Here is a 57671-nt window from a genome sequence, read left to right as displayed (position 1 = left end):
GCAACAAGAGTTACAGGGATTGTTATTTTTCTTGCTTTTGTTATATTAGGGGCAAGTGGGCTTTATATAACGAAGAAGGTTGTAACGCCGTTAAACATTATGGTAACAGTTTGCAAGGAATTGGCTGGAGGAGATTTTAGAGATAAACCTCGTAGTATAAGAAGAAGAGATGAAATTGGTCAATTAGCGGATGCTATGGCAACGATGCGAGATAGTTTGCGTGCACTGATGAAACATGTAAACAGCTCCTCAGAGCAACTAGCGGCAGCTTCAGAAGAATTGACTGCAAGTGCGGATCAGTCGGCACAAGCGTCTAATCAAATTGCGATTTCAATCACTGAAGTGGCAAAAGGCGCTGAAGAACAATTAAAATCAGCAGATCATACATCAGAGGCAGTAGAGCAAATCTCTGCAAGTATACAACAAATTTCTGCAAATGCTACTGAAGTCGCAGATCGAGCTGTAAAAGCAGAAGAAGAGGCGACAAAAGGAAATACGGCAGTTGAAAAATCTGTAAGTCAAATGAAATCTATTGAACAAACTGTAATTTCTTCTGCGCAGGTTGTTATGAATTTAGGCGAAAGATCGAGAGAAATTGGACAGATTGTTGATACAATTTCTGGGATTGCTGGTCAGACAAATTTATTAGCATTGAATGCTGCCATTGAAGCTGCGCGTGCTGGTGAACAAGGGCGTGGTTTTGCTGTTGTTGCGGAAGAAGTGCGCAAATTAGCAGAACAATCACAAGAGGCAGCGAAACAAATTGCCGAATTAATTGGTGAGATACAAGGCGAAACGGAAAAAGCCGTTGTTGCTATGGATGAAGGTACAAGAGAAGTAAAAATTGGTGCAGAAGTTGTCAATGAATCAGGAAAAGCATTCCAAGATATCGCAGGTAGTGTAAATCAAGTATCTAGTCAGGTAAAGGAAATGTCTCAAGCGATTGAACATATGGCTGAGGGCAGTCAAAGGATCGTTGAAGCAGTAAGAAAGATTGATCAATTAAGTAAAGGAGCTTCAAGTGAGGCACAATCTGTATCTGCTGCGACTGAAGAACAGTCAGCATCTATGGAAGAGATCGCATCAGCAAGTCAATCTTTATCTAAACTTGCCATGGAATTACAAGATGAAGTTGGGAAGTTTAAAATTTAATTATACATAACATTTATGGCTCTTATCAGCAGTTTTTGCTGGTGAGAGCTTTTTTTTGATGCGTGAACGATATATAATAATAGAAGATTTATTCAGGGATAAGGGAGATGCAAAGTAGAATGCTAGGTGTTGTCTTAGTGGCTGTTGGAGGTGCAATTGGTTCTGTCGGCCGTTATTTGGTGTCCAATTGGTTTGTTGCGCGATTTGGAACGGGATTTCCAGGCGGAACCCTCATTGTAAATATTGCTGGTTGCTTTTTGATTGGTATGTTCATGGCATTTGCGAATGAACGATGTAATATAAGCCCTTATTGGCGGTTATTTGTTGCTGTAGGATGTTTAGGTGGGCTTACGACATTTTCTTCTTTTAGCTATGAATCGCTTCGTTTATTGGAAGAAGCTGATATGTTGCACGCATTTTATAATGTTGGGTTGAATTTATTCGGAGGTTTCTTTTCTACATGGATAGGATTTATCATAAGTAAAAGTATTTGGGGTTTGTAGAATCTATCGATCATTTAATTTTTTAGGGAAGCTGTGCTTGGGATTGAAAAATGAAAAATAATAGTTGATTGGCATATGAAAGAAAAAAATTCAGAGAAAAAGCCTATGAATTCAAAGATGTGAGATTCATAGGCTTTTTTTAGGTTAAAAATATAGGGTTTATTGAGCTATGGAATATAAATCAGTTCAGATAAAGAGGTAACTCCCTTCTGGTGCAAAAAGATCTTTAAATTTTGCATAGAGTTAAAAACTTGCGTAAATTTTAATCTTAGCCAAAATCGTGCAAAGGTATGAGAACTTCCGCCGAAGATAGGAATACGATTCAAATAATATGCTGCAGAATTTGATGTATCACGTCCAAGGTTAATTGTGAAAGCGCCGCGGTAACCGGCTTGCTTTACCGCATCAATGACTCTTTGATCGTAACTGCCGCAAGGATAAGCGATATATTCAATTTTTTTGCTGAGATGCCATTCGAGTGCTTCTTTTGATTTTGCCAGTTGATTCTGCAGTTCGGTATCGGAGCATTGTGTTAAGGGAATATGACTTAAAGTATGACTTTGAAAAGAAAAACCATTGGCAGACATCTCTTTTACTTGATTCCAAGTTAAATATCGATCATATGTGCCAACGAAGTCAGAGATCAGAAATATAGTAGCAGTGAAATCATATTTTTGTAAAATAGGATACGCCACTTGGAAATTGTCCTTGTATCCATCGTCAAAGGTGATTAGAATGGGATTCGGGGGAAGCTCTTTCCCCGTTGCTAAATAATCAGACAGTTGTTCAGGGGTGATCGTCGTATAACCTTCCTCAGCTAGGTATTTGATTTGTGCCTCAAATTCACTGTCGCTTAATGTCAGTGGATTATGATCTAAATTGTTGATTTGGTGATAGTTTAAGACGGGGATCCCTTGAAAATAGGTCAAAGTGATATAAAAGCCGATAAAAAGAAAAAGAATAATGGCTGATACTATACCGAATATGGTGCGTTTTGTAAATAAATGCAAAGAAAATGCAGCTCCCTTCTAGATATAAAGCATGTGCTAAAATAAGATAAGAATATGCAATGCACTTATTTATTTTGATTGCCTGTTCAAATGATAAACTATATTATTTATATAAAATAGTATGTTTGTTATTTTAGCTTAAATAATTTCTCTTTTATCTTATACCAAACAGGTGATGTATTCAAGATTAACCTAGAAAAGGAATCAATTTTTGTTTATATAAGGAATGTTTATTCTTTATATATTGCAGGATCTTCATATTTGAGGGATAATTAAAATACAAACAGTGAATTCTAAATATAAAAAGTTTTTGTTACATTTTAAGAGGATGGGATTGGTTAATACATGAGTAGTTTTCAAAATAGAACTCGTATGATCATATTACTTGTATTTGCAGCAGTTATTTTGTCTGTTTATTGGTTAAATCCGGAACCATTACGTAAAATGATTCAATTGCTTATGTCTGGAGATTTAGGAGCGAGTATCGATTATATTCGTTCTTTTGGTCCTTATGCGGCAGTTGTTAGCTTTTTTATCGTTGTATTTATTAATAGTGTAGCAGTGTTGCCGAATATTTTTATTTTAGCGGCCAACGGTATTATTTTTGGAATTGTAGAGGGGACCATTATATCATGGCTGGCAGAAGTAGTAGGAGTCGTTATTAGTTTTATTTTTTTGCGATATTTTTTCCGTGATTATGCGAAACGTGTTATTGAGCGTAGTAATGCACTGCAAAGAGTAAATGAATTCAGCGGGAAAAAAGGTTTTCAGATTATGGTGATTGCACGCAGCATTCCTTTTATTCCATCTGGTCTTATTACAGCATTAGGGGCGCTGAGTGATATTAGTTTAAAAGATTATATTTTAGCAACTTTAATAGGAAAATTCCCATCCGCTTTGATTGAAGTGACGCTTGGACACGATTTGGCTTCTTATCATGAAAATTCAAATCGACTTATGGTGGTGATATTGATTTCAATAGCCGCTTATGGTGGATATCTGTGGTATAAGAAAAAGCATACCGATCGTTAAGTGGGGCTTAAATGTAGAAGTGGTGATTGTGATTAAGAGACTGTAATGATGCCGCCATTGATATGGAGGACTTGTCCTGATACGTATACGGAGTCATCACTGGCTAGATATACATAAGCTGGAGCCAATTCAAAAGGCTGTCCTGCACGCTTCATTGGGGTATTATTACCAAATTCGCTTATCTTTTTAGTTGAAAAAGAAGCTGGTATGAGTGGTGTCCAGATTGGTCCGGGGGCGACAGCATTGACGCGAATTTGTTTTTCTGCCAGTGATAGAGATAGCGAGCGAGTAAAGCTTACAATAGCACCCTTTGTAGCAGAATAATCAATTAAATCTTTGTTTCCAACATAGGCCGTGATCGAGGCTGTATTTATGATAGAACTGTATGGTTTCATGTAAGGAAGAACGGCTTTGGTTAAATAAAAAAAAGGATAGATATTCGTTCTAAAGGTAGTATCAAGTTGTTCCGCGGTTATATCCAGAATCGAGGTTTTGGGAAATTGAACCGCGTGATTGTTAACTAAAATATCTATATTGCCGAAATTTTTTCTCACTTTTTTTACAATTTCACAGGAGTGTGATTCATTGCGCAAATCACCCGGCAGTAGGATAAATTTTCCACCGAATTTTTTTATTCTGGATGCAGTTTCTTCGGCGTCATGATGCTCATTGAGGTAGGAAATCGCAATCGATGCTTTTTCTTTAGCAAATGCATAGGCAACGGCTCTTCCGATACCACTATCGCCGCCTGTTATCAATGCTACTTTCCCTTTTAATTTTTCGCTTCCAATATAATTTTTATTTTCCGAAATTGGGCGAGGCGACATTGTATATTCTGATCCAGGTTGACGAATCTGTTGCTGCGGCTGAAAGGCAATGGGAATTTTAGTGGATTGTGTCTTGGTGCCAAATGATGAATATTTCGGATACATACGATCACTCCATTTCACTATTTTTCTGTGTATAGTATGTCCGTTTTGCAGAATTGTTTTCATGTGGAGCTATACGAACGGAGTGAAATTTTGCGCATATATTACCAAGTCCATATTTTTTACAAAAAAAATCAAATGATGTACGTTAGAATAACGTAGAGGTGATTTTAGTCTGGGGTAGAAAATAAGAATTTTTGATGAATAGATTTTAAAGATTGTATTTTAAAGTTATAAATCATAAAATTTAAAATAAATTCGCAGAATTCCCCTTGCATAATTAATTAAAAATGATATTATAGTAATAAACATTATCCATTATTTTATTAAATTTTTGGATATAATAAAATAGTTGAAATGTTAGACTTCTAAATGATAAAGGGAGATGTTTAGCTATGATTAGTAAGAAAATGCAAGACGCAATTAATGAACAAATTAAATTAGAATTTTATTCTGCGAATTTGTACTTATCAATGTCTGCCTATATGGAAGGAAAAAATCTTAAAGGCATTGCACATTGGCTAAAAGTTCAATATGAGGAAGAGACCTTCCATGCATTAAAATTATATGATTATATGAATAGTCGTGAAGGGCAGGTTGTTATGCCGAGTGTTGATGCACCGCCTGTTGACTTTGGTTCACCACTAGAGACTTTTGAACAAGTTTTAAAACATGAGCAGGAAATTACCGGAGCCATTCACAAATTATATAAAGTTGCAGTTGAGGAAAATGATTTTGCTGCACAAATTTTCTTACAATGGTATATTACAGAACAAATGGAAGAAGAAGCAAGTGCGTCTGAAGTTATCGGTAAGATGAAATTAATTGGTGACAGTGGCATTGATTTGCTGTATTTAGATAATGAACTTAGCAGCAGAGTTTTTGTTCCACCAGCAGCTAATGCATAAGTAAAGTTAATGTATAACGTATAAAAGAAAACTCCCGCAATTTGATTTTGATCAAATTGCGGGAGTTTATTTGATTTATTTTACCATTTTCCTTTTCCGATGTGATTTTCGATTTCGGCTTTGAAATTTTGTTTCATCGTATAACTTGCAGTAACCGCCTTTTGAAATGCGCTAACACAAGCTGGATCAAGATTTAAATCAATACCTTCTTTGGATAAATTGATGACCTTGTTAAGTAAGGAGATGATTTCCATTTGAATATCGTTGGTTGCTTCGGAATTATAAACTTTTTGAGCATTTTCAGATGATAATTCAGCAAATTTCTCATGCGGTTGTCCGCATTTAGGACAGACATCCGGAGCATTTTCTCCTTCATAGATAAAATTACACACACTACATTTGAATAGCTTTTTCATAAAACACAGCTCCTTTTAGTTATTAAAATATAAAATATAATATTATATTACGTCATTTATCAATACTTTCCTGCAAGAAAATATAAAATTTATTTTTTCTTAAAATAAATTATGAATTAATAGTGATTTTAAATTAATAATTTGGAATGGTGTTTTGTTTTTATAAGTTTAACGCGTTGCTTATAAAGTTGTTTACAAAATGAATGAGGATGCAAGGCCAAAGTGAGTTTGATTTTTTTAAAATATATCCCATCAAAATACCAAAGCAAAAGATAAAATTGATATTACCGATAATTGTATAGTCAGAAAAATGTCCAAGGTTATACCAACGGGGAAAATGAATGAAAACAAAGAAGCAAGTGCTGAAAAAAGTTGCTTTTGTAAAGGACATATGTGATGCCAAGGTTTGTAAAATGATTCCCCTAAATATAATTTCATCCATAATTGCAGCGAGGAGGATCGCATCGATCCAAAGATAAAGCGATAATTTAGGTGTGAATTTTATGTAATTTAAAAGCTGATACTGATTGTGAAAGGCGAGCAGTGTCAAGAATAAAATACTTAGGATGGTGTATCTCAAGCCTGTTGTTATTTTATGATTGAGTTTAAGAAAGAGCAGGCAATTTGTCTTTTCAAAGTAGGTTAAATAAAGATAACTTGGTAACGCCATAAGTAATAATTTATCAAGCCCAATGTGCAGAATTTGATAAATAAATGGAAATGTATTTTTTATGTGCCCATCCAAAGATAAAATATAGATAGACCAACTTGTAAAAATAAAAAGAATAAATACGATCAATGGGAATAATTGTTTGGAAGCGTGATGAATTGTAGTGCATTGTAATTTTTTCATAAATTGTATCCTGTTCTTTGAGCGAATTTTTATGGACAAGTTGTAAAGAAACTATGTTCAGAATTGCAACGGGACGGCAATTTTAGCTATTTTCTAAATTTATTGACATAAATAGTTCATTTTGTTCATAAGTGGATCATAAAAAAGATCACTCTTATAGAGTGATCTTTTTTTATCGTATTATGCAGAATTATGATTTGGGGTTTATGGTTATAACTTAGGATTAAAACATAAGTGAAAAAATATAGTTTAGGAGGTCTGTGTATGCTTAAATTGCGATAATAAACGCTTGGTTGGTAAGATATATAAGATTATCAGACACAAAATAAGCTCAGGTAAGAGATAGGTTATATTGAAGACAAAAGCATACCAATAAGGTGAAGTTCCTGGAGGTGCATAGTTTGCAAAGAAAACCGCACCAGAGATAAAATGACAAATAAATCTTCCTAAAATACCAATACTAGCGCCAAGGAAGATTTGATTTTTAAAATATCCAGCCAATCCGATTGCCATGAAAGGTAATGGGTAATCAAAGAGTACTTGAACAGGATGGAAAAGATAAGGATTTTGCAGCAAATTGAAAAGCCCATAAAGAAATCCGGCTAAATAGCCAATCGCAGGGCCATAAAGAAATGCAATGAATAAAAGAGGAATCATACTTCCCAATGTTATGCTGCCACCTTGTGGCATATGATATAGCCGTAAATTATGTAGTATGACGGTTAAGGCTATCATCAAAGCAATATGAACGATTATGCGTGTGTGAAGTGTAACTTTCTTTATATGAAAAAATGCCGCCAGTAAGATGACCATTCCAATCATGGCAAAGATGCTTGTAGGATGTTTAGAAATTATTGTTATACTATGAATTAAGGATTCTCCCATAAGAATTAACTCCATCTCTTTCGTTTAAAATCATTGTGCTAATAAAATGTAAGTAGCTATATTGTTTGTTTATAATCGTAACATAAAATTCCAATTGGTACAATCAAGGTTATTACGCGGAGTTTTCATATTTGGACCTACGTATTTTTATCATGCAATTTGGCAGGATATTTACTCTTTGTGAGGAAATGATATCAATAAATAAAACAAGGCTAAGAAAGAATGTAATTTTAAATCCAATCTTTCTTAGCCAAAAATATTGAGTAATTAGGCAATAACAACGCAATCTCGCAAACCGATGAAAAAATAATTTGTTATGAATGCTAGTGTCATGTTTTGAGGGCTCAGAATATAGTGAATGCTATAAATCATCTAGATTTAGCAACTCAAATGCTTGCGCCAATTTAATTTCTAATTTTTTAAAACGTTCTGCTGTATGTAGCTCACCTTTTTGGCGATAAGTTATTTCAGTTGCTTGTGCAACGATTCGCAACTTTTCTAATTCCTTACGTTTTTCTTTAACTTCTGTGAATAGATACAAAATAATGTCCCCTTTGTTTTGCGTGTTATTTTCTATATGGGTCTATCAGTCTATGGATAGATTATATAGTTTGCTTGATATTAATATAATTCAATACGGATTGAATATCTACAATTATAAGCGTATTAGGTAATTAGTCCTAGTAAGAAATTTTGTAAATTTATATAGTTAAAGGAGTGAGTTTTATGAAAAATACAGTAAATCAATACTTTAGAATAACGCATAAGACGAGTGAAAAAGCTCGTAATTTTCTTAAATATATTGGCCCAGGTCTGCTTATTACAGTTGGCTTTATTGATCCTGGGAATTGGGCATCCAATATGGCGGCTGGTGCTGAATATGGGTATCAGCTTTTATGGATGGTTACTTTGTCTACGATCATGCTCATTATATTACAGCACAATGTCGCTCATTTGGGAATTGTTACCGGATTGTGTTTATCTGAGGCGGCTACAATCTATTTGAAACCTTGGATTTCACGGAGTTTTCTATTTTCAGCAATTGCTGCAGCTGTGGCGACTGCTTTGGCTGAAATCTTGGGTGGAGCGATTGCGATTTCTATATTATTTCACATTCCAATTAAAATAGCCTATATCATAACGGCGATTATTTGTGGTTGGCTGTTGTGGTCAAACTCTTATAAAAAATTAGAAAAAGTAATTATTGGCTTTGTATCATTGGTCGGTATATCCTTTTTAGTTGAACTAAGTCTGGTTCAGGTTGATTGGCAGCAAGCTGCAATTGGATGGGTTGTTCCGGCATTGCCGGAAGGTTCTTTACCTGTCGTTATGAGTGTATTAGGAGCTGTAGTTATGCCACATAACTTATTTCTGCATTCGGAAATTATTCAGAGTCGGCAATGGAATTTAGAAGACGAATCGATCATTAACAAGCAGCTAAAATATGAGTTTTTAGATACTTTATTATCGATGGGAATTGGCTGGGCAATCAATAGTGCCATGATCTTGATTGCTGCGACGGTTTTTTTCAGTAATCATATTGTTGTTGAAGAATTGCAGCAAGCACAAGAGATGCTGAAACCGCTACTAGGTGATGGCGCTTCTCTAATTTTTGCAGCAGGATTGCTTTTTGCTGGCATTGCATCGACAACTACAGCTGGTATGGCAGGTGGAAGTATTTTTGCTGGCTTGTTTAAAGAAGCTTATAATATAAAAGACCATCATTCATGGAATGGAGTTTTTCTTACGTATGGATTGGCTTTAATTATTCTATTTTTTATTGAGGATCAATTTAAAGGGCTGGTTTATTCACAAATTGCATTGAGTATGCAATTGCCATGGACAATTGCTTTGCAAATTTATCTTACCTCATCGAAGAATGTGATGGGCAAGTATGCAAATACTAAGTTTCAAAAATGTATTTTATGTAGTATTGGAGGTATTGTAACTATATTAAATGTAATGTTATTAATCAATATGTTGTAAAAATAATAGGAGTTGGAAAAAATACTGAAAATTGAACTCCTTTGTGGTAAAATAATAACTAAGCTTTTAAATAATATAAATCGTTATTAAATTGACAAGAGGAGAGCGTGTACATATGATTGAAAGATTTTATGAAAAATTAGATACTGATAGGAATTTACAGGCCTATGTGATGAAAACGATAGAATCGGCAAGAAATGAAGAACACAAGATTGAAATTATTATTGACTGTGCTAAGAACGCAGGTGTAGAGGTACAAGTTGAAGAATTTTATGGTTATGTGAGAGCTGGAAAAGAAAAGATAACACAAGGTCAATATGCATAAAAAAGAACTGATTAGTGATACACTAATCAGTTCTTTTTTATGATTTTATATGATAGCAAAATAAAATACGTATTTTCAAAGCAAATTCTAAGATTATTTAACTATACTTTGATTAAAGAAAAGCAAGGGAAATATTACAAATTAAAATTTGATGATTCGGTATGAATGAAAGACGAAAACTTTGCTTTAATAATACATAAGAGGTGGAATTTGCGATGAAGAATTTAGGTAAGAAAATCACGGTCTTGGCGATGGTGGGCATTATGCAAGTAGGGTTTGGCGCGGCAGTGATAGAGGCATCTCCATTACATAATAATCATTCTCATAAACTTTACAAGGGTGATCATCGTCCAGATCATCGTGACCGTCATGCTGAGCATGATGAGCGGATGAAAAAAGAAAATGATCGCCATGAACGTGAAATGAAACGACGTCATAATGAAGATGAGAGAGAATGGCGTGAAAGGCAAGAACGAGAAAAGCAAAAACACGAGGACAATTTACGAGAAATTGGTGCTTTATTAATTGGTATTGCAATCGGGGCAAATAGTTAAAAATATATTTTGAACATGGAATGCTGCTTAGTACATTGTATTAAGCAGCATTTTTACATTGTCTAATTTTTTTGTTTAGGGATGTTATAGAGAAATGTACAATATCGGAAGGCTCTCCCAATAGAATTCAGTAATAAATAGGTAGACGAAAAACATTGTATTTGAGTGTGAAATATTCACTTTTGTTGATAAATACAGATAAACATTATATAATCAAATAGTTTGAAAAGTTATATTTTAAACAAAGGTTTTATATAATCAAATTTTTAGCTAGAGGTATTTTATGGACAAAAAATTGACGTTATCATCGTATGTACTTATTGGTTCTATGTTATTTGGGTTATTTTTTGGTGCTGGAAATTTAATTTTTCCTGTACATATGGGGCAAGCGGCTGGCAGTAATGTTGTGCCTGCTACGATTGGATTTCTTGTGACTGGTATTGGACTGCCTTTTTTAGGTGTTGTAGCAATCGGTATATCTAAAAGTGATGGATTATTTGGCTTAGCCAGCCGTGTTCATCCAGTATTCGCATATAGTATGACCGTCTTGTTATATTTGACAATCGGCCCATTTTTTGCCTTGCCGCGCACAGGGACAGTTTCTTATGAAATTGGTTTAGCTCCATATATTGCAGCAGAGTATCAAATGTTTGGGTTAGCTGTTTTTACGATTTTATTTTTCCTTATCGCACTCATTTTTTCATTAAAACCGAGTAAAATTTTAACTTGGGTTGGTAAGATTCTAAATCCGTTGTTTTTGTTATTTTTGGCTTTTTTAATTGGGATGAGTTTTTTGAATCCGATGGGGACTGTTTCGGGAGCTGAAATTCAGGGAATGTACGTTGCTGAACCATTTTTCAAAGGATTTACAGAAGGGTATAATACAATGGATGCGCTGGCATCGCTTGCTTTTGGTATAATTGTTGTTCAGACAATTAAAGATTTGGGCGTGCAAAGTCCACGAAATATCGCAATGGGAACGATAAAAGCTGGGATTGTTAGCGTTGTTCTAATGGGGATTATTTATAGTTGTTTGGCGTATATTGGTGCTACGAGCATTAGCCAATATCAAGCATCAGCAAATGGTGGGATTGCATTGGCACAGATTGCGAAATACTATTTTGGTTCAGCTGGAAGTATTTTATTGGCTATTATTGTGACACTCGCCTGTTTAAAAACGGCGATTGGCCTAATTACTGCATGTTCAGAAACATTCCAAAAAATATTTCCTGGTTTGATGGAGTATCGGGCTTATGTGATTTTATTTACGATCGTATCTTGTATAATTGCAAATGCTGGCCTGACGCAAATTATCGTCTTGTCAATTCCTGCCCTCATGTTCTTGTATCCATTAGCAATTATGTTGATTGTACTTACCTTTTTATCACCGTTGTTTCAACATCGTCAAATTGTATATAGAACAACTACAGTTTGTACGTTATTTGTCAGTATTGCGGATGCTTTTAATGCAATGCCCAATTTTATTAAGGAGGAATCTGGGGTTCAAATCTTTCTGAATTTCTATCAAACTTTTTTACCTTTTTTTGATATCGGAATGGGCTGGGTAATTCCAATGTTCGTAGGTTTGTCTATAGGATGGATAATTGGAATATTTCAAAAAAATTCAGCAAGAAGTTACTAACCTTATATAAATACAATCATAAAAGCTCCTGCTGTTAAGCAGGAGCTTTTATATAGTTTCATTATTTTTCGATAAAACCTATTTTATTTAATACATCCCAAATTTTTAATGCAGCAAATACATTACCGCGAGTTTTCCCCGTTGATAAATCTAACAGAAGTAGTTTTTCGATTTTATCATAACGATAATGAATTGTATTCACATGAACGAACATGAGTTTAGACGTCTGTGTCCAATTCAAGTCATTATTTAATAAAATACGAAGTGTATCAACTAGTTGCATTTTTGTTGTTCGATCATACTCAATAATTGGATTTAAGGTTTTTAAGGCGTAGTCTTTCAAGGTGAGAATGTCTTGTGAAAAGATCATGCTAAAAACTCCAAGATTATGAAAGGCTTGCAGTGTACTTGTTTTCTTCATGAGTTGGGGGAATGCCAATGCTATTTTTGCTTCAATATAAGATTTATGAAGATCTGTTAGTAAATAGAATTGTCCTAATCCACAAGAGATTTGTAGTTTTAATTTTTCCTCCGACTTTGTTCTCCAGTCATCAAGTGCCTTTTCTATGCACATACATGCGGATTGTTGACTTTTTACAGAAATCATCTGTTCAGCTGGGATAATTACGACAATTGCATCATTCCAAAGTATCGGTGGAAAAATTTTTATCGAATCAATTCTAGTACAAGTTTCAAAAAGAGATTTTGTAAATTCCCCTAAATTAATTGTAAGACTATCTGCTACAATTAAAAATATGCTATACTGTTGATCTGTTTTTAAATCTATATTATTAAGTCCGATGATATCATGAATTGTTGCGCTGCTTTTTATCAATGTTTCTACAAAATTTTTTTCAAATTGTTTCGTATGTTGCTGGGCACGATATTGTATATCCATAAATGTTTTCAATGCCAATTTCAATAGCTGAATTTTTTCAACAAATAATAAAATATCTTCTTGGTTAACATTGTTTAAGGCAATAATAAATTTTTGTTTTTGTTTGCTCAATTGATAAAAAAGCAAATGATCTCTTTTACGATAATAGTATTCTGTTTCGCTTATTGGAGGCAATTTTGAAAGTAAAATTTTAAAGCGATTGCAATCGATGTTTGGTGAAGCATAAAAAATTTCCCCATAATGATTGCCCATAACAATCTCTTTTTTAGTTATTTTCTCGAAATCATATCCAACACTAGAGATCCCTTCATTTAGTAATTTATCTAATATTCCAATTTCATCAATCGAGTTATTTTTCATTGTATTCACCTCAACGTCGCATGTTGTTTAATTTAAAAGAGTATCTTCCAGATTACCAATGGAACCAACATAGTCATCATCTATTATTTCTAATAAGTTTAATACATCCCATAATTTTAAAGTCACAAATAGATCAAATTTTGATTCTGCAGTATTGAGTTTTGTCTGCAATATTTTTTCAATGCGTTCCACTCGATAATAGATTGTATTGACATGAACTTTGCAATTTGCGGCAGTTTCTTTCCAATTAAAACCATTCGAAGTTAAGATTTGTAATGTACTTAAAAGATTAGATTGCTTTTGATTATCATAGTCAAGAATAGGCCCTAATTTGTGTAATACATAGTTTTTGGTTATATTTATGTCCTGAGAGAAGATATGGCGAAAAATACCTAAATCACAAAAGCGTTGCACATAGCCCGACTGATTCGAGTGATAATTAAAAAGAAGTGCAATTTGTGCTTCTTTATAGCTTTTATAAAGCTCACACAAGGGATATACTTGCCCAATACCAATAGATATTTTTATATTAAATTTTTGCTCGGCTGATTTACGGAAAGTTTCTGAAACTCTCACTTCAGGCCATTCTTCTAAGATTTCAAACGTATCACTGGTGTATAAAGCGGGGATGATATGCACTAAATTATTTTGCCAATAAATTGCGCGCATGGATGGCAATTTATTTTTTTCTGTATATTCTGCAAGATGGTCAATTACATCATGTATTCTTAAGAAACTATTCATTTTATCTAAATGGATTAATTGAATAACGTAAGGCTTATCGCTATTTAAATTGAAATGACCAAAGGGGAGAAAGTCATTAAAGTTTTGAATCTTTTTGACAAAGAGAATTTCCATTAGATCGTTCTCAATTTTTGAGAAATTTGCCTGACTCTCGGACATTGTATTTAAACAAAATAATAAGGACAGTTTTGTATTTTTCAATAAATCTTGTATAGCATTAATTTCTTCTTTTGTAACTGAATTGATCACAATAAATAAATAAAAATCGTGTTTACCAACTTTGTATATTAACCTTTTATTATCTGATTGGTAAAATGTATTTTTAGTCAAATTTTCATTTGTTGGGCAGGAAAGAGATATCGTATCTTCAGCAAATGCATTTGGCCTATAGTGGTATTTACCCCAGTGATCAATTATAAAAAATTGTTTCTTTAGATGTTTTTTTAGATAAATCGTGATGGCGGTCAATCCTTGTTCAGTCGTTTTTTCAAGAAGAAATAGACTTTGAGACATGTTTTTCATAGAAATTCATCCTTTACACAAAAATACCTCTATGAATTTTAATAGAGGTATTTTATATGTTATATTGAAATGTTCAGATCTAGAATTAATTCTCTTTTAAAACGTTTTTCCCTGCTAAATAACCAAAAGTGTATGCACGACCATGGCTATTTCCCATTACAGTTACGCAATAGTCGTTCGCATAAAAACTGCCAGAAGTATTGCCAGCGGCATAAAGACCGGGGATAATTTTTTTATTTTTATCGAGTACTTGCATGGATTCATTAATTTTGAGACCGCCTAATGTAACAAGTAGTGCAATAGAAATGTGTGCTGCATAAAATGGAGGTTGTTCAATCGTTGTCATACAGTCTTGTCGTTTATAAAAATCTTCATCAAATCCTTTTTTTGCAAGCGCATTATATCGGGTTATGGATGCTTTTAATTTGTCAGCCGGGATGTTCATTTTTTGTGCCAATTCCTCAAGTGTATTGGCTGACTTTACAACTTCATCTTTAATAAGTTGTTCAAGGCGTTTTGGATCATGATATACACTTTTTAATGATTTGCAAGCGGTTTGATGGAAGGTAGGAGCTTCTTTTGGCCATTTTGAATCCCAAACATTCCACTTGGTGTATTCAGGTTCCTGCCGAACTGAATTGCTAATATAAGCATAGGGCAAATCCTCGTTGCCGTAACGATCACCTTCGATATTTAAACCTAACCAGGGTTGACGCATAACAGAATCTGCTAAGCCTGGTGCATCTACCATCCCAAAGTCAAAATACATAGGTGCGTGTGGAGCTTCATCCATAGCAGCACCTATCCACATCCCCATTTTTTGTCCATCACCAGTATTGGCTTTGCTAGGATATAAATTAATTTTGACACTTTCACTGCTTGGAATATAATATTGTAGCATTTCAGTATCATTTCCGTAATCACCGGCACATAATATAATTCCCTTTTTTCCTCGATATTGTATGTATTTGCCATCTTTGTTTTTAGCAATTACGGCGGTTACTTTTCCTGTATTGTTATTTTCTCTAACGAGTTGTACTGCTGGTGTATTAAAGTGAATTTCAACGCCTTTTTTTTCCGCGGAAGATTGCAGTGTCCAAGCCATTGCAATTACCGGCTTACCACCAATCATACCTTTTGGCGCTTTTTGTATGGCTTCTTCTGTTGGCTCAAGAACAAATGTCATAGATGGCATGGTAGGCAAAGTTGCACCTTCGGCTACCATTTCATCACGTTGCCAAATATGTTGTATTTTACACCCTGATTGCAGTGCCATGTTCAATAACCAATCATTGACTTTTCCGCTTTCATTGACCCACTTCATGACAACACGCTGATTATTTTTATAACCAGCGTAACGCATCATTTCACGTGTTATCATTACGGGGTCTATGGTACAACCAGATTCTTTTTGCACTTTTGAATTGACGGCACCATAGTCGTAACCGCGGAAATTGACATTTGCCGTTTTTTCTAAGACGATTACTTTTGCGCCATCTTCTGCTGCTGAATTAGCTGCGCAGAGGCCTGCCATTCCAGCGCCAACAATAATAACATCTGCTTCAAGTACGGAGGCTATTTCATTATCCTTAATCAATGCAGGTGCTTTCATAAAGCTTGGGGCATTTAGATCTACAGAATTCTTCCCCACGTTTGCCGCTTGGCTATCTTTTTTTCGACCCTTGCCGCAGCCCGTTATAATAAAGCCTGATCCGACCACACCCGCAACGGCTAGTGCACTGCTTTTTAAGAAATTGCGGCGAGACAATCCTGTTCCTTTTTTCTCTGTTTCATCATTTGTTGTAGACATTTTGAAGACCTCCTGAAATATGTTGTTAAGTTTAACCTGCTGTTTATAAATTTGTCGTTTGATATGAAATATCATAGCATTCTGATGTTTTTCAGTCATCTTATGTTCCTACGGAATAATCAAACAATTTGTTGTATAGAATACCAATACAATACTGCTTTTTGTAAAAGCACTGTGGGGTATAACTCCTAATAACTTGTAATATGAGAAATAAAAGCTTACCTATTGTAATTTAAACAGCACAAAAACAGATATAATTCATTGGAGGTTTTTCTAGTGATGAATAAATTTTAATTATTGTAAAATAATTATTTAAAAATACATTAGCTGTGGAGAAGTTAGCGTGATAAAGAGATCAGTAAGATTGGAATAAGAACGCTGTCGTTTGGGTCTTAACTTTAGAAAGTAAAACAAGGGAAGTTGATTTAAATACATAATTTAAATCAACTTCCCTTGTTTTATTTTCTTTCTATAAATCCATATTTGCTATGGAAAGATTTAATTTCACTATGATTTATACTTTTTTGAAAAAAGCTTTTTGGTGGGTGTGTCAATGCGTAAAGTCTGCGAATCGTCCAGTAAAGAGCGATTACTCCGAAAATAGAAACGATTAGAAATTCCATGAATTCTTCTGACATGTAATGTACTCCTTTTCATTACTTTTTAGCAAACTAAATAACGCCAATCTAATGGGGGACTGGCGTTATTTACGATTTACAAATAAAATCGGCAACTTGGCAGTCCTAGATATTTATCCTTAGACCCATAGCTTTGCGTCCTTATCTTTCAATAAGTTTGCGAAATTATCATTTTGTCAATTATTGTCCGTTTTTATAGAAAATTATACCAACTTGTTTAAGTTTATATTTAAAAGATTAAAATGTCAAGAGAATCAGGACTATTGTCCTAATGTAAAAATGCACATGAAATACTATTATAAAATATGAAAAATAGTATAGTATTTATATATTTTATAAAGTTTAAATAAATTTAAACTTTGTGATATATTTCCATAAAATCAATTTTAAAAAGTATATAGGTAATTTGTTTTGTGAATTTTATAGATACAAATGTTAAAGCATGTATGATACAGATGTGTCGTTAAATTATTGCAGGAATTAAAGCGATTGATAAATGTAACATTGTTGTGGTCGAATAAATATAGTATTGATTACAAATGAAGAGTAAATTACAAGCATAATAGTGTAGTATAATATAAATATTTAATTTTCTGATAGTTTTTGTCTATTCCTTATATAAACTTGGCAGGAACTTTACTCTTTATGGGGAAATGTAAGATAATTATATAGATAATTTTAAATTTCAGTAAAGCAAAGATAAATGGTATTACATTGTGATTAAAGGATGGTAGAGAAGGCATGGAAATCGGCAGTTGTCCTGAGTGTGGTAAGGTGTTTATAAAAGATTCTGGTAGAATTTGTCCAGAGTGTATGAAAAAAGAAGAAGAATATGAACGACTTATTGCTGAATATGTAAGAACACATCGGCGGTGCACTGTAGAAGAAATACATGAGGTTACAGGAATAAAAATAGCTGTTATTTACCGAATGATTGAAAATGGACGTATTCAGGAATGCGGAAATATATATTATCCTTGTGAACAGTGTAAAAAAATTATCAACAAAGGGCGTTTATGTAAAACGTGTATGAAATCTTTTCTGGATCAAGTAAAAGAATTGAAATGCAAAAATGGAAATCAAGCGGTGCGGATGTATAGTAAAATTGATGAAATAGAATGATCGTTTATTTATAAAGATATGAGTTTGCATCAAATTTGATCAGCCATAAAAGTTTACAAGAATGAAATTACAAGAATGCGCTTCACGTTTTCAAAACTAATGAAGTTGGGAATTTTTCTAGCTAAGTAGGGTATATACGAAAAAAAATGGTAGACTTACAGAATGTCAGTGTAAGTCTACCATTTTAATTCATCGTTATTTTTTATCTAAAGCGAGTTTTAGACCAAAAGAAATGAGCAATATACCTGTGGTTTTTTGCATTCTGCTTTTGAAAATCGGATTGTCAAAGTATTTTCGAATATATCCAAGTGCATAAGCTAGGAAGATGAACCAGGCAAGTGCTAGTATCATTAAAATTACTCCAAGTGTAAAGAGTTGTGGCATAACTGGTTCTGATTGAATTACAAATTGTGGCAGAAATGTAAGATAGAAAAGAATTGTTTTGGGATTAAGGACATTACATAAAATACCTTGCAATAGAAATCCACGTAAATTTTTATTTTCAGCTGGTTGCGTATTTATAATAACATCCTTATCAGACGTAGCTTGAATAGCCGATGTTCTAAATGACATAATTCCAAGGTAGAATAAGTAGGCTGCTCCAATATATTTAACCATGTCAAATAAAAAAGCAGATTTTGCAATGATGGCTGATAAGCCTAATATTGCTGCCGTTGTATGAAAAATGCATCCAATGGCTATCCCACATGCAGTTATTTGTCCTGCTTTACGTCCATTTGCTAATGTTGTTTTCATAATCAGCGCACAGTCAACGCCGTGCATTATAATAAACGCCATAGTTACCAAACAATAAAAAATTAGATTATCCATCGTGTACCCCCTAGTGTGATTAATGGCAATATTTTTATAATACTAACATATAGACGATAAGAAAATCAACGGAATTTTAACTTATACTAGGTGAAAAAGTTAAGCAAGAAAATGCCTATTGTTGTTTGCAGTAAATATCTAAGTGTGTCTAGATAATATTGAAAGATAACTTAAAAATCTTACTATAATAATTTAATGATAGACTGAGATCTGCTACAGTTTGTTATGTATTCTTATGAATTAGGAGAGTGCCCACCATGCGTTTGTTTTCAAAAATTGTTTTAGGTCAATTTAGTGAATTAGATTATGAGGTTTATCATTTTATCTTAAAAAATAGCGATAAAATACCTTATATGACAATTAGAGAAGTTGCAAATGAAGCACATGTTTCAACTACTACGATTACTAGGTTCTGTAAGAAAGTAAATTGTGATGGATTCTCTGAGTTTAAAGTGCGGTATAAGTTAGAAACAGAGAGGATAGGAGAGCAGCAAGATCACTATGATTCTTCAATTGTTTTAGATTTTTTGCAACGTGCCAGTGCGGAATTATTTCAAAAACAGCTTGACCAAATAGCAGATATTATAGCGTCGAAAAAACATGTGATTTTTCTTGGTTTGGGGAATTCCGGTATTATTGCTGAATATGCTGCACGTTATTTTTGTAATATTGGAATTTTTTCTACAGGTGTTAATAATCCATTTTTCCCGATCAATCTAGAAGTTCCGAATGAAACAGTTATTATCACATTATCTGTTGAGGGCGAAGTTGATACGTTAATTAAAAATTATGAGATATTAAAAAAAAGTAAAGCTGTTGTAGTGGCGGTTACAAATAGTAAAGATAGTACTTTGGCAAAAATGTCAGATTATAATATCTCATATTATATACAAAGAGAGCTAGCACATAAGAGTTCATGGGCAAAGGTAGATATAACTTCACAGATTCCTGCAATTTATATCATTGAATCTTTAGCGAAATTGTCTATATTGAAAAAGAAAAATATAAAAGTTCCATCAGTAGATTAAAAAACACGTTGTTTTCCAAGTGAAACATGTACCTAAACAATCCTTTTTGTGACTATACATGTGATAAATATTTCAATCACTTATCGTTTGAAATATAATATGGTCATAGAAAGAGAGGGATGGATATGAAGAAAAGTTTGAAGATTGTGACGATTGGCGGTGGATCAAGCTATACTCCTGAATTGATAGAAGGTTTTATAAAAAGAAAAGATGAGCTGCCGATTGCAGAGTTATGGTTAGTTGATATTGAAGAGGGAAAAGAAAAATTAGCTATTGTAGGTGCTCTGGCGAGACGGATGGTTAGGGCAGCCGGTTTAGATTGGAAAATTTATTTAACCTTAGATCGCTGTGAGGCGTTAAAAGATGCAGATTTTGTTTCTACGCAATTTCGGGTAGGTTTATTGGATGCACGTATTAAAGATGAGCGAATTCCCCTGTCACATGGTATGATTGGACAAGAAACGAATGGTGCAGGAGGCATATTTAAGGCTTTTCGGACAATTCCTGTCATATTAGATATTGTAGAAGATATGAAGAAGTTATGTCCAAATGCATGGTTGGTTAATTTCACAAATCCATCTGGGATGATTACAGAAGCAGTGATGCGTTACGGACATTGGCAGAAAGTAGTAGGGCTATGCAATGTACCTATTCTGTGCAGTAAAATTGCGGCTGGAGCATTAGGAGAAAAAGAAGAAAATTTATTTTTCCGGTTTGGTGGGTTAAACCATTTTCATTGGCATCGTGTATGGGATAAAGCAGGGAAAGAAAAGACCAAAGAAGTGCTTGAGACTGCATATACCTCTCCAGACGGGTTGGCAAAGGCAATAGAAAAAATAAAGAATTCTGTTGGAGATTCGGGTCAAAATTCTGGTGTTCAAAATATTCCCAATATAGGATTCTTACCGGAGCAAATTCGCAATTTAGGTATCATTCCTTGCATGTATCATCGATATTACTATATTACAGATGATATGCTAAAAGAAGAATTAGAAGCGTTTAACAAAGGTGAAACTAGAGCAGAAGTGGTAAAACGTACAGAAGCGGAGTTATTTGAACTTTACAAAGATCCTAGTTTAAGTATAAAACCACCACAATTGGCGCAACGAGGTGGCGCATATTATTCCGACGCAGCCTGTGAATTAATCGTATCTATATATAATGATAAACGCAGCCAAATGGTAGTAAGTACAAAAAATAATGGTGCTATTTCAGATTTGCCGGATGATGTAGTTGTCGAAGTGAGTTCTATCATTACCTCGAATGGCCCAGTCCCGCTTTCGTGGGGCACATTTGATGCGGCAAGCAGAGGGCTGTTACAACAAATGAAAGCAATGGAGCTTACGACTATTCAAGCGGCGGTATCTGGAGATTATGGTACTGCATTACAGGCTTTCACAATCAATCCGCTTGTTCCAAGCGGAAGAGCAGCACAAGCGCTGTTGGATGAAATGTTGGCAGCGCATAAGAGATATTTACCTCAATTTAAGGAAAAAATTTCAGTATAAGCTATTTTAATTTTTAAATTATTTTGGCTAAAAGAATAAAGGACAATGGGGCTGCTGGATTAGAAAAATGACAGCGATCCCATTGTCCTTTATTTGTATTGTTTGTATTTACGAATTTTATAGGTTAATTTTATTTAATAACACAATATATTTATTGATAATTATTTTTAATAAATATATTATGTTATTAAATAAAAGGTATTATAATATGAACAAATGAAAAAAAAGTTCAATTGCTCAAATTAGCAAAAAGATAGGGATGACAACGTTGGACGGGAGGAGTTAAAATGGGATATGAGAGGTAGAAAATTAAGAATTCTAGAGGCTTTTGCAACTATTGTTGCAAAACATGGTATCAACAAGACTACAATGCGTGATGTAGCCGAGCAAACAGGCTATAGCATCGGAACTATTTATAATGAATTTGTTAATAAAGAAGCATTAATTGATGGATTATTTGATCAGAAAAAATTAGAGATAGAAACATGTTTGCGTGATTTGTCTGATACATGCCAGGCATCAGGAGAGATGCGTCTGCGCCGCTTTATACTTGGCTATATCAAGGCATTTAATCAGAGAATACGAGAGGATGTTGCTTTTGCTGAACTTGTAAAAGAAGCGTGCTATTTTCGATATATTGGTTTGAAAACTATGGATTTCAATCAATTTGTACAAAGTAAACTATTAATCATTATTGAAGATATTTTAAATTCAGGCGTGGAGGAACGCGTTTTCCGGGTCGCTCATATTTCACGTACTGCTAAATTAGTACTAAATGCATTTACGGTGTATTTATTACCTTCCTTAATTTTAGAAAAAGAATTTATACATATTTACGAGGAGTCTGAATGTATGTTGGAATTTATTCTTAAGGCTCTTTCTGCAAAATAAAAATTTTAGTATGGAGAGATTACATATGATACAATTACGCAATATAAAAACATCTTGGAAAATTACAATTCTTATTCTTTTTATGGCCTTTTTTCTAGCATTAGTTGGCTATGTAGGGCATTATGCTGCTGAAACTTTAGCCGATAAAATGGATGACATGTATAAAAATCGTCTGCAGCCAATTCAATGGTTAAATGCCAGCCGTGCTGAAAGTAGAGGGAATGAAGCGTTGACTTTGGCGCTTTTCCTTAGCAAAGATCCGTCGCAGCGACAAACTATATTTCAGACGATTGAGGAGCATAAAAAAATATATATTGGTCATCTTGAAAAATATCAGAAGACGAATCTGGATGCATTTGAGCAGAAAACCATGAACAATATTATGGAAGAAACGAAATTATATCGTATTGAATGGAATAAGGCATTAGATTTGGCGATGAGTGGAAAACAAGAGGAAGGATATACATATTTTAGTCAGAATGCAGCGAGCCATTTAACTACCATTAATAAATTATTGGATGATTTAGCCGAATATCATAATAAGATTGCTGAAGAAGAAAAACGTAAGAGCGAAGAGATTGCGGTATATAATGATCAAATTAGTATGGGGATAACAGTGATTGCGATTATTTTATCAAGTATTTTAGGGTGGAGCATTGCAAGACTTATCATAAGACCATTAAAAGATTTACTAACAGAAGTTCATCTTTTGGCGGCTGGCGAATTGAGAAATAGAAAAGTTCACGAGGTTTATTATCAGGATGAAATAGGGCAATTAACGAAAGATTTTGATCATATGGCAAATCAACTACATGGATTGGTGAAAAATATTTCAGAGGCTTCGAATCAACTGGCTTTATCTTCGAAAGATTTACATGATGGAGCCGAGGAGGCTGCAAAGGTTACTGAACAGGTGACTGTGGCAATTGAGGATGTAGCAAAAGGTGCGCAAAGTCAATCGGGCATGATCGATGAGACTGCAACAAGTGTAGAACATATGGCAGCAGCGATTGCGCATATTTCCGAAAACTCTAATACGGTGGCAGAAGCTGTTTCAAAAACGGTCAATGCTGCAGTGGCGGGTGCAAAATCTGCGGAATCTGTAGCAATGCAAATGAACAGTATTGAAGAAACAGTAGAATCATCAGCCCAAGCGGTTAAAAAACTAGGGGATCGTTCTCAAGAAATAGGAAAAATTATTGACACAATTTCTGGAATTGCTAGTCAAACGAATCTGTTAGCGCTAAATGCGGCAATTGAAGCAGCACGCGCTGGTGAAAATGGCAAAGGCTTTGCTGTTGTGGCGGAAGAAGTTAGAAAATTAGCAGAGCAGTCGAAGGAAGCCGCTGCGCAAATCGGGATGATGATTAGCGATGTACAATCCGAAACTGATAAAGCTGTAACTGCGATGAATCGAGGCAGCCAAGAAGTGAAATTAGGTGCGCAAGTGGTAGAAAGTGCTGGCGAGAATTTTAGGGAGATTACATCATTAGTAAATGATGTTGCTTCACAGAGTATGGAAATTTCATCTTCAATTGAAGAAATGTCAGCAAGTAGTGAGCAGATTGCAATTGCAGTTAAAAATATTGATCAAGTAGGAAAAATGGCGGTTGGAAAAACGCAAACAGTTTCTGCTGCCACAGAAGAGCATTCAGCTTCTGTTGAAGAAATTTTGGCTGCGAGTCAGTCATTGGCAAATACAGCAAAAGCGTTGCATGATGCAGTTGCATTTTTTAAAGTGTAGTTTTTAAATGTGTTGAAATATTACATGGATACGAGGATGTCGCATGAAAATGCGACATCCATTTTAAATTTTGGCAGATCTTTTTATTTGATTTATAAGCGGAATGACTTTCTATATGATTTTGAATATGTTACAATACTAAATACAAATATTACTATCTAGGAGGTTGTTGGTAGTGGAGGCTTTAGTTGCACTTCTTAGGGAAAAAGGATATAAGATAACACCACAGAGGAGAGCTGTGATTGCTGCATTAATGGAAAGTGAAAAATTTCCTACAGCGCAGCAGATATTGGAGATTGTAAAAAAGACGAATCCAGATATGAGTTTGGATACTGTTTATAGAAATTTGGCGCTTTTGGTAGAGTTGAAAGTTGTGTATGAAATTAATACGCAAAACAGTGCAGGGAATGTTTATGAAATTGCAAAATTGCAGCATCAGCACCATCATCATGTCGTGTGTTTGGTTTGTGGAAAGACAGAATGCATAGATCTTTGTCCGGTAAATGAAGCGTATATCGCGGAGGCTGAAAAACGTGGTTTTGAGATTACAGGACATACATTTGAATTTTATGGAAAATGTCATGCATGTAGAAATTTAAGTGATGCGTAAGGAGAGGACGTTTAGGTGTTAAGAAAATTTTTACATCATAACAATGCAAAACAAACGGATGCATGTTGTAAATTATGTTGTACGAAAATTGAGGATTTTAGTGTTAGTTTTGGCAAAACGGAAATTTTTAAAGATGTAAATATTCATATTCATTGTGGAGATCTAACAGCTTTAATTGGGCCGAATGGTGCCGGAAAAAGTACCCTTTTGAAAGCGATTTTAGGTGAAATTCCTCATAAAGGCAGTTTGAAGTATCTTGATGCAAAAGGGATGCATTCAGGTAATCCGGTGATTGGTTATGTGCCGCAGTATTTAAATTTTGATCTGGACACGCCGACAAGTGTAATGGATTTGTTTATGACGTGTTTGACGAATCGTCCGGCATGGCTTTGCAGTGCGAAAAAATTAAAAGCACGGGTAGTGGAAAATTTACAGCGTGTGAAAGCACAGCATTTAATTGATCGCAGGTTAGGGGCTTTATCAGGCGGTGAACTTCAACGAGTTTTACTTGCGTTGGCATTGGATCCATTGCCGGATCTATTATTATTGGATGAACCTGTTTCTGGCGTGGATCAAAATGGATTAGAACTTTTTTATGAAATTGTGTCGGAGCTTCGTCAAAGCCATGATTTAGCAATTATTTTAATTTCGCATGATTTGAATTTAGTAGCAAAGCATGCTGATCGCGTCGTGCTTTTGAATAAAACGGTAGTATGTAATGGAACACCAGAATATGTATTTACTGATCAGCGAACGCGGGAAATTTTTGGAATGCTGATTGATCCAACAGGTAAGGGGGGCAAATAATGCTGGAAAATATTTATGGACTATTGAATTTTTTATTCCCTTATCAATGGATGGATCATACGTTTATGAAGAATGCTTTTTTAGCGATTTTATTGGTAACGCCACTTTTTGGTCTACTTGGGACGATGGTTGTAAGTAATAAGATGGCATTTTTCTCAGATTCTTTGGGACATGGAGCGTTTACGGGAATAGCGATTGGGGTTTTGCTTGGCGGCGTCCAGCCCCTAATTTCGATTGTAGCTTTTTCAATTGTATTTGCGATTTTTATTACGTATATTAAGAATAAGAGCAGCGCTTCTACGGATACAATTATTGGCGTTTTTTCATCTACCGCAATTGCCATAGGCTTGATGATGATGTCTCATGGGGGTGGCTTCGGTAAATTTTCTTCTTACTTAATTGGTGATTTATTGAGTATATCGTCGGATGAATTGGCCGGTTTGCTCATCGTATTTTTGGTGATTATTGTCGTTTGGATGATGTTGTTTAATAAATTATTAATCATTAGTATTAATACATCGCTTGCTGCGAGTCGTGGTATTCATACATCCTTAGTTGAAATGGTATTTGCCTCATTATTGGCTGTAGTGGTTGCAATCAGCATTCAGTGGGTAGGTCTTTTGATTATTAATTCGATGTTGGTTTTGCCAGCGGCTGCAGCGCGCAATATCGCCAATAATGTAAAACAATATCATATTCTTTCGGTTATGTTTTCATTAGGGTCAGGAATTGTTGGTTTGATTGCATCATATTACTGCAATACGGCAACAGGTGCAACTGTGGTTCTAGTTGCAGCAAGTTTATTTTTTATTACTTTATGTTTAAAGCATCATACAATTCATTCATAAAAGCATATAATAAAACATTGATAGTTTTTTAGGCTTGTGATGTATGATGAGGTGAGTATATTGCTAGAGCGAGAGGATTTAGAAACTTTAGCGGAAGTATTGATATATATGGACTTATTGAGTTCTGTATTGACGTTTATCATTTTCTATGAAAGGAAAGGTTTTAATTTTCTGGATAATGAAGCGGTCATTCAAGAAAAACAAGCCCTTCAAGCTGAAAATAAGATAATGCATGAGCGGATGGATGCGTTGGAAGACAAGTTAAATACAATAGAAGAATTGTTAAAACAAATTTTATATCAAAATTAAAAAAAATTGACAATATCCTTTTCGTATGATAGACTATATTAGTGAGTTAACGGTAACGTTGATTTATGCGGGTGTGGCGGAATTGGCAGACGCACCAGACTTAGGATCTGGCGGGTAACCGTGGGGGTTCAAGTCCCTTCACCCGCACCACTTAGAATATTTGCTCCTATGATGAAATCATAGGAGTTTTTTTATAATTAAAATATTTTGCAGGATAATTTATCTAGTTGGCGAATTTGTTGTAGAAAATAAAATATCATTGAAGTTGAATGTGTTGGCAATGTGGCCTGTTATGATGATGAAAAATCATTATGACAGGTCTTTTCTTTTTCCTATTTGAGGCGGGGAGGTTGTTATATGGAAATACAGCGGCAATTGATTCGATCTTTATGCTTGAAGCATACGACATTGTCAATAGAAGATATTATTATTTTAGAAAATATGGCAGAGCAGCTTCAAGTGATCGCATCCTTGACCAATACAGATGTCTTTATTGATGCGCTGAGTCGTAACAAAGTGGATAGTATTGTTTTAGCATGGGCGCATTCTGTTTGTGTACCATCGTTATATCGTAAAAGTGTTGTGGGAGAGATGGCATATGCAACACAGGAACCGGCTGTAGCACAGGCTATGTCAACAGGAAAAAATTTCTACAATATTCGAGGCGTTAGTCAAGAAGGAATTCCGATCGCGCAGACAGTCGTGCCGTTACCGAGCCGCAATGGTAACGTGATTGGTGTATTAATTATGGAAAAAGACATTTCAGAAGAAATTCGTCAAGAAGAACAAGTCAAATTTTTGACGCAGACGGCAGACCGTTTGAGCCAAACTCTAATGTCTTTAACAACAACTGGATGTGGTTGGGAAGAATGGGTAGGCAATGGAATTTTTGTATTGAATGCGCAAGGAAAAATTACCTATGCCAATAAACATGCGACTGCGATTATAGCAAAATTATACGAAGGAAACATGATAGAATCAAATTTGATGATGATCTTACGTTTTAATTCTCTTGAAACCTTGATTGAGGATTTGACACAGCCTAAGAATTTTCAGTTTGGCGATGCTAGTTATTTGCTGCAAGCGCATTCTCTGGTAACCGGAGGAGAGCTAAGCGGCTGTGTGGTATCAGTACAGGATGTAACGGAGCTACGGCAAAAGGAAAAACAATTGGATATGCAAAGTATTATAATCGAAGAAATCAATCACCGCGTAAAAAATACGTTGCAAAATGTGATTTCTTTGTTGCGCTTGCAAATGCGGCGATCAAGATGGAAAAGTGTAAAAAATGAATTTACCGCTTGTATTCATCGTGTTTTAGCAATTGCTAAAGTTTATGAGGTCTTTACCTATCAATCTCGAGATTTGGTCAATCTATATGAATTGGCAGACTATATCTTAGAAAATATAGTTCGAAGTTCGGTATTGCCGGAACAAAATGTGAAAACTGTAGTGGAGGGACAGGATATTTTTATTCATGCAAGTCAAGCAGTCCCTGTAGCATTGGTATTAAATGAATTAATTTTTAATTGCTTGAAACATGGGATCAAGGATGCACCTTCAGGTGAAATTCATATCACAATACAACAATTGGGAGAACGGATCAATTTGAAAATATTAGATAGCGGAAAAGCAGGAGAGACATTGCTTGAGAAATTTGGAGAAAAAGAGAGTAAACTAGGTCTGTATATTGTAAGGTTATTAATTTGTGAGCAATTAGGTGGTACATTTAAATTAGAACCTTATGGGAAATTCGTTATTGCCGATCTTTCTTTTCCTTTATATGGGGTGGTTAGTAAACCGTAAATAAGCAGTTGTAGGAGGTAGGAACGATGAAACCATTATCTATTTTAATTGTAGAAGATGAGATATTAATACGCGTTGATATTAGAGAAATAGTAGAGCAGGCTGGGCATATTGTATGTGGAGAATGTGGAAGTGGGACACAAGCTGTAAATTTAGCGAAACAGATGCAGCCGGAAATGGTAATCATGGATATAACAATGCCGGGCTTAAATGGTTTGGATACAGCGCAAATCATGCATGGACTGAATATTCCGGTTGTCATGGTTACTGCTAGTAGCCAGCCAAAAATGATTCAACGGGCTGAGCATGTGCATGTGTATGGTTATGTGATCAAGCCTGTATCAGAACAAAATCTCATTGCAACGATTCAGATTGCCTATGCACGATGGAAAGATATGTGTACGATGCATAAAGAATTGGACAAAATTAAAAAAGATTTAGAAAATCAAAAACTCATTGCAAAAGCAAGATCTATCGTGCAAGATCGCCTAGGGATATCTGCACAACAGGCACATAAAAGGCTGTTGAAAGAGGCAATGCAGCATCAAACAACGCTTGCTGCGATTGCGAAGCAAGTGGTTCAAAAAATCAGATGAAAAAGTATGTCTGCACAGCAGGAATTTTTAAAGATAAGGCGAATGTACTTATCATGGCAATAGAAATAATTGTTATGATAATGATCTGTAGTACACGAAAAAGGAATAGAATGGCATTAACGCCTAATAAAGATGTTTACTTATGTTAAAACATTTTTATTAGGCGTTTATTTTTTAGGAGGTGAGGATAAAAAATTAAGCGGATACACGAAGTTAAAATCTCATATCTCATTGGGCACTGTCGCCTATTATACTTTTTAAAGAAAAGGAGTATGATAGGCGTTTATTTTTGTCTAAAGATAATTTTGTAAGGGGGAAATAAAAGCATGGAAATTGGTAAAGTTGAAACAAAAATTGATATGCAAAACAATTCTAAACAAACAGATAAAGAGGCAAATCTTTCTCGTGTTTTGAAACCCATTCATTTATGGGCATTGGCTGTTGGGCTTGTTATATCCGGTAATTATTTTGGTTGGAGTTATGGTTTTTCGGCCGGCGGAGTTATGGGATTAGCTATCGCATTAGTACCAGTGACTATTTTCTATGTTACGTTCATTTTGTCTTATTCGGAATTGGCAACGGCAATTCCACATGCCGGAGGTCCATCTGCTTATGCACGTCGTGCTTTGGGGAAATTTGGCGGTTATATGAATGGTATCAGTTGCCTTATTGAATTTATTTTTGCTCCGCCGGCGATTGCCTTAGCGGTTGGCGGGTATATTCATGCTATTTTTCCAGCGATAGATGTTATGCCGGCAACTGTGATTGCATTTTTATTATTTATTTTTATCAATTATTGGGGGATGAAGGTATCTGCTACGTTTGAATTGGTTGTAACAATCGTAGCGTTGGCTGGTTTAGTCCTTTATTGGGCTATGGCATTACCACACTTTGAAATGTCGCGCGTTTTAACGACACCGCTCCTTCCGAATGGGTTTGATGGTGTTATGGCAGCGATTCCGTTTGCAATTTGGTTCTATTTAGCAATTGAAGGTGGTGCTATGAGTGCTGAAGAAATGGTGAATCCGCAAAAGGATATTTCAGTTGGTTTTTTAAGTGGTATGGGCACTTTAATGGTCATGGCCTTTTTAACCTTATTTTTAACAGCAGGAATTACGGATGTCAAGACAATTGAAGCTGTTGATTTTCCGTTGCCGATGGCGCTGAGTTCTATTTTTGGGGAAGGATCTTTCCCGGTTACGTTAATGAGCTGTATCGGCTTGTTTGGTCTTGTTGCTTCTTTGCATGGAATTATCGTTGGGTATTCTCGTCAAGCATACGCAATGGCACGGACAGGGTATTTGCCTAAGTTTTTAGCTTATATTGATCCGAAACATCACACACCTGTATGGGCACTTATTTTACCGGGCATTATCGGCTTAGGTGCTGCTTTAACTGGCTTGACAGATGTCGTGATCACGATTTCAGTTTTTGGTTCGGTTACGATGTATATTATTAGCTTGATAAGCTTGTTTGTATTGCGTGTAAAGGAACCAGAGTTAAAACGTCCATTTAAAGTTTCTTATCCAATCGTACCGACCATTAGTTTGTTGATTGCAATCTTCTGTTTAGGTAGCTTGATCTACGCATCCAGCAGTATTCTGCCATATGTATTGGGGGTTTATGCTATATCAATTGTGTACTACTTCATTTGGGGCAATAAAAATATTCGTCCATTTAAAGAAGAATTCGGTGTTCTTGAAGAACTGGATAAAGAATAAAGCATATACGTACTTATCTTTGGGCAGTGGCTATGTTGTATGGCTTTGGCTGGCAACATAGCTGCAGCCAAAAAGGCTGCAAGTGGAAGGAATAAGAAATGAAAAATCAAATGTTGAGTGTTGGAATCGATATTGGAACTACGACGACTCAGGTGATTTTTAGTGAAATTGTGATAGAAAGTGCAGTTACTTCAACGATTCCAGAAGTAAAAATTGTGGATAAAAATATAGTTTATAAAAGTAAGATTTATTTCACGCCGTTATTATCAAGTTGTAAGATCAATTTAAAAGATTTACAAGATATTATTCGATGTGAATATGAACGGGCGCAGATAGAAAAACAGAAAATATCGATAGGCGCCATTATCATTACAGGTGAAACTGCACGTAAAGATAATGCACGAGAAGTGCTAAACGCTTTATCTGATTTTGCTGGTGACTTTGTTGTAGCGACCGCTGGCCCTGATTTAGAAGCTATTTTAGCAGGATATGGAGCAGGTGCTGGTGACGCATCAAAAAAAGTCACGGAATATGTTATTAATTTTGATATTGGAGGCGGAACGACGAACGCCGCGGTGTTTTGGGATGGCGAAGTGGTGGATGCATTTGCGTTGGATATTGGCGGCAGGTTGATCCGAATTGATGCGCAAGGTGTAATTCAATATATTTCAGATAAGATAAGTCATTTGGTGCGTCAATTAGATTTGAATTTAGCAGTTGGAAGAAAAGCGGAACTCGTAGAGCTAAAGAAATTAACCGATGTTTTTGCAGAAATGTTTCTGCAAACCAATGAAAATAAAAAATTGTCTAAAGCGTTGGAACAATTTTTTATTTTTCATCGGCATAAAGGAATTCCAGCAAAATTTATCATGTTTTCGGGCGGTGTAGCAGAATTTATATATCATGATATTGAAATTTGCAGTATGGAAGAAGTCATTCGCTTTGGTGATATTGGCCCTTTACTGGGATATTCGATTCGAAAAGTTTTTTCTAGGCAGCCAAATAAGTTATTAGAGCCTAAAGAAAAAATAAGAGCTACAGTGATCGGTGCTGGAAGTTATTCTGTCAAAATCAGCGGCAGTACGATCGTATTTGATCAAGCGCTTTTGCCGCTTAAAAATATTCCGATCATCAAACTTACAACTATGGAAAATATGCAGAGTAGGATTGAAAAGAAAGTAAGGTTGTATGAAGATATTCCCGTTGCAATCGCATTTTCCGGACCCAAGTCCCCAACGTATTTGGAAGTTAAGGCGATGGCGCAGGCAATTGTACAGGGATTGCGAGAAAATCATCACCCGATTATTGTGATTGTGGAATACGATTTTGCAAAGGCGCTGGGCATGATGATTGGTCAGGCAGTTTTTGAAAAAAAGCGGATTATTTGTATAGATCGAATTAAAGTTGATAATGGTGATTATGTTGATATCGGTCAATCTATTACAGGCATTGTTCCTGTTGTTATAAAAACATTGCTATTTAAAAGTTAAGGCTTAGAAAAGAGTAGGTGAATCGCGTGATTTTAAAAACTAGATTATTTGGTAAAACTTATACATTCAAAGATATAAAGGAAGTTTTGGCAAAGGCAAATGAAGAAAAATCGGGAGATGTCTTAGCGGGGGTTGCAGCAAAGGATACCGTAGAAAGAATAGCAGCGAAAGCTGTATTATCGGAATTGACGCTGGAAGATTTACGAAATCATCCGGTTGTCCCCTATGAGATGGATGAAGTTACCAGAGCGAATCAAGATGGGATAAATCAGGCTGCTTTTCAACAGGTTAAAGCAATGACGGTAGGTGAGTTTAGAGAATTTATATTAAAAGCAAGTGAAAATGAGATAACTGCAGTACAAGAGGGCTTGACCGCTGAAATGGTAGCTGGTGTTACGAAATTAATGAGCAATATGGATTTGGTGTATGCGGCAAAAAAGATGCATAATTTGGCTACTTGTAATACGACCATTGGTGAAAAAGATACTTTGTCCGCGCGGTTACAGCCTAATCATGCAACGGATGATTTAGCGGGTATTATGGCATCGACGATGGAGGGAATCAGCTATGGGATTGGTGATGCTGTTATAGGACTAAACCCTGCAATTGACAGTATAGAAAGTATTTCTGCTGTTTTAAATAGTTTTAAAGAGTTTATGGTGAAATGGGATATTCCAACACAGAACTGTGTATTAGCGCATGTTACGACGCAAATGGAAGTTTTACGAAAAGGTGTTCCTATGGATTTGATGTTTCAGAGTTTAGCTGGTTCACAAGTGGCAAATATCGCTTTTGGGATTACAGTAGAGCTTATGGATGAGGCTTACGCACTCATGCAGGAGAAGAAAAGTTCTAGAGGACCTAATTTTATGTATTTTGAAACAGGTCAGGGGTCTGCATTATCTTCTGATGGACATCATGGAGCGGATCAATTGACAATGGAGGCAAGGTGTTATGGATTGGCAAGGCGTTATCAACCTTTTTTAGTGAATACGGTAGTAGGTTTTATTGGCCCGGAATATTTATATGATGGTCGTCAAATGATTCGTGCGGGGTTAGAGGATCATTTCATGGGAAAATTAACTGGACTGCCTATGGGAGTGGATGTGTGTTATACCAATCATATGAAAGCTGATCAAAATGATTTGGAGAATCTAGCTTTGATGCTTAACGCTGCGGATTGCAGCTATATCATGGGAATTCCCGGTGGTGATGATGTTATGCTGATGTACCAGACGACCAGCTATCATGATGTTGCTGCGTTGCGAGAAATCAGCGGCAAAAAACCAATCAAGAAATTTAATCAGAGAATGGAAGAATTGGGGATCTTGCAGAATGGAAAACTTACAGAAAGAGCTGGAGATCCTTCCATTTTTACAGTTTAGGAGTGAAAATCGAATGAATGAAATGTTAAAAGATATTTCAGAAATTGACTATACGGGCAGGGTTACCATCGAGAATCCCAAGGATAAAGAAAGCTGTATTCGTTTAAAAAAGACAACCAATGCAAGAATCTGTGTAGGCAGGGCTGGAAGTCGTTTTAAAACAGAAACTTTATTAAGATTTAGAGCAGACCATGCAATTGCTATGGATGCGGTTTGGTCCAACGTGGATGAAAAATTGATAGATCACTTTCAATTTTTAAAGGTACAAACTTTGGTGAAGGATAAAGAAGAATATATCAGAAGACCCGATTTGGGAAGAGTGTTTTCTAAAGCAACAATAAATCGGATTAGAGAAAATTGTCTGCATGATCCGGATGTGCAAATTATTGCAGCGGATGGACTGAGTTCTTGTGCAATTAATGCTAATTTAATTGATATGTATCCTATGCTTGTAGATGGCTTGCGCGCTAAAGGATATCGTGTAGGAACACCGATTTTTGTAAAATACAGCAGGGTTGCCACTATGGATAAAATCAGTGAAGCTTTAAATGTCAAGGTAACGATTCTATTGGTTGGAGAAAGACCGGGACTAGCAACGGGCGAGAGTATGAGTGCCTATATGGCTTATGAATCTAGTACAACAAAGCCGGAATCTCAAAGAACGATTGTGTCTAATATCCATAAAAACGGAATACCGGCAGTGGAGGCTGGTGCGCAGATTGTAAATTTAGTCGAAATTTTGATGAGAGAGAAAAAAAGTGGTGTTGAATTGAAACTATAAACGTTTCATTTTAATGTAAGGGGGCACTGAGATGGATTTTTCACAGCAGGTCAATGCTGTAATTGATCATATGGCAAAACCACATAATAGTTTAGGGCTATTAGAAAAATATATGAAAAAAGTCTTTTTGGGGTGGGGCGTTTTTTATCAGGAAGTAAGGCCTTTTCATCTTATTTTTGCGGCAGATAATGGCGTAACGGAGGAAGCTGTGGTGAAACAATCGCCCGAAATTACGTATTTACAGGCAAAAAATATGATAGATGGCTGCGCAACGATTAGTTGCTTTTGCAAAAGCAATCAGATTCCATATAAGGTCATTGATGTAGGCGTGAATCAATTAGAAGCTGTAGGCGTCAATTATAAAGCGCGAATGGGCACTAAAAATTTTTTGAAGACAGAAGCAATGGATCGTCAAGAATTTCTAAAGGCTTTTCAGGCCGGAGAAGATATGGTAAAACAGGCCGCCGAGGAAGGATATAATCTAATTTCTTTTGGAGAAATGGGAATTGGTAATACAACGACTTCTTCTGCGGTTTTACACGCTTTGACGGATATTCAGCCGGAATTTATTGTCGGTTATGGAGCAAATCAACAAAATCCTGAGGTGATAAAACGTAAACGCGAGGTAGTTCGCGTTGGCGTAGAACTGCATCGTTTTAAAATGCAAACGGTAGAAGATATTTTACGCTGTGTAGGTGGATTTGATCTTGTAGCAATTTATGCTGGGATGTTAGCATGTGCAAAGCAAAAAGTTCCGTTTGTGATCGATGGATTTATCACGGCAGTGGCCTATGCTTGTGCTGTAAATATGGATAAGAGTGTGCAAGCCTATGCCATTCCTTCGCATATATCGAGAGAGCCAGGCATGGAATATGCCTTATCTCTAGGAAATATAGAATACAAGGATGTACCGATTCGTGCGGATATGGCGTTGGGAGAAGGGACAGGTGCAGTTTTCATGGTTGTGATGTTGAGGACGATGCTGCATGCAGTTTGGCATGTAAGTAAGCTGTCGGAGTTTGATCATAAAATCATTGGAAATAAATTAGAAGCATTATAAAATTACAGGTGAAGGTCGATGAAATTATTATTGATGTTACAGTTTTTTACTCGAATACCAATTGATAAGCGGATGGATATAGATGAAACAGTTTTTGGTGAGGCGATTTTATATTTACCGGTTGTTGGAGTCATAATTGGTTGTATAAATGTAGTTTGTTATAGTTTCTTCCTATGGCTACTTCCCAGTCAAGTTGCCGCGATTATGGTTATTTTATGCAATACTTGTCTAACAGGTGCTTTTCATGTAGATGGGCTTGCGGATACTTGTGATGGCATTTTTTCTGGACGAAATAAGGAGCGGGTTTTGGAGATCATGAAGGATAGTCGCATAGGCACCAATGGTGCGTGTGCGATTGTTTTTGATTTTATGATACGGGCAGTTTGCTTAGCGCAGATGAGTGGCGGCTACGTGATGCTGGCTCTTGTCTTGGCACCGTTGATTTCACGTACAATGATAACGATTTTAATGCATTCGCCCTACGCAAGATCGAATAAGGGGTTAGGCAGTCTTTTTATTAATCGTGTAACAATAAAAAATATTTTTCTTACATTTTTAGTTTGTAGTTTTATGGTTTGGCTTATTTTATATTTCGGTGCTGGAGATAAAAGTTTACGTATTTTTTTTATGGTAATGGGATGTAATTTGGCGCTTATTTTTAGTTATAAAAAAATGATTCTTGCACAAATTGGTGGGATGACGGGTGATACTTTAGGAGCAGGCAATGAAATTTGCGAAATTATGGTACTGCTCATCTTTATCAGTTTAGAAAAATGGGCAGTTTTAAATCCTACATACATGTAAGAATGTGGAAATTACAAGAATCTCTCTTTTTCATTATAGTGGTGTGGAATATTGATGAAATATGTCTATAATGATCAATTGTGTATTGACATTACATTATTTCAGGACTATCATTTACATCATTACAGTAATTTAAAAGGGGGTGCATTTATATGAATATATTACTTCAAATAGGAATTGTATTTTTACTTGTAACTGCTTCTGATGTATTGGCTAGAAATATTGCATTTCCAGTGCCGGTAAGTATTATAGGCATCGTCATTTTACTTATTTTACTTTTAACGAAGATTATCAAAATAAAACATATTGAAGAAATATCAAATTTCTTCTTAAAAAATATGGGATTTTTCTTTATTGCTGCGGGGGTATCTATTTTAGGTAAGTATCAGTTGATTGAAAATATTTTGATTCAATTTGCATTGATTGTATTCGTTACAACCTTGATAACATTTGCGATTACGGGTTTGTCTGTCAAATATGCAATTGTTTTACAAAACAAAATGAGAAAGAATGATAAAAATGATAGAAATATTTGATAATCCGATTACGATGATTGCTTTATGTATTACAGCTTATCAGATTGGCTTATATATTCATCGGAAAACTAAAATCCAAGTCCTGAATCCGCTATTTATTGCAATTGTACTGATTATTGCAGTTTTACAAACATTTCATATTTCTTTAGAGACCTTTAATAAAGGCGGTTCGATTATTAATATGTTATTATGCCCGGCAACTATTATGCTGGCGATTCCGATGTACAATCAAAGAAAGACGATTAAAAAAAATATCGTACCAATTGCGATTGGTACAGTAGTAGGTTCTATTGTTAGCATGTCAAGTATTTATATTCTTTGTAAGTTAGCAGGGATCAGCGATCAAATCGCGATGTCGATGCTGCCAAAATCAACTACGACACCGATTGCAATAGAGATATCGAATACACTTGGCGGTATTCCGGCATTGACGGTAGCTGCGGTGATTATGACAGGAATCTTAGGAAGTATCTTGATTCCATCGTTAATTAAAATTTTTCGTATTAATAATAGCGTAGCCGCAGGAATTGCGATTGGTACGGCAAGTCATGCATTAGGTAGCGCGAAGGCGGTAGAACTTGGTGAAACAGAAGCTGCTTTAGCAGGAATTGCTGTCGGGGTAGCTGGTATGGTTTCGGTTGTTTTGGTGATGTTTATTTAAATAGGTATGCAACATAAATAAATAGGCTGCTTGCACGTTTGCAAGCAGCCTATTTTAATATTTTAGGACGCAATATTTTCTTCGGATGGTAACTTTGTTACCAATATTTTATCAACACGAACACGATCCATGTCAACAACTTCAAATTTAAACCCATTCCATATGAAATGTTCACTGGCAACTGGAATGTAGTCTAAATAAGAGGTGATAAATCCACCCATTGTTTGGTATTGATCGCGATCTTCATCGGGTAGTTCATCCAAATCAAAATGATCTTTAAATTCGTCAATTGGTAAAAGACCATCAATTAACCAAGACGTTTCATCTCGTTTAATAATTTGTATTGGTTCGGGATCTTGATTTGCCGAAATATCACCTAAGACTTCAGAAACAATATCTTTCATGGTGATAAAACCAACCACACCACCGAATTCATCAAGCACAATGGCTTCATGTGTACCAGTTTCTTGAAAGTTTTCAAGAACTTTAAATGATGGCATGGATTTAGGGATAAACATTGGAGTATGAATGCATTTTTCCAGGTTGATAGACTCACCTGCGAGAGATCGTTTTAATAAGTCTTTGGTATGAAGAATGCCGACAAACTCATCTAAACTGTCTTTAGCGACAGGGAATGTTGTATCAGGATTTTCATTAATGATTGTTAAATTTTGTTCTAATGATTCTTCTAAATCAAGCCAAATCATTTGAGTTCGCGGTGTCATTAAAGCACTCGCTTTCTGATCACTTAGCCGAAAGATTTTATCTACCATATCTTGTTCAGTTTTTTCAAATGTACCTTCTTCCGTACCTTGTTCGATCAGGGTGCGAATTTCATCCTCGGTGATGGTAGTTTCTTTTTTCGAGTTGATACCGATGAGTGATAAAGTAAAATTCGTAGAAAACGACAGGAAAGAAACCAGCGGCTGTGTTATCTTTTCTAAGTAACGCAGTGGCTTGGCAAGTTTACTCAGAATTGGTTCTGGGTTATAAGTCGCAATTTTTTTAGGAATTAATTCTCCAATAACTAGCGTGATATAGGTAATGACTGCAACAATGAGCAGCAACGCAGTTATGTCTGCATAAGGTGCGGCGTAAGGGATTTTTTCAAAATAACTACCTAAAGCAGGTGCTAGTTTTTCTCCAGCCAATGTTCCGATTAGTATGCCGATCAGCGTGATTCCAATTTGTGTAGAAGATAATACACGCGTCGGTTCTTCGATGATGTTCAAAGCGAATTTCGCTCCAGTGTTACCGGTATCCGCTAATTTTTCTAATTTATTTTTGCGAGATTCAATAACGGACATTTCAGTCATTACCAAAAGTCCATTTATGATAATTAGTATAGCTATGATCGTGATCTCTAGACTCACTGACGGGGTGTCCAATGTAAGCCCCACACTCCTTTTTTGATTTAGTAAATTTTACAAAGATTCTTTTTACATTATATCACATTTTTTCATGATATTAAAAAGGCTAATTTTACGGGAAAATGGGCAAATACGTCGTATTTTCGAGAAATACATAGATGTACTGGATGTAGCGTATCGCGAGCGTAAGGTACGAGGGGTAGGGAAGTTTGTCGCTAGGATTGCCATATTCCTGTATATGGATTGTAACTGCAATTCTTTGGTTCTGCGTACCAATCATTCTGCTCATCATTGCTTTGTGCTAATGGCCTACAGTCAGCACACGCATAACGATATTCGCAATCTTTACATTTATGAATCTGATCTTTCGTCGTATGCCAGCATGTCAGTAGTTGTTTATTTTGTAAAATTTCTTGCAATGAAACATTGGCAATATTACCGTAATGAATTTGACGTGCGAAAATACACGGTAATACATCGCCTGTTTCGGTAATGGCGATTTTACCAGCGAGACAAGGGTGAAAGATACTAGCGTTGTGAAATTCGATTTCATTTGTGAAAAATGGTGGTTTGATTTTAGGTTTTTGATAATGGAGTGGAAGGAGTTCTTCGTTATCTCCGCGTCCGGTTGGACGGATCACGTCCGGTGGAGTTACTTCTACGCCTAGTGTTTTGCATAGTTCCATAATATTTTCTGCTTCATCTTCATTTGGTTTCATAATAATAGAAGCGATGCGGAGCGGAATTTTTTTTGCGAGAATTTTTTGTATTGCCGCCATTGTTTTATCGAAACTACCTTTATTTTGGGTGATGGTATCATGGACTTCAGAATTGTCAGCATAAATCGTTGTTGCTATGTGTAAATGATGTTCTAGAAAAAAATCAATCATTTCATCATCAATACAAGTTGCATTGGTAAATATTTCGATAAGGTCAAACTTTTCTTCTTCTGCTTTTAAGATAATATCACGCCAATATGGATAAAGAAGCGGTTCACCGCCAATAAGTTGCAATGCGCTACAGCCTGCATCATGAAGTTCATGAACGACTGTAAGCCATCGTGACAAGGGAAGTACTGCATCGCTAGTTGGTTCGCTAGTGCTGCTGGTGTAGCAATGCAGGCAGCGATTGTTACAGCGAGAGTTAATTTCAAGCCAGGCGAAATCCAAGGTGATTGGAGGAGTAGGAAATTCACTTGTTCTGGTTTTGGGTAGTGGTGAAAAATAAAGACTGCCTAAATTTTTTTGCGTAAGTTCATCATAGAATTTTTTTAACTCCAGATTTACTGTATCATTTGTTAAAAGTTCTGCGGTATCTAAGTCTGTCAATAGATTTTTCGCACTTTGGTTGATCGAATATACTTTTCCATCTCTTAAATTATAGATTGCACTGCGTTTGGCACCATTCACTATTTTGCAGTGATCGTGAAGTTTGTAATACAAAAAGACAACCTCCTTGTATACCAAATAGAAATAGATGGTATAATAGTAATTATTCTATGCAATTTCTTGCGAAAAAGTGCATTGTATGAAAAGGGAGATAGAATTGTTTATATTTTTGCGTAGTGTTCTAATAAAATTATTGACGAATTGTGCTGATGTAGGGTATAATAATTGTGTTGTTTATAAATGCGGAAATAGCTCAGTGGTAGAGCATCGCCTTGCCAAGGCGGGGGTCGCGAGTTCGAATCTCGTTTTCCGCTCCATGATAATTTTACCTAGCAGGTTTTGCTAGGTTTTTTTTGTATACTTTTATATTGATATACGCTACGTGGAATACTTGTTTTTAAATGATAATTATGGTATTATGCATTGTATGGCGTATTAGGCTTTTTGTTATATTTAGGCATTTTAAAAGAAGTTTACTGGTAAGCCACAAAATTAAATTAATTGTATGAAAAAACGGGAGGTCACAGTATAAATGAAAGTTACTGCGGAAAGAATAGACAATCATCAAGTTATTTTAGAGATTGAAGTACCACAAGCTGAGGTTAGTAAGGCAATCGACAGGGCTTACACTAAACTTGCTAATAAGATAAATATTCCTGGTTTCCGTAAAGGGAAAGCGCCGCGTAAAATTATAGAGGGGCGTGTTGGTATACAGGCAATTTTAGATGAAGCATTTGATATTGTCGCTCCGAAAGCCTATAGTGAAGCACTTACTGAACAAAAGGTTGAACCAGTAGGCAATCCTAAAATTGATGTTGTCGTTTTAGCCGAAGACAAAGATTTAGTATTTAAGGCGACCATTACAGCAAAGCCAGAAATTACGCTTGGTGAATATAAAGGGTTAAAAGTAGAAGAAAATGTTGCAGAAGTTACAGAAGAACAAATTGAAGCGCAAGTAAATAGAATGTTAGAAAATGCAGCTAAAATGGTAGTAGCTGAAGGTGCTGAAATCCAAAATGGTGATTTTGCAGTAATTGATTTTGAAGGTTTCGTTGATGGCGAAGCATTTGAAGGCGGCGAGGGTAAAGGTTATCCGTTACAAATCGGTTCTGGAAGCTTTATTCCAGGATTTGAAGAGCAATTGATTGGTGCAAAAGCTGGTGAAGAACGCGATGTAAATGTAACTTTCCCAGAAGAATATCATGCGCCAAATCTTGCAGGTAAAGTCGCATTGTTCAAAGTGAAAGTAAATGATGTAAAACGTAAGGAACTTCCAGAATTAAATGATCAATTTGTAAAAGACACAAGTTCATTTAATACAGTTGATGAATTAAAAGCTGATATCAAGAATAAATTAGAAACAAGTGCAAAACAAAAAGCTGAAAATGATATGCGCGGTGCAGCAATTAAATTAGCAAGTGATAATGCAACTGTAGATATTCCGGAAATTATGATTGAAAATCGTATTGGTCATATGATTGAGGAATTAAGCATCAGTTTGCAAAATCAAGGGCTTAAATTGGAACAATATTTGGAATACGCTAAACTTGATATGGCTAAACTTCGTGAAAATTATCGTGAAGCAGCTGCAGTGAATGTAAAAACAGATTTAATGCTTGAAGCAGTTGCAAAAGCGGAAGAAATCAAAGTAGAAGCTGTTGATATTCAAGCTGAGATTGAGCTAATGGCAAAATCTTATGGTGCTACAGCATTGCAAGTACAAAAAATTATTCAAGAACAAGGTCGCATTGGCGATTTAGTAGCAACAATTCAACGTAAAAAAGCTGCTAAACTTATCGTTGATAGTATTGCTGAATAGTCATTGTGGTTAATTTTATAACCGGGGTGAGTTTATGAATTATGTACCTATGGTAGTAGAACAATCGAATCGCGGAGAACGTGCTTATGATATCTACTCTCGTTTATTAAAAGATCGTATTGTATTTATTGGTGGTCCGATTGATGATAATGTCGCAAATGTTGTAATTGCACAATTATTATTTTTGGAATCAGAGGACCCGGATAAGGATATACATTTATATGTCAATAGTCCTGGCGGTGTAGTAACAGCTGGTCTCGCTATTTATGATACGATGCAGTATATAAAACCAGATGTTTCCACTATTTGCCTGGGGCAGGCGGCAAGCATGGGATCGCTTCTTTTAACAGCTGGTGCAAAAGGAAAACGTTATGCGCTTCCGTATGCAAGAATTATGATTCACCAGCCATTAGGCGGAGCACAGGGACAATCTACGGATATTCAAATTCAAGCAAAAGAAATACTTCGTTTGCGTGAAATTGGAAATGATATTTTGATGAAACATACGGGTCAGCCTCGTGAAAAGGTGCAGGCCGATACGGAACGCGATTACTTCATGTCCAGTGAGCAAGCTAAAGAGTATGGTCTTATTGACGAGGTTATTACTCGTCCGATTCTTAAGACTGATAGCCCTAAATAGAGAGGTGATAGCATGTTAAAGTTTGGGGATGAAAAAGGTCAACTAAAATGTTCGTTTTGTGGTAAGTTACAAGAACAGGTAAAAAAACTAGTTGCAGGTCCTGGGGTTTATATTTGTGATGAATGCATAGAGCTTTGCAACGAAATTATTGAGGAAGAATTTAGTGGTGATGTCGAAGTCGAACTAAAGGAAGTTCCCAAACCGAAGGAAATAAAGGATATATTAGATCAATATGTCATTGGCCAAGATGCCGCGAAAAAGAGTTTGGCAGTAGCTGTTTACAATCATTATAAACGTATTAATCTAGGCACTAAAATGGATGATGTAGATTTACAGAAATCTAATATTTTGATGCTTGGACCTACGGGCAGTGGTAAAACATTACTTGCACAAACTTTAGCAAAGATTTTAAACGTACCTTTTGCAATTGCTGATGCGACTTCGTTAACTGAAGCCGGGTATGTTGGAGAAGACGTTGAAAATATTTTGCTTAAGCTAATTCAAGCGGCTGATTATGATGTAGAACGTGCTGAAAAAGGGATTATCTATATTGATGAGATCGATAAAATTGCACGTAAATCAGAAAATCCTTCTATTACCAGAGATGTTTCTGGTGAAGGTGTTCAGCAAGCCCTGCTTAAGATATTAGAAGGAACGGTTGCAAGTGTTCCGCCGCAGGGAGGACGCAAACACCCGCATCAAGAGTTTATTCAAATTGATACCACCAATATACTATTTATTTGTGGTGGTGCGTTTGATGGCATTGAAAAGATTATTAGTGCGCGTACCGGCAAGAAGACATTAGGATTTGGTGCAGAAATAAAAAGTAAAGAAGAAAAGAAGATTGGCGAAGTTCTAAAAGCAGTGCTTCCGGGCGATCTGCTTAAAATAGGACTGATCCCTGAATTCGTTGGGCGTTTGCCAGTCGTCGTTACTTTAGATGCATTAGATGAAGATGCACTTGTTAGCATTTTGCTGAAACCAAAGAATGCACTTGTGAAACAGTATCAAAAATTCCTTGAAATGGATAATGTAAAACTTGATTTTGAGGAAGATGCGCTGAAAGCAATTGCTAAGGAAGCGTTAAAGCGTAATACCGGTGCACGTGGGCTTCGATCTATTATCGAGTCTGTGATGTGTAATGTTATGTACGAGGTTCCATCGAGAACTGATGTAACAAAATGTACAGTCACAAAAGAAGTTATTTTAAATAGCGAAGAGCCTCGTTTAACAACGACAAAATCAAAAAATAAAAAAGAAGCATCTGCATAAACTGGAAGGCGTAAGCCTTCCAGTTTTTTTAGTAAATTTTTCTCAGGATAAAAAAAACTTCTTCGTCAATAATAAAAAATGTAACAATAGTAAATTGATTGAAAAGGAGGTTTTTTTCGTTGGATTATGCAATGAATGCAATTACTTTTATTCAATTATTTTTTGTAATTGTAATAGGGCTATATTTCTTTTCATTACTTAAATCACAGCAAGGAAATAAGACTGCTATTCACCGTGAAGCAAAAAAAGAAATGGATAAATTACAGAAATTGCGTGATATTTCTCTAACTGAACCATTATCAGAAAAAACTAGACCCAGTCATTTTTACGAAATTATCGGACAAGATGAGGGAATTAAAGCACTGCGTGCAGCGCTTTGCGGAGCAAATCCACAGCATGTGATTATTTACGGACCACCAGGTGTTGGAAAAACGGCGGCGGCTAGACTGGTGTTAGAAGAAGCTAAATGTTATACCACATCTCCGTTTGCCAGAGATGCTAAGTTCATTGAGTTGGATGCTACAACAGCTAGATTTGATGAGCGAGGCATTGCAGATCCACTGATTGGTACAGTGCATGATCCAATTTATCAGGGAGCTGGTGCATTAGGTATAGCTGGTGTACCACAACCGAAAGCAGGCGCAGTTACAAAGGCACATGGTGGAATTTTATTTATCGATGAGATTGGTGAATTGCATTCGATTCAGATGAATAAGCTGCTAAAAGTATTAGAAGATCGTAAAGTATTTTTAGAAAGTTCCTACTATAACAGTGAAGATACCAATATCCCAAATTATATCCATGATATCTTTCAAAATGGATTACCCGCAGATTTTCGTCTTGTTGCGGCAACGACCAGGCTTCCGCAAGAGATTCCAGCAGCAATTCGATCTAGATGCGTAGAAATCTTTTTCAGGCAACTACTGCCAGACGAAGTCGGGGTAATTGCTCGCAATGCTTTCCAGAAAATTGCTTCGGATTTTGAGGAGAGTGCGATTGAAGTCATTGAAAAGTATGCCATGAATGGGCGTGACGCTGTGAATATTGTTCAGATTGCAACAGGCGCAGCGATCAATGAAAGCTCTAAAGTTGTCAGAGCAGCTGATGTAGAATGGGTTGTAAATTTTGGACAGTATAATCCAAGATGTGATAAAAAAATTGCCTCTAAACCACAGATCGGTTTTGTCAATGGACTTGCCGTATATGGTGCAAATTTAGGTGCAGTGATGGAAGTAGAAGCGTGCGCTGTGGAAAATCAATTTGGTAATGGAACCTTGGTCGTTACAGGGGTTGTTGAAGAAGAAGAGATTGCTTCACCGGGGCACACGATCCATCGAAAAAGTATGGCAAAAGAGTCGGTTGAAAATGTAATAACGGTTTTGGCAAATCAATATGGGATTCAATTTAAAAACTATAATATTCATGTTAATTTCCCAAGTGCTGGACCTGTAGATGGACCATCCGCTGGTGTGAGCATAGCCATAGCAATTTATTCGGCGATTCATAAAATCCCAATTAATAATACAATTGCAATGACAGGTGAAATCTCTATTCGCGGGCTTATTCATCCTGTTGGCGGTGTATGTGCTAAAATTAGCGCTGCTAAGCAGGCTGGTGCGCAAAAGGTGTTGATTCCTAAAGCAAATATGCAAATGTTATATGAAAACTATGGCATCGAAGTGATCGGAATCGAAACTTTGGATGAGGCGATTCAATTGGCATCTATTTCGAGTACAATGCAAGAAGGCGTCAAATCAAAAGTACCGCAGAATGATTTACTAACAGCAGCAAGTGCTACGGTACATATGTAGACGCTGATGATAGAAAAATTATGGCTAAATATGGTAGAAAAATTCTAATTTGGAAATTTTTCTGGCGATATTTAGCTATTTTTTTGTTATTACTGTGAATTAAAAAGGATTTTAGTCGTTCTTTTAGAATATAAGAATATTTAGTATGACTAAAGTTGAAACTAGAAAAAGAAGGAGGCGTTTTAATGATTAAAAATCGAAAAATACCATTATTGCCATTAAGGGGAATTATGGTTTTCCCATATATGATTATACATTTGGATGTAGGTCGTGAAAAATCTGTAGCTGCTCTCGAAGAGGCTATGGTGCAAGATAGAATGATTATGCTTTCGGCACAAAAAAATGCAGAAATTGATAATCCAACGCAAGATGAAATATTTCGAATCGGTACAGTAGCTGAGGTAAAACAATTATTGAAGTTACCTGGGGGTACGATTCGTGTTTTAGTAGAAGGATTAAACCGTGCTAAAATTAAAAGCTATATAGAGCAGCATGACAACTATTATGAAGTTGACGTTGATGTATTTGAAGATGAAACGGATCATTCATTAGAAGTCGAAGCTTTGATGCGTGCTGTGGTAAATCAATTTGAGCAATGGGTTAAATTAAGTAAAAAAATTCCGCCGGAAACATTGGTTTCAGTGGTGGTAATTGAAGAAGCGGGACGTTTATGCGATCTAATCGCCAGTCACTTATCCTTGAAAATAGAAGATAAACAAGCTTTGCTTGATGCGATTGATGTAAAGGATCGTCTTGAAAAAGTCTGTGAAATTCTTAGTCGTGAGATGGAAATCTTGGAAATTGAACGTAAAATTAGTGGCCGAGTAAGAACGCAAATGGAAAAAACACAAAAAGAATACTATTTGCGCGAACAATTGAAGGCGATTCAAAAAGAGCTTGGGGAGAAAGATGATAAAACCAGTGAAATAGAAGAATATAAAAAGCGTTTGGAAGAAGAACATTATCCGGAAAATGTAAAGGAAAAAGTGCAGAAAGAAATTAGCCGTTTGGAAAAGATGTCAAGCATGTCGGCTGAAACGGGCGTAATTCGTACGTACATTGATTGGGTATTATCTTTACCTTGGGAAAAAATAAGTGAGGATCGACTTGATATTGGTATTGCAGAAGAGATTTTGGATGCTGACCATTATGGTCTGGAAAAGGTAAAAGAGCGTATTTTAGAATATTTATCGATCAGAAAGCTTGCGAATCATTTAAAAGGACCTATTCTTTGTTTAGTGGGACCTCCCGGCGTAGGAAAGACATCCTTGGCGCGTTCGGTAGCAAGAGCTATGGAAAGGAATTTTGTGCGTATTTCTCTGGGGGGAGTACGTGATGAGGCGGAAATACGCGGTCATCGCAGAACCTATGTTGGCGCATTGCCTGGGCGGATTGTTCAAGGAATGAAAACAGCGGGGAGTAAAAATCCAGTTTTCTTATTAGACGAAATTGATAAAATGAATGCTGATTTTAAAGGAGATCCTTCTGCTGCTTTGCTGGAGGTACTAGATCCGGAGCAAAATAATAGTTTTAGTGATCATTATCTTGAACTTCCTTACGATTTATCTAAAGTTTTATGGATTGTAACTGCCAATGGTATGCATAATATCCCTAGACCATTGCGTGATCGTATGGAGATTATCCAAATTCCTGGTTATACGGAAGAGGAAAAAATCGAAATTGCGAAACGTTATTTAGTGGATAAGCAACGCAAAGAGCATGGTTTAAATGAGAAACAATTAACGCTTAGTGATTCTACAATTCAAAAATTAATTTCTGAATATACGCGTGAAGCGGGGGTTCGTAGTTTAGAACGTACAATTGCCACTGTATGCCGCAAAGTAGCACGCCAAATTGTTCAAAAAGATAAAAAGACTGTAAAAGTTACGGCGCAGAATTTGCATACTTTTCTTGGTGCTGCAAAGTTTACGCATCGTAAAGCTGAGGAAGAGCATCAGGTAGGTGTAAGTACGGGGCTTGCCTGGACGGAAGTTGGCGGGGATGTATTGCCGACCGAAGTTACAGTTTTAAAAGGTAAAGGGAAATTGATTTTAACTGGTCAATTGGGTGACGTCATGCGTGAGTCTGCGCAAGCCGGCATGAGTTATATTAGAAGCCGGGCAGAGGAACTAAACATTGAAAGTGATTTTTATGAAAATCAGGATATTCACATTCATTTGCCAGAAGGTGCGATTCCTAAAGATGGCCCATCAGCGGGGATTACAATGGCGACAGCTGTCGTATCAGCATTGACTGGTAGGAAAGTGCGCAGTGATGTTGCGATGACAGGAGAAATTACTTTACGCGGCAGAGTATTGCCAATTGGTGGGTTGAAAGAAAAAGTGTTAGCTGCACATCGTATGGGAATCAAAACAATTATTTTGCCAAAAGAAAACAAACGTGATATGGATGAGATACCGGCAAATGTGAAACGTAATTTGGAATTTATATTAGTGGATCATATGGATGAAGTTTTGGAATGCGCATTGGTGAAGGAAGATGAATGAAGAAGTTATCATTACACAGGCAAAATATATTGCATCTGCCGTACGAGCGGATCAATATCCTGAACGAAAATTAAAAGAGATTGTATTTATTGGAAGATCTAATGTTGGAAAATCTTCGTTGATTAATTCTTTGAGTCGTGTTGGTGGTTTAGCCAGAGTCAGTGGGACTCCGGGTAAAACGCAAACGATTAACTATTATGAATTGAGTGCAAAATTATCAAAGGAAGAAGAACGTAGAGATTTTTATTTAGTTGATTTGCCCGGGTATGGATATGCGAAAACCGGAAAAGAGAATCGAATCCGTTGGGCTAAATTTATCGATGAGTACTTAATAAAATCAGAGCAGTTACAGTTTGTTTGCCAGTTAATCGATATCCGGCATGCGCCGATGGAAAGCGATATTGATATGTTCCGCTGGCTGGTAAAGCATCAACTGCCGGTATTGATTATTGCAACTAAATCGGATAAATTAAGTAAAAATCAAGTGCAAAAAAATATTGCACAAATTAAGAAGTGCCTGGGTGTGCCGGAGTTAGATGTATTACCTTATTCATCATTAAAAAGTGAAGGGCGTTCATTTTTACTTGACGTTATTGGCGGTGTTTTGGTAGAATAGACATAGGGAAATAAGAGACAGTTATGACTGTCTCTTATTTATGTAAAGAATTCTTATGATAGGTTGTCGTAAATGAAGAAAAGGAGCGACATAATGTTAACAGATTTTGATAAAGACTTGTTAAATATTCTACAAACAAAACTTCCAATTAGTCAACGACCCTTTGCAGATTTAGCAGAAATTTTAGGAACGGATGAGACAACTGTTATAAATCGTTTAAAGATGCTAAAAGAACAAGGCTATTTGAGAAAGATCGGTCCATTTTTTGATTCAATTAAACTAGGGTATGCTGGAACCTTGATTGCAACGAAAATAACCGAGGGGTATATGGAAAGTGTTGCACTTGCGATTAATCAATATCCTGGCGTGACACATAATTATGAACGTGAGGGCGATTTCAATCTATGGTTTACATTGCTCACGCCCGATTTAGAAACACAGGATAAAATTTTAGCTGAGGTTCGTGCGTTACCTGGTGTTGAAAATTTATTGAATTTGAAGGCTAATCATAAGTATAAAGTTAGCGTTCAGTTTACTTTGAAGTAGGTGAGAGTAGTGGATGCATTAGATAAAAAAATAATTAGAGTAATGCAAGATGAGTTTCCGTTGGTGTCGGAACCTTATAAAGTATTAGCTGATCAAATCGGTATTACCCAAGATGAGTTGATAGAACGTTTAAAAAAATATAAACAAGCAGGTCAAATTCGTAAAATGGGAGCAGTACTTCGGCATCGTGAAGTCGGTTATGCCGCAAATGCTTTATGTGCATGGAGCGTGCCTGAAGAACGTTTAGAAGAAATCGCAACTTTAATGGCAGAGAATTCAGCGGTGTCGCATTGTTATGATCGTAATACCGCTCCAGAATGGCCGTACAATGTATATACAATGATCCATGGACATAGTCGCGAAGAATGTGAAAAAATTGCCGGTGAGATTACGCAGCAAACCAATATAACTGAAAAAGTTATGCTGTATAGTGTGAAAGAATGGAAAAAAACAAGCATGCGGTATTTTTGTGAATGAAATTATTTATATATTAAAGGTAAAACAATATAATACTTATGATTTGAAATACAGAGTCTGTAATTAGCTCTGTATTTTTCTATTTTTCGATAAAATAATGAATATAATTATAAATGTGTATTGAATTTTGTATACAAAAAGCATATAATAACCATACCATAATAATTAAGGGTAATTAAATTAAATTCAAAATAAATTAATGTGATAAGGTTTTGGAATGAGGTTATTTTTATGCAAAAAAGAATTAAAAGCTTAAATGTATATCAGGGGGTTGGAGTTTTAGTATCTACTTTACTTGGATCTAGTATTTTTGTCATTCCGGCAATGGCTGCTGATCTTGCTGGAGAAAAATCTGTTATAGCGTGGTTGCTTACGATTTTATGTGTGATACCAGTTGCGTTTACCTTCAGTAGTTTGGGCGTAAAGTATCCAAATGAAGGTGGCACTGCTTACTTTATAAAGAAGTCATTTGGTGAAAAATTTGGCAAGTTTACCTCTTGGCTTTATTTATCTGCATTACCGATCTGCCCGCCCATTATTGTTATTACAGGGGCAAATTATATAGGGGCAATCTGGGGGGCAGATCAGTGGCAAGTTTTTTTCATTTGTATCGTGATGCTAATTGGTTTGTTTTGTATAAATTTATACGGGTTAGAATTTGCAAGTAAAATGCAGACTTTTATCTCTGTTCTTGTTGTAGGAATTCTAATGACTTTAATTTTCTTGGCGGCTGCAAAAGTAAATCTTATAGCAGGTGTAGCAGTGCATTTGAACTTTAGTGATATTTCTGTATTAAAAACAACGATCTCACTTATTTTTTGGTGCTTTGTTGGAATTGAGGCCGTTGTTCATATCGCGAGTGATTTTAAATCCGTTGAGCGTGATTTCCCAATTACAATATTAATAAGTTTATGTATTGTAGGAAGTATTTGTATTTTATTAAGTCTGATCGTTTTGAAATTCCATACTTATGGAAGTGAAGCATTAAATGCAAATTATATTGTTGCTTTATTTAGTATCTTGATCGGTGAATCTGGAAAGATCTTTGTTGCGATTATGGCATTTTTTACTGCACTTGCAGCAGCGAATCTTTATTTGGTTAGTTTTGCAAAGATGATTTATGCTATGAGTATCACTGGAGATCTAAGTAAAACTTTTCGTACTAAGAATAAAAATGGTATGCCTGTACATGCATTACTTGCTTGTTATGGTCTATCTATTTTAACCATTGTAATGAAATACATTTTAGATATTAATTTAGAACAGTTGATTTTTTATGCCAATAGTGTTTTTATTGCGATTTATTTGCTTGCTTCTATCGCCGGAATTGTATTGCTCAGTGGAGGTAAGCGTTATTTGGCTGTAATCTCTACAATTTTTTGTAGTGTGATTTTCGTATCATTGGGTTGGAAGAGCGTGTATGTAATTGGTGTACCATTATTGTTTTGTGCAATACAATATTTCATGCACCAGAAATATGTGTTGCGAATATAAGGATAAGAAGGTCGGCGCTTGTCTAGCAGTTGTAGTGGAGTTGTTCTCTTGTATTTTTGGTAAGTCTTGTATATAATAGTACGTAATTGTTTTTTTTAGGAGATGCTCTACAATGCTTGATGAACGTGATATTAATTATATTTTAAAAGTTGCCGAGGAAAGAAGTTTTTCTCAGGCTGCGAAAAAGCTCTATGTAACGCAGCCTTCTTTAAGTCAGTGCATAAAAAAAATTGAAGCAGAATTGGGCATCGAATTATTTGATCGACGAACGAATCCATTGACGTTGACGTATGCAGGCGCATTATATATTAATGAAGCTAAACGAATTCAAGACATTAAAAAGGAATTTGTGCAGCAGATTGAAGATATGTCTGAATTAAGAAGAGGTCATTTGGTGATAGGAAGTTCACATTCTCGGACATCGTATTTATTGTCACGTGTCTTGCCTGTTTTTTGTGAACGATTCCCCGGAATTGATATTTCGCTGGTAGAAGGGAATACTGTCGAATTACAAGAGTATGCATTAAGTGGTGCTACCGATTTTTCTTTTGTATATTTGCCTTTATTATATGAAGGGCTGGAATATGTTAAAATTGTTGATGAAGAAATTTTGGTTGCATTACCATCAAAACATCCAATTAGCATAGCCTCGGTAAATTTGCCGCAAACATTACCGTTCCCGCCTATTGAGTTTTCAAAATTAAAAAATGAACCTTTTGTCGTAATGAAAAATCGTAGAAAAATGCGTGAAATATTTTTTGAGCTTTGTAAACGTGCAGATTTTGAACCCAAAATCATATTGGAGTCACATAGTTTAATTTCTGCACAAGCATTGGTTGCTGGAGGTGTTGGTGCAACTTTAGTTACGGATACTTTGGCTTTATATAATAAATTGGAGCATAATCCATATTATTTTTCTTTGGCAGAGTCTGTACCTCCGAGAGTTTTGATAACTGCATATAAAAAAGAAGCGCAGTTATCAAAAGCCGCAGTTGCATTTATTGATTTAACGAAAGAAATTATTCAAACTAGGCCTGCAGTGCCAGAAAAATAAGGAGACGATTTCAGTGGATTTCGTGATCCTTATTTTTTTTATGCAGATAATGGAGTGTTTTTACAATAATGAGAGCTTGTTGCCAATCAAGTATAAATGATATTTATTATAGTATTTTATTATAGTATGTATAAATTTTAAATATAAGAGGTTGCCTTGTATGACTGAATGAATAATGATAGTATGTAGATTGTCTAATCGCATAAATTTTAGTAGAAAGATCGTGTTTTTATGTACTATTTGAAATATATAAAGAATGAATATGCAGAAATTAATTTTTACTAATATTTACAAGGGTAAATGAAAAATAAAATTTGAATATTCGAAAGAGTGAAAACATTATCGGTTCATCTTAAATTTATGTGTTTTGTCAGTGTTTTTATTTAATATTTTGGGGGTGCTATTTATGGCGAAAGAGATATCACGACGTACCTTTATCAAAGCTGGTGTAGCTGTAGGAGCAGCAGTGGCAGCCGGCACGTATTTTGAATGGAAGGGTAATAATATACCTGTGTCCGTGCAAAGTGGTACTGCATTATATGATGTACTTATTATTGGTAGCGGTGGTGCTGGTATGAGAGCAGCATTAGAAGCTGCCAAGGACAAGAAACTTAAAATTGCAGTTATGACAAAATTAGTTCCAACTCGTTCCGCAACGACAATGGCGCAGGGGGGCATGAATGGCTGCACTGGGGTTACGGATTCGGAAGACACGCCTGAAGCACATGCTTTTGATACAGTAAAAGGCGGAGATTATCTATGCGATCAAGATGCGATTGAGTATTTTGCTGAAAATGCTGGAAAAATAATTTATGAAATGGATTACTATGGTTATCCATTTCATCGTCAAGAAGATGGCTCTTTCCACCAACGTAAAATGGGGGGGAGTTCACATGCACGCGCTTCTTACTATGCAGATAAATCCGGATTAGCTACAGTACATACATTATTCGAACAATGTTTAGCGCAAAATATTGAATTTATTTCTGAGTGTCAGATGCTTGAAGTTGTGGTAAAGGATGAAAAATTGAGCGGTGTGATTGCCGTAGATATGCGAAGCGGTAATATGATTTCTGTACCAGCTAAAACTGTTATCATAGCAACTGGCGGTTATGGACGTGCTTATTGGATTCGTACGACCAATCCATATAGTTCAACTGGTGATGGAATTGCTGCATGCCTAAACATCGGTATTCCTTTTAAAGACCCAGAAATGGTACAATTCCATCCAACGGGTCTTGCGATTAATGGGGTTTTATTATCTGAATCAAGCCGTGCCGAAGGCGCTTATTTAGTCAATAAAGACGGTGAACGCTTTATGAAAAAATATGCACCGGCAAAAATGGAGCTTGCAACACGTGATATCGTTGCGCGGGCAATTGAAAGTGAAATCAGTGAAGGCCGTGGGATTGGTGAAGGCTTAAATGCTGCTGTATACATGGACTTTAGACATATATCAAAGGACATTATTAAAGAACGTTTAGGACAAGTTTATGATTTGGCTTTACGTTTTGAAGGTGTCGACATTACGGAAAAACCAGTACCGATTCGCTGTTCTTGTCATTATTCGATGGGTGGTATAGATGTAATTGATTATAAAACCTGTGCGACTAAAGTGCCAGGTGTTTTTGCAGCTGGTGAATGTTCTTGTGTATCTGTACATGGAGCAAATCGTTTGGGTGCAAACTCATTGAGTGAAGTTCTCTTGTTTGGAAAAACTGCAGGCAACGGTGCTTCAGAACATGCGAAAAAAACTGGTTATATTGGCGACAAAGAAACTTTGGATGCTGCGTTGACAAAATGGAACAAAACTTTTGAAGAAGTTACGGCAAGAACTTCGGGAGCAAAAGTTGTAGAGCTTCGTGATAAAATGGCCTCTACGATGTGGTTTAAAGCCGGTGTTTATCGTGAGGAAAATCAGCTGCAAGAAGGCTTAAAAGAGATTGATCTATTAATAAAAGAATATCAAAATTGTTATGTTGGAGACGCTAGCCGTTCTTATAATACTGCATTCATGAATTATGTTGAATTAGGGAATTTATTATTGGTTTCTAAAGCGATTGTTATGGGTGCGATTGCACGTAAAGAAAGCCGTGGTGGGCATTCCCGTAAAGATTTCCCTAAGCGCGATGACAAAAACTTCTTAAAGCATACAATTATTAGCAAAGTTGGCGATACATTCAAAACGGAATATCGTGACGTTGTTATTACGAAATTTAAACCGGCAGAAAGGAAGTATTAAGCATGGCGATTACATTAAAAATTCATCGTATGTTGGATGATAAAAAATGGGTACAAGATTATCAAGTTGAATTGAAAACGGGAATGACAGTTCTAGAAGCATTAAATGAAATAAAGGCGAAACAAGATCCTACCCTTTCCTTTACTGCTTCATGTCGCTCTAGTATCTGCGGCGCATGTGCTGTCAGAGTTAATGGGAATGCCGAGCTTGCTTGTGAGACACTATTAGATAGTTTGGTAAAACGTTATAAAACAGAAACACTTACAATAGAACCATTGGGAAATTTCAAAGTAATTCGAGATTTAATTGTGGATTGGGATCCTAAATTTGATAGAATGAAGCAAATAAAGCCAGCTTTGCATCCAAAAAAAGAATTTAGTCCAGAAAAGGGATGTAAGCAATCCATTTCAGATTTTAAAAAATATGATGAATATGCAAGCTGTATATTATGTGGTGCTTGTGTGTCCGAATGCAATAAAAGTGCAGTAAATGAAAAAGATTTCTTAGATCCTTTTACCTTTGTAAAAGCTGCAAAATTGGTAGAGGATTCTCGAAGTCAGGATCCTAAAGAACATTTGCAGGCTGTAATAGATCATGGTTTGTGGAAATGCATGAATTGCCAAGAATGTACTGCCAAATGTCCAAAGGGTTTAAAACCTGCTGAAGCAATTGAAAAATTGCGTGAAGCAACGTTTAGACTGGGGCTTTCAAGTGGCGTTGGGCCAAATCATGCAAAAGCTCTTTATGATGATATTTATAATACTGGACGATTGGATGAATCTAAACTTTCTATTCAGTCAGAAGGTCTGATTTCCGCTTCACTCCGTGCTCCTTTTGCAATTCGATTGATGAAAACTGGAAAATTAGATCCATTTGAAAAAATTCCAGTGAATCCAGAAATCAATAAAATACGTGACATTCTGAAGAATGCGAAGGAGGAAAAATAATGAAATATGCATTATTTCCAGGCTGTGTATTAGAAGGTGCTGCCAAAGAGTCTTATATGGCATTAAAAAAAGTAGCACCTGCCCTTGATCTTGAATTGGTAGAGATTCCGAATTGGACATGCTGCGGCGCATCACATGCGCAGGGAGTAGATGAATTGGCGCTACTTGCAATTAATGCACGTAACATGGCAATTGCAGAAAGTATGGGATTGCCAATTATGACAGTTTGCAATACTTGTACCTTGCAATTGCTTCAGGCTAAGATGAAATTAGACAGTGATGCAAAGTTAAAAGAAAAAGTAAACCAAATTTTAGCCAAGTCTGGTTATGAATATAAAGGAACATCAGAAGTAACACACTTATTATGGGTACTTGCTTCACATCCAAATCTGCTTGAAGGCAAAATTACGAAGCCTTTAAAAGGTTTAAAAGTTGCGGGTTATTATGGCTGCCATTTACTTCGTCCATATAAAGTAATGAATTATGAAGATGGAAAAAATCCAGAGTCTTTGGAAAAAGTGATTCGGATTTTAGGCGCAGAGCCAGTAGATTTTGATTTTAAATTAAAATGTTGTGGGTTTCACTCCTTCTTTACAGCAGAGAGAGATGTAATGATTGTGACGGGTGAGGCTGTGGATACTGCCGCACAAGCAGGTGCTGATCTTATGGTGACGCCATGTCCACTTTGTCAGATGCAGCTTGATATGTACCAGCCTGAAGGCAGAGATGCCGTGAAATCGAATGCTGAAATTCCAGTTCTTCATCTGCCTCAGTTGATCGGACTTGCAATGGGAATGAGTAAAGAAGATTTAGGAATAAGTCGTCATATTTCAGCGGTAGAAAAAGTTAAGTTAGGTTAATCGAAGTATGTGGACAGATAGAATATCTATCTGTCCATTTTTGTGAAGAGAATAGGTGCGAATCGCTCTTGTCATCCTCGGATATACAAATCGTGTTTTAGACATAATAGACATAGAAGAAATGGTGCACTTTAATTTGCTAAATTACTTATTATGGTGTAGAATATTTAAGAGATTTAGCTTGTAGGTGATAAATTTGTCGAAAAACTCTATGTTTGATATTGTAAAAAAAGATTTAGAAACTTTGGAAGAAGAAATGCTTTCAGTTATATATTCGCCAGTAGAAATCATTACAGAGATTGGAACCCATTTAGTAGAGGCGGGCGGGAAAAGATTACGTCCAGCTCTTTATTTTTTAGCTGTTCGCTGCGAAGAAATAAATGAAAAAAATGCAATGCCATTAGCGGTCGCGATTGAGATGATTCATATGGCTACGTTAGTTCATGATGATGTAATTGATAGTGCTGCAACAAGAAGAGGCATATCAACAGCAAATGCCAAATGGGGAAATCAGTTATCTATACTCAGTGGAGATTATCTGTTTGCTAAGGCTTTTTCTTTGGTGGCTAAAAATGACTATGATGACAGAGTTATGGTTATCTTATCTGATATTATTTGTGATTTAAGTGAAGGGGAAATAATTCAAAATAAAGAGATTTATAAAGCTTCAGAAGATAAGGACGAATATTACGATCGTATAGCCAAGAAGACAGCAAATTTTATTGCCGCTAGTTGTCAGCTTGGTGGAATTGTAGCAGGAATGTGCGAGGATGAAATTGAGTCATTACGTAAATATGGATATGCAATTGGTATGGCATTTCAAATTACGGATGATATTTTGGATCTTACCGCAACATCTGAGCAAATTGGTAAGCCAGCAGGAAATGATATTATGCAAGGCATTGTTACATTGCCTGTAATTC

The 57671-nt window shown here is 35.9% G+C and carries 54 protein-coding genes, 2 tRNA genes and 1 riboswitch (2 of these 57 only partly in view); of the genes, 43 read left to right on the top strand and 13 right to left on the bottom strand.

Features of this window, described 5'->3' with window-relative positions; translation table 11 throughout:
* Together BN6559_RS03410 and crcB are read left to right on the top strand one after the other, a co-directional pair.
* Nucleotides 1-1152: the 3' portion of a methyl-accepting chemotaxis protein gene (locus BN6559_RS03410; protein ID WP_110953441.1), read on the top strand. The gene continues 564 nt to the left of window position 1, outside the view; 1152 of the gene's 1716 nt are visible here — the last part of the coding sequence; its start codon lies off the left edge, out of view; its stop codon occupies nucleotides 1150-1152.
* Nucleotides 1153-1259: 107 nt separating this feature from the next.
* Entirely contained in the window at nucleotides 1260-1655 is a 396-nt protein-coding gene (crcB, locus tag BN6559_RS03405) for a fluoride efflux transporter CrcB (protein WP_199883714.1), read from the top strand.
* Nucleotides 1656-1822: 167 nt separating this feature from the next.
* On the opposite strand, the gene BN6559_RS03400 is transcribed toward crcB, so the two are convergent.
* Complete coding sequence (locus tag BN6559_RS03400; protein ID WP_110953439.1) at nucleotides 1823-2665, bottom strand: polysaccharide deacetylase family protein; 843 nt, start codon at nucleotides 2663-2665, stop codon at nucleotides 1823-1825.
* 345 nt (nucleotides 2666-3010) lie between these two features.
* Between BN6559_RS03400 and BN6559_RS03395 the strand changes: the two genes are divergently transcribed.
* Nucleotides 3011-3697, top strand: a complete 687-nt coding sequence (locus tag BN6559_RS03395; protein WP_110953438.1) for a TVP38/TMEM64 family protein — start codon at nucleotides 3011-3013, stop codon at nucleotides 3695-3697.
* Between the two features lie 32 nt (nucleotides 3698-3729).
* Here BN6559_RS03395 and BN6559_RS03390 read toward each other — a convergent pair whose 3' ends face one another.
* Nucleotides 3730-4629 (bottom strand): SDR family oxidoreductase, encoded by a 900-nt coding sequence (locus BN6559_RS03390; protein ID WP_110953437.1) that lies wholly within the window; start codon nucleotides 4627-4629, stop codon nucleotides 3730-3732.
* Nucleotides 4630-5021: 392 nt separating this feature from the next.
* Between BN6559_RS03390 and BN6559_RS03385 the strand changes: the two genes are divergently transcribed.
* Entirely contained in the window at nucleotides 5022-5534 is a 513-nt protein-coding gene (locus BN6559_RS03385) for a ferritin (protein ID WP_110953436.1), read from the top strand.
* 80 nt (nucleotides 5535-5614) lie between these two features.
* On the opposite strand, the gene BN6559_RS03380 is transcribed toward BN6559_RS03385, so the two are convergent.
* The 4 genes from BN6559_RS03380 to BN6559_RS03365 all read right to left on the bottom strand — a co-directional run bounded on the left by BN6559_RS03380 (nucleotide 5615) and on the right by BN6559_RS03365 (nucleotide 8229).
* Nucleotides 5615-5950: a rubredoxin-like domain-containing protein gene (locus BN6559_RS03380; RefSeq protein ID WP_110953435.1), complete on the bottom strand. Its 336-nt coding sequence runs from the start codon at nucleotides 5948-5950 to the stop codon at nucleotides 5615-5617.
* A gap of 160 nt (nucleotides 5951-6110) precedes the next feature.
* Complete coding sequence (locus tag BN6559_RS03375) at nucleotides 6111-6803, bottom strand: CPBP family intramembrane glutamic endopeptidase (protein WP_110953434.1); 693 nt, start codon at nucleotides 6801-6803, stop codon at nucleotides 6111-6113.
* A 249-nt stretch (nucleotides 6804-7052) separates the two neighbouring features.
* Nucleotides 7053-7688 carry an energy-coupled thiamine transporter ThiT gene (thiT, locus tag BN6559_RS03370; protein ID WP_199883713.1) on the bottom strand — a complete coding sequence of 212 codons (636 nt, stop codon included), beginning with the start codon at nucleotides 7686-7688 and terminating at the stop codon, nucleotides 7053-7055.
* A gap of 361 nt (nucleotides 7689-8049) precedes the next feature.
* Nucleotides 8050-8229 (bottom strand): hypothetical protein, encoded by a 180-nt coding sequence (locus BN6559_RS03365; RefSeq protein WP_110953432.1) that lies wholly within the window; start codon nucleotides 8227-8229, stop codon nucleotides 8050-8052.
* 185 nt (nucleotides 8230-8414) lie between these two features.
* Between BN6559_RS03365 and BN6559_RS03360 the strand changes: the two genes are divergently transcribed.
* The 4 genes from BN6559_RS03360 (at nucleotide 8415) to brnQ (ending at nucleotide 12195) form a co-directional block, all read left to right on the top strand.
* Complete coding sequence (locus tag BN6559_RS03360; RefSeq protein ID WP_110953431.1) at nucleotides 8415-9674, top strand: Nramp family divalent metal transporter; 1260 nt, start codon at nucleotides 8415-8417, stop codon at nucleotides 9672-9674.
* A 115-nt stretch (nucleotides 9675-9789) separates the two neighbouring features.
* On the top strand, nucleotides 9790-9999 hold the full coding sequence (locus tag BN6559_RS03355) for a hypothetical protein (RefSeq protein ID WP_110953430.1): 210 nt from the start codon (nucleotides 9790-9792) through the stop codon (nucleotides 9997-9999).
* 215 nt (nucleotides 10000-10214) lie between these two features.
* Complete coding sequence (locus BN6559_RS03350; RefSeq protein ID WP_110953429.1) at nucleotides 10215-10553, top strand: hypothetical protein; 339 nt, start codon at nucleotides 10215-10217, stop codon at nucleotides 10551-10553.
* 283 nt (nucleotides 10554-10836) lie between these two features.
* Complete coding sequence (brnQ, locus tag BN6559_RS03345) at nucleotides 10837-12195, top strand: branched-chain amino acid transport system II carrier protein (RefSeq protein ID WP_110953428.1); 1359 nt, start codon at nucleotides 10837-10839, stop codon at nucleotides 12193-12195.
* Between the two features lie 61 nt (nucleotides 12196-12256).
* Here brnQ and BN6559_RS03340 read toward each other — a convergent pair whose 3' ends face one another.
* The 4 genes from BN6559_RS03340 to BN6559_RS03325 form a co-directional block, all read right to left on the bottom strand.
* On the bottom strand, nucleotides 12257-13453 hold the full coding sequence (locus tag BN6559_RS03340; protein ID WP_110953427.1) for a PucR family transcriptional regulator: 1197 nt from the start codon (nucleotides 13451-13453) through the stop codon (nucleotides 12257-12259).
* Nucleotides 13454-13480: 27 nt separating this feature from the next.
* On the bottom strand, nucleotides 13481-14719 hold the full coding sequence (locus BN6559_RS03335; RefSeq protein WP_110953426.1) for a PucR family transcriptional regulator: 1239 nt from the start codon (nucleotides 14717-14719) through the stop codon (nucleotides 13481-13483).
* An 85-nt stretch (nucleotides 14720-14804) separates the two neighbouring features.
* Nucleotides 14805-16529: an FAD-dependent oxidoreductase gene (locus BN6559_RS03330; RefSeq protein WP_110953425.1), complete on the bottom strand. Its 1725-nt coding sequence runs from the start codon at nucleotides 16527-16529 to the stop codon at nucleotides 14805-14807.
* Between the two features lie 458 nt (nucleotides 16530-16987).
* Nucleotides 16988-17167 carry a hypothetical protein gene (locus BN6559_RS03325; RefSeq protein ID WP_110953424.1) on the bottom strand — a complete coding sequence of 60 codons (180 nt, stop codon included), beginning with the start codon at nucleotides 17165-17167 and terminating at the stop codon, nucleotides 16988-16990.
* Nucleotides 17168-17254: 87 nt separating this feature from the next.
* Nucleotides 17255-17339: riboswitch (cyclic di-GMP riboswitch) on the bottom strand.
* A gap of 569 nt (nucleotides 17340-17908) precedes the next feature.
* Between BN6559_RS03325 and BN6559_RS03320 the strand changes: the two genes are divergently transcribed.
* Nucleotides 17909-18289: a flagellar protein gene (locus BN6559_RS03320; protein ID WP_110953423.1), complete on the top strand. Its 381-nt coding sequence runs from the start codon at nucleotides 17909-17911 to the stop codon at nucleotides 18287-18289.
* A 195-nt stretch (nucleotides 18290-18484) separates the two neighbouring features.
* Here the strand turns inward: BN6559_RS03320 and BN6559_RS03315 are convergent, their stop codons facing one another.
* On the bottom strand, nucleotides 18485-19120 hold the full coding sequence (locus BN6559_RS03315; RefSeq protein WP_110953422.1) for a LysE family translocator: 636 nt from the start codon (nucleotides 19118-19120) through the stop codon (nucleotides 18485-18487).
* Nucleotides 19121-19377: 257 nt separating this feature from the next.
* Between BN6559_RS03315 and BN6559_RS03310 the strand changes: the two genes are divergently transcribed.
* From BN6559_RS03310 to BN6559_RS03220, 19 genes are all read left to right on the top strand, one after another.
* Entirely contained in the window at nucleotides 19378-20148 is a 771-nt protein-coding gene (locus BN6559_RS03310) for a MurR/RpiR family transcriptional regulator (RefSeq protein ID WP_110953421.1), read from the top strand.
* A 125-nt stretch (nucleotides 20149-20273) separates the two neighbouring features.
* A complete protein-coding gene (locus tag BN6559_RS03305; protein ID WP_199883712.1) occupies nucleotides 20274-21656 on the top strand; it encodes a 6-phospho-beta-glucosidase in 1383 nt (460 codons plus the stop codon).
* 294 nt (nucleotides 21657-21950) lie between these two features.
* Entirely contained in the window at nucleotides 21951-22547 is a 597-nt protein-coding gene (locus tag BN6559_RS03300; protein WP_110953419.1) for a TetR/AcrR family transcriptional regulator, read from the top strand.
* Between the two features lie 25 nt (nucleotides 22548-22572).
* A complete protein-coding gene (locus tag BN6559_RS03295; protein ID WP_199883711.1) occupies nucleotides 22573-24291 on the top strand; it encodes a methyl-accepting chemotaxis protein in 1719 nt (572 codons plus the stop codon).
* Between the two features lie 175 nt (nucleotides 24292-24466).
* Nucleotides 24467-24901, top strand: coding sequence for a Fur family transcriptional regulator (locus BN6559_RS03290; protein ID WP_110953417.1), 435 nt, complete (start codon nucleotides 24467-24469; stop codon nucleotides 24899-24901).
* Nucleotides 24902-24916: 15 nt separating this feature from the next.
* Nucleotides 24917-25708: a metal ABC transporter ATP-binding protein gene (locus BN6559_RS03285; RefSeq protein WP_110953416.1), complete on the top strand. Its 792-nt coding sequence runs from the start codon at nucleotides 24917-24919 to the stop codon at nucleotides 25706-25708.
* Nucleotides 25708-26556, top strand: coding sequence for a metal ABC transporter permease (locus BN6559_RS03280; protein ID WP_199883710.1), 849 nt, complete (start codon nucleotides 25708-25710; stop codon nucleotides 26554-26556). Before BN6559_RS03285 ends, BN6559_RS03280 begins: the two co-directional genes overlap by 1 nt.
* 60 nt (nucleotides 26557-26616) lie before the next feature.
* Nucleotides 26617-26865: a hypothetical protein gene (locus BN6559_RS03275; RefSeq protein ID WP_110953415.1), complete on the top strand. Its 249-nt coding sequence runs from the start codon at nucleotides 26617-26619 to the stop codon at nucleotides 26863-26865.
* Nucleotides 26866-26932: 67 nt separating this feature from the next.
* Nucleotides 26933-27015 (top strand) — tRNA-Leu (locus BN6559_RS03270).
* A 207-nt stretch (nucleotides 27016-27222) separates the two neighbouring features.
* Nucleotides 27223-28671, top strand: a complete 1449-nt coding sequence (locus tag BN6559_RS03265) for a sensor histidine kinase (protein WP_110953414.1) — start codon at nucleotides 27223-27225, stop codon at nucleotides 28669-28671.
* Between the two features lie 26 nt (nucleotides 28672-28697).
* Nucleotides 28698-29267 carry an ANTAR domain-containing response regulator gene (locus BN6559_RS03260; RefSeq protein ID WP_110953413.1) on the top strand — a complete coding sequence of 190 codons (570 nt, stop codon included), beginning with the start codon at nucleotides 28698-28700 and terminating at the stop codon, nucleotides 29265-29267.
* A gap of 326 nt (nucleotides 29268-29593) precedes the next feature.
* Complete coding sequence (gene eat / locus BN6559_RS03255) at nucleotides 29594-30988, top strand: ethanolamine permease (protein WP_199883709.1); 1395 nt, start codon at nucleotides 29594-29596, stop codon at nucleotides 30986-30988.
* Nucleotides 30989-31086: 98 nt separating this feature from the next.
* Nucleotides 31087-32478 carry an ethanolamine ammonia-lyase reactivating factor EutA gene (locus BN6559_RS03250; RefSeq protein WP_110953412.1) on the top strand — a complete coding sequence of 464 codons (1392 nt, stop codon included), beginning with the start codon at nucleotides 31087-31089 and terminating at the stop codon, nucleotides 32476-32478.
* 26 nt (nucleotides 32479-32504) lie between these two features.
* Nucleotides 32505-33863, top strand: coding sequence for an ethanolamine ammonia-lyase subunit EutB (locus BN6559_RS03245; protein WP_110953411.1), 1359 nt, complete (start codon nucleotides 32505-32507; stop codon nucleotides 33861-33863).
* Between the two features lie 13 nt (nucleotides 33864-33876).
* Nucleotides 33877-34644: an ethanolamine ammonia-lyase subunit EutC gene (gene eutC / locus BN6559_RS03240; protein WP_110953410.1), complete on the top strand. Its 768-nt coding sequence runs from the start codon at nucleotides 33877-33879 to the stop codon at nucleotides 34642-34644.
* 31 nt (nucleotides 34645-34675) lie between these two features.
* Entirely contained in the window at nucleotides 34676-35704 is a 1029-nt protein-coding gene (locus BN6559_RS03235; protein ID WP_110953409.1) for a nicotinate-nucleotide--dimethylbenzimidazole phosphoribosyltransferase, read from the top strand.
* Between the two features lie 18 nt (nucleotides 35705-35722).
* Nucleotides 35723-36508: an adenosylcobinamide-GDP ribazoletransferase gene (gene cobS / locus BN6559_RS03230; protein ID WP_110953408.1), complete on the top strand. Its 786-nt coding sequence runs from the start codon at nucleotides 35723-35725 to the stop codon at nucleotides 36506-36508.
* A gap of 152 nt (nucleotides 36509-36660) precedes the next feature.
* A complete protein-coding gene (locus BN6559_RS03225; RefSeq protein WP_110953407.1) occupies nucleotides 36661-37044 on the top strand; it encodes a CidA/LrgA family protein in 384 nt (127 codons plus the stop codon).
* Nucleotides 37019-37705 carry an LrgB family protein gene (locus BN6559_RS03220; RefSeq protein ID WP_199883708.1) on the top strand — a complete coding sequence of 229 codons (687 nt, stop codon included), beginning with the start codon at nucleotides 37019-37021 and terminating at the stop codon, nucleotides 37703-37705. The genes BN6559_RS03225 and BN6559_RS03220 overlap by 26 nt, the downstream gene beginning before the upstream one ends.
* Before the next feature lie 62 nt (nucleotides 37706-37767).
* Here the strand turns inward: BN6559_RS03220 and BN6559_RS03215 are convergent, their stop codons facing one another.
* A complete protein-coding gene (locus BN6559_RS03215; protein ID WP_199883707.1) occupies nucleotides 37768-39093 on the bottom strand; it encodes a hemolysin family protein in 1326 nt (441 codons plus the stop codon).
* A 197-nt stretch (nucleotides 39094-39290) separates the two neighbouring features.
* Nucleotides 39291-40517 carry a radical SAM/SPASM domain-containing protein gene (locus BN6559_RS03210; RefSeq protein ID WP_110953405.1) on the bottom strand — a complete coding sequence of 409 codons (1227 nt, stop codon included), beginning with the start codon at nucleotides 40515-40517 and terminating at the stop codon, nucleotides 39291-39293.
* Nucleotides 40518-40705: 188 nt separating this feature from the next.
* Between BN6559_RS03210 and BN6559_RS03205 the strand changes: the two genes are divergently transcribed.
* From BN6559_RS03205 to BN6559_RS03135, 15 genes are all read left to right on the top strand, one after another.
* Nucleotides 40706-40780 (top strand) — tRNA-Gly (locus tag BN6559_RS03205).
* A 215-nt stretch (nucleotides 40781-40995) separates the two neighbouring features.
* Nucleotides 40996-42282: a trigger factor gene (tig, locus tag BN6559_RS03200; RefSeq protein WP_110953404.1), complete on the top strand. Its 1287-nt coding sequence runs from the start codon at nucleotides 40996-40998 to the stop codon at nucleotides 42280-42282.
* A 34-nt stretch (nucleotides 42283-42316) separates the two neighbouring features.
* A complete protein-coding gene (gene clpP / locus BN6559_RS03195) occupies nucleotides 42317-42922 on the top strand; it encodes an ATP-dependent Clp endopeptidase proteolytic subunit ClpP (protein WP_110953403.1) in 606 nt (201 codons plus the stop codon).
* Between the two features lie 12 nt (nucleotides 42923-42934).
* Nucleotides 42935-44194: an ATP-dependent Clp protease ATP-binding subunit ClpX gene (gene clpX, locus BN6559_RS03190; RefSeq protein ID WP_110953402.1), complete on the top strand. Its 1260-nt coding sequence runs from the start codon at nucleotides 42935-42937 to the stop codon at nucleotides 44192-44194.
* Between the two features lie 119 nt (nucleotides 44195-44313).
* Nucleotides 44314-46005, top strand: coding sequence for an ATP-dependent protease LonB (lonB, locus tag BN6559_RS03185; RefSeq protein ID WP_199883706.1), 1692 nt, complete (start codon nucleotides 44314-44316; stop codon nucleotides 46003-46005).
* Nucleotides 46006-46190: 185 nt separating this feature from the next.
* Entirely contained in the window at nucleotides 46191-48512 is a 2322-nt protein-coding gene (lon, locus tag BN6559_RS03180; RefSeq protein ID WP_110953401.1) for an endopeptidase La, read from the top strand.
* Nucleotides 48505-49128, top strand: coding sequence for a ribosome biogenesis GTP-binding protein YihA/YsxC (yihA, locus tag BN6559_RS03175; RefSeq protein WP_110953400.1), 624 nt, complete (start codon nucleotides 48505-48507; stop codon nucleotides 49126-49128). The genes lon and yihA overlap by 8 nt, the downstream gene beginning before the upstream one ends.
* Nucleotides 49129-49221: 93 nt before the next feature.
* On the top strand, nucleotides 49222-49674 hold the full coding sequence (gene ahbA / locus BN6559_RS03170; protein WP_110953399.1) for a siroheme decarboxylase subunit alpha: 453 nt from the start codon (nucleotides 49222-49224) through the stop codon (nucleotides 49672-49674).
* A 9-nt stretch (nucleotides 49675-49683) separates the two neighbouring features.
* Entirely contained in the window at nucleotides 49684-50151 is a 468-nt protein-coding gene (gene ahbB, locus BN6559_RS03165; protein WP_199883705.1) for a siroheme decarboxylase subunit beta, read from the top strand.
* A 231-nt stretch (nucleotides 50152-50382) separates the two neighbouring features.
* Nucleotides 50383-51645, top strand: coding sequence for an L-methionine/branched-chain amino acid transporter (gene yjeH, locus BN6559_RS03160; RefSeq protein ID WP_110953398.1), 1263 nt, complete (start codon nucleotides 50383-50385; stop codon nucleotides 51643-51645).
* Nucleotides 51646-51757: 112 nt separating this feature from the next.
* The gene (locus tag BN6559_RS03155) at nucleotides 51758-52699 is read left to right on the top strand and encodes a LysR family transcriptional regulator (protein ID WP_110953397.1); all 942 of its coding nucleotides are present in this window, start codon (nucleotides 51758-51760) and stop codon (nucleotides 52697-52699) included.
* Nucleotides 52700-53105: 406 nt separating this feature from the next.
* Nucleotides 53106-54941 carry an FAD-binding protein gene (locus BN6559_RS03150; protein WP_110953396.1) on the top strand — a complete coding sequence of 612 codons (1836 nt, stop codon included), beginning with the start codon at nucleotides 53106-53108 and terminating at the stop codon, nucleotides 54939-54941.
* 2 nt (nucleotides 54942-54943) lie between these two features.
* The gene (locus BN6559_RS03145; protein ID WP_110953395.1) at nucleotides 54944-55888 is read left to right on the top strand and encodes a succinate dehydrogenase/fumarate reductase iron-sulfur subunit; all 945 of its coding nucleotides are present in this window, start codon (nucleotides 54944-54946) and stop codon (nucleotides 55886-55888) included.
* Nucleotides 55888-56748, top strand: a complete 861-nt coding sequence (locus tag BN6559_RS03140; protein WP_110953394.1) for a CoB--CoM heterodisulfide reductase iron-sulfur subunit B family protein — start codon at nucleotides 55888-55890, stop codon at nucleotides 56746-56748. Before BN6559_RS03145 ends, BN6559_RS03140 begins: the two co-directional genes overlap by 1 nt.
* Before the next feature lie 211 nt (nucleotides 56749-56959).
* Nucleotides 56960-57671 carry the 5' portion of a polyprenyl synthetase family protein gene (locus BN6559_RS03135; protein ID WP_110953393.1) on the top strand. 245 nt of this gene lie beyond the right edge of the window, so 712 of the gene's 957 nt are visible here — the first part of the coding sequence; the start codon lies at nucleotides 56960-56962; its stop codon lies beyond the right edge, outside the window.

The organism is Massilibacillus massiliensis (assembly GCF_900086705.1).
Classification (GTDB): domain Bacteria; phylum Bacillota; class Negativicutes; order FLKF01; family FLKF01; genus Massilibacillus; species Massilibacillus massiliensis.
This window is presented reverse-complemented; position numbering and strand designations above follow the sequence as displayed.

Bases quoted from the DNA above. Each gene is read 5' to 3' on its own strand.
- BN6559_RS03380 (WP_110953435.1), bottom strand. From the start codon at position 5,950: ATGAAAAAGCTATTCAAATGTAGTGTGTGTAATTTTATCTATGAAGGA.
- clpP (WP_110953403.1), top strand. From the start codon at position 42,317: ATGAATTATGTACCTATGGTAGTAGAACAATCGAATCGCGGAGAACGT.
- BN6559_RS03305 (WP_199883712.1), top strand. From the start codon at position 20,274: ATGAAGAAAAGTTTGAAGATTGTGACGATTGGCGGTGGATCAAGCTAT.
- eat (WP_199883709.1), top strand. From the start codon at position 29,594: ATGGAAATTGGTAAAGTTGAAACAAAAATTGATATGCAAAACAATTCT.
- BN6559_RS03390 (WP_110953437.1), bottom strand. From the start codon at position 4,629: ATGTATCCGAAATATTCATCATTTGGCACCAAGACACAATCCACTAAA.
- BN6559_RS03260 (WP_110953413.1), top strand. From the start codon at position 28,698: ATGAAACCATTATCTATTTTAATTGTAGAAGATGAGATATTAATACGC.
- BN6559_RS03340 (WP_110953427.1), bottom strand. From the start codon at position 13,453: ATGAAAAATAACTCGATTGATGAAATTGGAATATTAGATAAATTACTA.
- BN6559_RS03355 (WP_110953430.1), top strand. From the start codon at position 9,790: ATGATTGAAAGATTTTATGAAAAATTAGATACTGATAGGAATTTACAG.
- thiT (WP_199883713.1), bottom strand. From the start codon at position 7,688: ATGGGAGAATCCTTAATTCATAGTATAACAATAATTTCTAAACATCCT.
- BN6559_RS03220 (WP_199883708.1), top strand. From the start codon at position 37,019: ATGATAAAAATGATAGAAATATTTGATAATCCGATTACGATGATTGCT.
- BN6559_RS03310 (WP_110953421.1), top strand. From the start codon at position 19,378: ATGCGTTTGTTTTCAAAAATTGTTTTAGGTCAATTTAGTGAATTAGAT.
- BN6559_RS03265 (WP_110953414.1), top strand. From the start codon at position 27,223: ATGGAAATACAGCGGCAATTGATTCGATCTTTATGCTTGAAGCATACG.
- BN6559_RS03395 (WP_110953438.1), top strand. From the start codon at position 3,011: ATGAGTAGTTTTCAAAATAGAACTCGTATGATCATATTACTTGTATTT.
- BN6559_RS03225 (WP_110953407.1), top strand. From the start codon at position 36,661: ATGAATATATTACTTCAAATAGGAATTGTATTTTTACTTGTAACTGCT.
- lon (WP_110953401.1), top strand. From the start codon at position 46,191: ATGATTAAAAATCGAAAAATACCATTATTGCCATTAAGGGGAATTATG.
- ahbA (WP_110953399.1), top strand. From the start codon at position 49,222: ATGTTAACAGATTTTGATAAAGACTTGTTAAATATTCTACAAACAAAA.
- BN6559_RS03320 (WP_110953423.1), top strand. From the start codon at position 17,909: ATGGAAATCGGCAGTTGTCCTGAGTGTGGTAAGGTGTTTATAAAAGAT.
- eutC (WP_110953410.1), top strand. From the start codon at position 33,877: ATGAATGAAATGTTAAAAGATATTTCAGAAATTGACTATACGGGCAGG.
- clpX (WP_110953402.1), top strand. From the start codon at position 42,935: ATGTTAAAGTTTGGGGATGAAAAAGGTCAACTAAAATGTTCGTTTTGT.
- BN6559_RS03295 (WP_199883711.1), top strand. From the start codon at position 22,573: ATGATACAATTACGCAATATAAAAACATCTTGGAAAATTACAATTCTT.
- yihA (WP_110953400.1), top strand. From the start codon at position 48,505: ATGAATGAAGAAGTTATCATTACACAGGCAAAATATATTGCATCTGCC.
- BN6559_RS03140 (WP_110953394.1), top strand. From the start codon at position 55,888: ATGAAATATGCATTATTTCCAGGCTGTGTATTAGAAGGTGCTGCCAAA.
- yjeH (WP_110953398.1), top strand. From the start codon at position 50,383: ATGCAAAAAAGAATTAAAAGCTTAAATGTATATCAGGGGGTTGGAGTT.
- BN6559_RS03250 (WP_110953412.1), top strand. From the start codon at position 31,087: ATGAAAAATCAAATGTTGAGTGTTGGAATCGATATTGGAACTACGACG.
- BN6559_RS03150 (WP_110953396.1), top strand. From the start codon at position 53,106: ATGGCGAAAGAGATATCACGACGTACCTTTATCAAAGCTGGTGTAGCT.
- BN6559_RS03335 (WP_110953426.1), bottom strand. From the start codon at position 14,719: ATGAAAAACATGTCTCAAAGTCTATTTCTTCTTGAAAAAACGACTGAA.
- BN6559_RS03145 (WP_110953395.1), top strand. From the start codon at position 54,944: ATGGCGATTACATTAAAAATTCATCGTATGTTGGATGATAAAAAATGG.
- BN6559_RS03235 (WP_110953409.1), top strand. From the start codon at position 34,676: ATGGATTTTTCACAGCAGGTCAATGCTGTAATTGATCATATGGCAAAA.
- BN6559_RS03315 (WP_110953422.1), bottom strand. From the start codon at position 19,120: ATGGATAATCTAATTTTTTATTGTTTGGTAACTATGGCGTTTATTATA.
- crcB (WP_199883714.1), top strand. From the start codon at position 1,260: ATGCAAAGTAGAATGCTAGGTGTTGTCTTAGTGGCTGTTGGAGGTGCA.
- BN6559_RS03155 (WP_110953397.1), top strand. From the start codon at position 51,758: ATGCTTGATGAACGTGATATTAATTATATTTTAAAAGTTGCCGAGGAA.
- BN6559_RS03360 (WP_110953431.1), top strand. From the start codon at position 8,415: ATGAAAAATACAGTAAATCAATACTTTAGAATAACGCATAAGACGAGT.
- tig (WP_110953404.1), top strand. From the start codon at position 40,996: ATGAAAGTTACTGCGGAAAGAATAGACAATCATCAAGTTATTTTAGAG.
- BN6559_RS03300 (WP_110953419.1), top strand. From the start codon at position 21,951: ATGAGAGGTAGAAAATTAAGAATTCTAGAGGCTTTTGCAACTATTGTT.
- brnQ (WP_110953428.1), top strand. From the start codon at position 10,837: ATGGACAAAAAATTGACGTTATCATCGTATGTACTTATTGGTTCTATG.
- BN6559_RS03330 (WP_110953425.1), bottom strand. From the start codon at position 16,529: ATGTCTACAACAAATGATGAAACAGAGAAAAAAGGAACAGGATTGTCT.
- BN6559_RS03375 (WP_110953434.1), bottom strand. From the start codon at position 6,803: ATGAAAAAATTACAATGCACTACAATTCATCACGCTTCCAAACAATTA.
- BN6559_RS03325 (WP_110953424.1), bottom strand. From the start codon at position 17,167: ATGTCAGAAGAATTCATGGAATTTCTAATCGTTTCTATTTTCGGAGTA.
- cobS (WP_110953408.1), top strand. From the start codon at position 35,723: ATGAAATTATTATTGATGTTACAGTTTTTTACTCGAATACCAATTGAT.
- BN6559_RS03280 (WP_199883710.1), top strand. From the start codon at position 25,708: ATGCTGGAAAATATTTATGGACTATTGAATTTTTTATTCCCTTATCAA.
- BN6559_RS03385 (WP_110953436.1), top strand. From the start codon at position 5,022: ATGATTAGTAAGAAAATGCAAGACGCAATTAATGAACAAATTAAATTA.
- BN6559_RS03350 (WP_110953429.1), top strand. From the start codon at position 10,215: ATGAAGAATTTAGGTAAGAAAATCACGGTCTTGGCGATGGTGGGCATT.